Raw genomic sequence first — 57,671 nt, 5'->3', positions numbered from 1 at the left:
TGCGCCTGGACCGCCGAACAGACCATCCGGTACTCGCACGATCTGAAAGAACTGGGCGTTGAATTCATTGAACAGCCTCTCCCGGCCGCTGACCACGAAGGGATGAAGCAGGTATATGCCGAAAGCGCGTTGCCCATTATAGCAGACGAGAGTTGTATCGTAGAAAGTGACGTAGCCCGGTGCCACGGCCTGTTTCACGGAGTAAACGTTAAACTCACCAAATGCGGTGGCCTTACCCCTGCCCGCCGCATGATCGCTCAGGCGCGAGAGTTGAGTATGCAAACCATGGTAGGTTGTATGAACGAATCCAGTGTAGGGATATCAGCCATCGCGCACCTGCTCCCCCTGCTCGACTACGTTGATATGGACGGTACCTTACTCATCGCCAATGATCCGGCCCGGGGCGTAACGTTTGACTACGGGCGGATCATCTACGCCAGTGAAAATGGGACCGGAGCCAGACTAACCACCCAGGTACTATGAACAAGATCTTTACTATCCATGAATTACCCGGCCGCACCGTACCCTTAGAGGACGGCAAACGCTACCTGTGGTTCAGTGGTACCGACTACCTTGGTATGGGACATAATCCCATTTTGAAGCAGTACCTGCAGGAGGGTATGGACCTCTACGGAACGCACTTTGGTAGCTCTCGCAACAACACCCTTCGCCTGGCGGCCTACGAAGAAGCCGAGTTGGCACTGGCCCAGTTTACCGGAGCGTCCTCAGCTTTGACTGTATCATCGGGTATGTGGGCAGGGCAACTGGTGATGAAGTACCTTGAAAACAGCGGGACCACCTCCGGCTCCTCAGCCAGGTACTACTTTGCCCCTTGTGTGCATCCGGCCCTCTGGGGAGCCCGCTACCAATCCTCTACGTCATCCTCCTGGACCGAATGGGCCCAAAGTACTGTACAAGCCATACAAAGAAGTGCCGCCGACTGGGTACATGTTATCTGTACCGACTCCATCGGCTCCCCCTGGGTGGAGACGTATGATTTCTCCATCTTTCAGCATCTGCCGACCGATCGGCCGGTGTGGCTAGTGGTGGACGACTCACACGGGCTGGGGGTACTAGGCCAGCAGGGACGAGGTATATTTACCCAACTACCCCAGCTTCCTAATGTACATACCGTAGTAGTTGCCTCGCTTAATAAAGCGATGGGGATACCGGCGGGAGTGATTCTGGCAGAAGGAGCTATTATTCAGGAGATACGCAGCCTACCGTGGTTTTCGGGAAGTTCGCCCAGCGCTCCGGCTTATATGCACGCTCTTACCTGCTTGCTGCGCAGCGACGAGTATCCCAAAGCTCACCAGCAACTGCTGGCAAATGCCCGGTACTTCTCTGGAAGAGTCCGTTCAGAAGGTCTATTTGTTCAGTATGATGATTATCCGGTTTATTGCAGTCGTGACGTGAAGCTGTACGAACATCTGCTCAATCATGATATCTTATCAGCCTGCTTCCCCTATCCCCGTCCCACCGATGAGCCGGTCGTGCGGGTGGTGATCAGCGCTTTTCATCAAAAAGAAGACCTCGACCGGTTGGCCGAGGTCTGTAGGACTTTCAGTAGTTAAATCTCAACTACCTGATCTTATAGCTTAGTCAGATTTTTCTCCTCCTCCAGCTTGGCCCTTTCTACCCGTCCTGATACTACTATACTCACTTCGTACAGGAACATCAGTGGCAGCGCTACCAGAATCTGGCTGTAAATATCCGGTGAAGGGGTAATAATAGCGGCTACGATCAGGATAACGATCCAGGAGTGACGACGGTACTCCCTCATAAAGCTCGGGGTAAGTATACCTACTTTTGACAGTACGAACACCACTACCGGCAGCTGGAAAGCAACCCCACACGCCAGTGTCAGCGTAGCTACAGTTCCTATGTAAGAACTAATACTGAACTCGTTAATGATAGACTCGTCGAGCTGGTAGTTGGCCAGGAAGTTGATGGCAAGCGGTGTTACAATAAAATACCCAAAGAACACGCCCGAGAAGAACAGGAAGGTAACGTAGAACACCGCTCCCCGGGATGCCCTGACTTCGGATGGCTTAAGACCTGGCTTAATGAAGCGCCATATTTCCCAGAAGGCATAGGGGAAGGCAAAGATCAAACCGGTGATGATGGCCGAGGTAAGACCCATTGTAAACTGATCGCCTACGCCAATACTCTGAATCTTGAAATTAAGCGCCTTGATACATAACCCCTCAACCCCTACGGCATCGCCTAGCTTGCAAAGCATCCGATACGTCCAGAAGTCGGCCTTACCAGGAGCCAGAATGACATAGCGATATATTTCTTTAATGAATATATAAGCAATAATCGCGAAGACAAGTATGGAACCAACAGCACGGATCACGTGCCAACGCAGTTCCTCCAGGTGCTCCAGGAAGGTCATTTCAGTACCTTCACCTTCTTCCAATTCTTTTTCAAATTCCTGATCAAGAGCCATATTTCAATATATAATACCGCTAAACGGTTAATTCCAAAATTTCTAATATACAGGTAGTAATAACCGCCGAAATTAATTAAAAAATCCAATAGGTAGACGAATACACGGTGAAATAGCTAGGTAACACCTCTGCATCAACCATGCTACCTACGATTGATCTTTCTCTAACGATCGAATTGCGGAGCTATTTTTCTGTAAAATAAACAAATACGCGGCCAGGACCAAAAAAGGGCGAAACTGACCGCTTCGCCCTTTTGTACATTATCTTAAATGTATAGTATCTACTGGTACTAGATGTAAAGCGGGAATTGCTTCATCCACTCATTTACCTCCTGCTTCACCTGAGCCAGTCTGGTATCGTTGTCGTGGTTCATCAGTACCACGTCAATCAGATCCACGATACGCTCCATGTCCGTCTCCAGCAATCCGCGGGAAGTCATAGCGGCAGTACCTACGCGCATACCTGAGGTTACCATAGGCGATTTGTCGTCGAAAGGTACCATATTCTTGTTGATCGTGATGTCCGCTTTGATCAGTGTATTCTCGGCTAGCTTACCCGTCAGATCCTTTGAGCGCAGGTCGATCAGCATCAGGTGGTTGTCAGTACCGCCGGAGATGATCTTGTACCCTCTGTCTACAAATGCCTTAGCCATAGCCTGGGCGTTCTTCTTCACCTGCACGGCGTAGTTGTAGTACTCGTCGCTGAGTGCTTCGCCGAAGGCTACCGCTTTGGCCGCGATAATGTGCTCCAGAGGGCCGCCCTGTGTACCGGGGAATACACCCGAGTCGAGCAGTGACGACATAGTACGTAGCTGCCCTTTGGGAGTGGTGATTCCGTAAGGGTTCTCAAAATCGTTACGCATCATGATCAGACCACCGCGAGGTCCGCGTAGGGTCTTGTGCGTAGTAGTAGTTACGATATGACAGTGCTCAAGCGGATCGTTCAGGAGTCCTTTGGCAATCAGACCCGCCGGGTGTGAGATATCAGCCATCAGCAGGGCTCCAATCTGATCAGCGATAGCACGCAGACGTACGTAGTCCCAGTCGCGGCTGTACGCCGACGCACCACAGATCAGAAGCTTCGGACGCTCGCGCAGAGCGGTTTCTTCTACTTTATCCCAGTCGATCAGACCTGTCTCAGGCTCTACACCGTAGAAAATAGGCTGGAAGTACTTTCCTGAGATGTTAACGGGTGAACCGTGCGTCAGGTGACCGCCGTGCGCCAGATTGAAGCCCATGATTTTATCACCCGGGTTGAGGCACGCCAGGAACACCGCTGTATTGGCCTGAGCACCTGAGTGAGGCTGTACGTTAGCCCAGGTAGCACCGAAGAGTTCTTTGATACGATCAATCGCCAGTTGCTCAATTTCATCGACAACTTCACAACCACCGTAGTAGCGCTTGCCGGGAAGACCTTCGGCATATTTGTTAGTCAGGACACTGCCCGCAGCTTCCATGACCTGCTTCGAGGTAAAGTTCTCGGAAGCGATCAGTTCTATACCCGATTCCTGGCGGTGTAGTTCTCGGTTGATCAAGTCAAATACCTGCGTATCGCGGGCGACGGTCGTGAGAGTAGACATGAGATTTCTGTAAAAATGTGATAGTAAGCAATAAAGGCACAAAAATACAGTCTAATTTAGTAGGAAAGAAATACCTGAATAAATCTTTCCTGCGTCACCTATTTTGATCCGGAAAATTGATCTTATTGTAGTTGTAATTGACTTCTATTTAAAGAAAAAGTTATTTTTAAAAAATTTTAAATATTACTCAAATTCAGTAGTACCTTTGCGCAATTGACTTGTACATCTACAAATTACACCTATACCCTTTCATAAATAACATCTTCATGGAGCCACAAACCTTAAATCCGGAATCAATCCTAATTCCAACGGCAAACAATGCCCCTGCCCAATCGAGCGGCCGCATTGGTCAGCCTATTACCTACGAGAAAATCCCGACGCACATCTATGCCAGCTCGAAGGATGCCTCCAGCGCGGTAGCCCGGGAAATAGCCGAACTGATCCGCCAGAAGCAACGCGAGGGTAAGCCCTGCGTACTGGGTCTGGCAACAGGTTCATCTCCCAAGACCGTATACGCTGAACTGGTGCGTATGCACCGTGAGGAAGGACTTAGCTTCCGGAACGTAATGTCGTTCAACCTGGATGAGTACTACCCTATGCAGCCGGACTCTATCTATAGCTACCATCGCTTTATGAAGGAGCAGTTGTTTGACCACGTAGATATCGATCCTGAAAATTTCTTCGTACCGGATGGTACCGTTCCGGTAGAGCAGCTGCAGGAGTACTGCCGCTCATACGAAAATAAAATCAATTCGGTAGGTGGACTTGACTTCCAGCTACTCGGTATCGGGGGCAATGGCCACATTGGTTTCAATGAGCCTGGTTCACTTATCAACTCCCGCACCCGCCTTATTACACTCGATCACTCGACCCGTGCCGCTGCGGCTATGGAGTTCGGTGGACTACCTCAGGTACCTCGTAAAGCGGTTACAATGGGAGTAGCTCCTATCATGAGTGCTCGCCGTATTGTACTGCTGGCCTGGGGTGAGCGCAAAGCTCAGGTGATCAAAGGGGCAGTAGAAGGCGCCGTTACGGAGCATAACCCCGCCTCCTATCTGCAGGCACATCCGAATGTAACGTTCGTTCTGGACGACCGGGCCGCTTCTGAGCTTACCCGTGTCAAAACACCATGGGCGGTAGATACCGTAGTATGGGACAACCGGATGATCAAAAAGGCCGTGACGCACCTGTCGAAGATCCTGAACAAGCCTATCCTTAAACTCATAGACAAAGACTACAACGACAACGGTATGAGTGACCTGCTCGCCCAGTACGGTGCCGGCTATGAGATCAATATTAATGTATTTAATCAACTACAGCATACCATCACCGGCTGGCCGGGTGGTAAGCCCAATGCCGACGACACCAATCGTCCGGAGCGGGCCGAACCAGCCAGAAAGCGGGTACTTATATTCAGCCCCCATCCTGATGATGATATCATCTCGATGGGAGGTACCTTTCAGCGTCTGGTAGACCAGGGACACGAGGTACACGTAGCGTACCAGACTTCGGGTAACATCGCGGTAGCCGACGACGAAGCACTACGTTTTATTGACTTCGTAGTAGACTTCAACGACCGCTTTGATATCGAAAGCAATGAGGTAACCCAGTTGTTCCAGGACGCCAAGGAGTTCCTGAAGCATAAGAAAGACAGCCAGATCGACACCCCCGAAGTACGTCACGTAAAAGGACTGATCCGTCGTGGGGAGGCTAAGGCTACCTGCCGCTTTGTAGGTATCCCGATGGAGCAGGTTCACTTCCTCGACCTGCCTTTCTACGAAACAGGTACGGTACAGAAGAAGCCGCTCGGAGAAGAAGATATTCAGATTATCGAAGCTCTGATCGACGAAGTACAACCTCATCAGATCTACGCAGCCGGCGACTTTGCTGACCCCCACGGAACGCATAAGGTATGCTGGGATGGTATTGAGGCAGCCCTTAAGCGGTCCAAGCATAAGGACTACATGAAAGACTGCTGGATATGGCTGTACCGCGGTGCCTGGGCTGAGTGGGATATCGATGAGATCGAAATGGCTGTACCTATGAGCCCCGACCAGGTACTCAGAAAGCGGATGGGTATCTTCAAACACCAGTCGCAGAAAGACGGCGTTGTATTCCAGGGAGAAGATTCACGCGAGTTCTGGCAGCGTGCCGAAGAGCGTAACCAAGGTACTGCCAAGCTCTATGATGATCTGGGACTAGCTGAGTACGAAGCGATGGAAGCTTTTGTACGCTGGCATGTGTAATAAGAAAGATTGATTTAATAAATATATGAGAAAGGCCCGTGAAAGTTTCCACGGGCCTTTCTCGTATAGATCTATAAAAGCATTAGGCTGCGCCAATTAGCTAACGCCTAAGCACCTAATCCCTAATAGGCTACCTACCCTACTGTATTGGTAAGGGTACCGATGGGCTCAATGGTAATATGAATCTTATCGCCCTGCTCCAGCGTAAAGTCGGATGGAGGAATAATACCCGTTCCGGTCATGAGGTAGGCCCCCTGCGGGAAGGTAGTTTCGCGGAACAGGAAGCCGAGTAATTCAGTTGGCTTACGCTTCATCTGTTCCAGCGTTACCTCACCCCGAAAGGCCTCTTCTCCTCCCCGGAGAATAGTGAGCTCGATCAGCGTATCCGTTGCAAGGGGCTCCTTCGTCACGTACAGACAAGGTCCTAGCGCCGCGCTTCCGTCGTAGGTCTTGGCCTGAGGCAGGTACAGCGGGTTTTCGCCTTCTATACTGCGTGAGCTCATGTCATTCCCGATGGTGTAGCCTACCAGTGTACCCGACGAGGTAGCGAACAGCGTCAGCTCCGGCTCGGGTACGTTCCAGGTAGAATCGCGTCGAATACGTACGGTACCATAGTCACCCACAACCCGGGCTGCCGTAGACTTGAAGAACAGCTCCGGCCGATCCGCATCGTACACCCGGTCGTAGAAGCTACCTCCGCCGGCTTTCTCCGACTCTTCCATCCGTGCCTCGCGGCTCCGGTAGTAGGTGACTCCCGAAGCCCACACTTCCTGCGTTCCAATAGGCGGCAGCAGCTCGGGCATGGGTGAAGCATCGGTAAAAGGCAGTAGTAATAGACTCTCCGTCTGGGTAATGAGCCAGTCGTAAAGGTTATCCCGGTTGACAACTACATCCCAGTTGGTTTCGTGCAGACGATAGAACTGGTCCTCTTTTTCTAATAGTATTCCGTGGTGAGTGCGGTAAAGTTTCATGTATGATAGTATTAAATCTTTTTTTATCAAAAGTATCCCCCACTACCCTTTTACTCCCTGCTCTCCCGCATCAGCTCCCTCAGATCTTCTCCTTCAGGAAGGTAGCCGTATAGTTATCTTCGAGCTTTATCATCTCTTCAGGAGTACCCGTAAAGGTCACGTAGCCTCCCGCATCGCCTCCTTCAGGACCCATATCCACGATCCAGTCGGCGCTCTTGATTACCTCCATGTTATGCTCAATGATGATCACACTATCTCCCTGATCCACCAGGGCATTAATGGCCTTGAGCAGCTTTTTGATGTCGTGGAAGTGCAGACCTGTGGTAGGCTCGTCGAAGATAAACAAGGTCTTGCCTTTGTTGGCGTTGCCTTTACCCAGGAACGAAGCCAGCTTCACCCGCTGCGCCTCTCCTCCTGATAAAGTATTGGAAGATTGCCCTAAGCGTACGTACCCCAGTCCTACGTCTTGCAGCGGCTGGAGCTTTTCGACCAGCTTAGGCTCCGACTGCCGGAAGAACTCGATAGAATCATCCACCGTCATATCCAGGATATCAGCTATATCCTTGCCGTTGTACTGCACCTCGAGGATCTCCTGCTTGAAGCGTTTTCCACCGCAGCCTTCGCAGGTCAGGTAGATATCCGCCATAAACTGCATCTCGATCTTGACCTGACCTTCACCCTGACATACCTCACAACGTCCTCCCTCAATGTTAAAGGAGAAGTGTGAAGGCTTGTAGGCACGGGCTTTGGCAACGGGCTGTTCAGCCATCATCTGCCGCATATGATCGTAGGCCTTGATATAGGTAACGGGGTTCGAACGTGATGATTTACCGATAGGATTCTGGTCAATCATTTCCACCGCCTCTATCCGCTCCAGACTACCGGCCAGTTCATTAAACTTACCAATGTCCTCACTGTACTCGCCTTTGGCGCGCATCAGGGCCGGGTAGAGAATCTTACGGATCAGGGTAGACTTACCCGAACCACTCACTCCGGTCACGACGCTTAGTACCCCCAGCGGAAACTTCACATCCACATCCTTCAGGTTATTCTCACGCGCTCCCTTCAGTTCGATGAAGTGGGTAGTTTTGCGTCTGAACGTAGGAACGGATATGGCATCACGCTCCAGCAGGAAGTCGATGGTGTAGGATTTAGGCTCGTCCGAAGCTGGTAGCTCTTTCAGGCCGTTTATATCATCCCAGTTGCCTTCAAATACCACATGACCTCCACCCGAACCCGCTTCGGGGCCAATGTCGATAATCTGGTCGGCGGCATGCATTACCTCTTCCTCGTGCTCTACTACGATTACCGTATTACCAAGATCACGCAGCGACTCCAGTACGCCTACCAGTTTGCGGGTATCGCGTGGGTGGAGACCGATACTTGGCTCATCCAGGATATACATAGAACCCACCAGCGCACTACCCAGAGAGGTAGCCAGCTTGATGCGCTGGAACTCTCCACCCGATAAGGTATTGGTAAGGCGGTTGAGGGTAAGGTACCCAAGGCCTACGCGCTCCATGTACTCGAGGCGGTTCTGTATCTCGATCAGGATACGGCGGGCTACCTGGTAGTCGTGCTCATTCAGTTCGAGACTTTTAAAGAATATAGATACCTGACTGATGGGCATCAGTACCAGATCGGTGATAGAAGCACCACCTACCTTTACATAGGCTGCATCCTTACGCAGACGTGAGCCCCGGCACTCGGGACAGGTCGTACGCCCCCGGTAGCGCGAAAGCATAACACGGTACTGGATCTTGTGCGTCTGCCCCTCAATATCTTCAAAAAAAGCATTGAGCCCGCGGAAGTATTCATTGCCCGTCCAGAGCAGCTCCTGATATTCGGGAGACAGGTCCTTATAAGCCCGGTGAATGGGGAAATCAAAGCGGATACCGTTGCGAAGCAGCGGACGCAGCCACTCACTCATTTTCTCGGTGCGCCAGGGAGCCACCGCTCCTTCAAATACGGAAAGATTTTTATCAGGTATGACCAGATCAGGATCAATACCCAGCACCTTACCAAAGCCTTCGCAACGCTTACAGGCTCCGTAAGGATTATTAAAGCTAAACAGGTTGACCGTCGGCTCCTCAAAGCGGATACCATCCAGTTCAAACTTATCCGAAAACTCCTTACGCTCGCCACCCCGTACTTCTACATAGCAAACTCCCTCTCCTTCAAAGAAGGCAGTCTGTACTGAGTCGGACAAACGGTACTGGGTATCCTCATCATCATGCTGTACGGCGGCACGGTCTATGAGTATCTCCAGCCTGCCCGAGGTATCAAGGGAGGCGAAGTTCTCAAGTACCTCCTCGATAAAGTGCGTTTCGCCGTTGGAAACGATACGGTTGTAGCCCTTAGAGAGAAGAATATTCAGCTCGCTCTCCAGCGTACGCCCATCGCGCACCAGCAGGGGTGCCAGTACCATGACGCGGGTACCTTCCTCGTGGCTCAGAATATAGTCTACTACATCGGTCACGGTATCTTTACGCACCACCTGTCCCGATACGGGTGAGTAGGTAATACCAATACGGGCAAAGAGTAGTTTTAGATAATCGTAGATCTCGGTAGAGGTACCTACCGTAGAGCGGGGATTGCGGGTACTGACCTTCTGCTCGATGGCAATGGCCGGCGAAATGCCTTTAATGTATTCCACCTCGGGCTTTTCCATACGCCCCAGAAACTGACGGGCGTAGCTGCTAAGGCTCTCTACGTACATGCGCTGCCCTTCGGCAAACAGGGTATCAAACGCCAGGGATGACTTGCCGGAGCCGGACAAGCCGGTGATCACGACCAACTTATTGCGGGGGATGGCTACATCAATATTTTTGAGGTTATTGACGCGAGCTCCCTTTATCAGAATATATTTCTTAGGATCAAGTTCTTCAAACGGAACACCTTCAAGGCGAAGTTCGGGTTGATTCATCATACACGGACCAATGAGTAACTGAGGGCATGGTTAGAGAAGCCCTTAACTAATTGTAAACCCAAAATTCGCCGCTTTAGTTTGTGATTCCTAATGCTGTTTTCAAGTAGTTAAGTACCCCTTCTTTTGCCCTTGCTGGTTGCAAATCAAAAGAATACATATAAAAATTAGAGTGTTCCTTGCCTACCGATATAACTTTTCTTACCTTTGCAAGCCCAAATTAAGAACAGTAGATTTTATAGCGCTATAATTTAGGAATTGAGATGAAACGTACGTATCAACCTTCGAATCGTAAGAGAAGAAACAAGCACGGCTTCCGTGAGCGGATGTCAACGGCTAACGGTCGTAAAGTAGTAGCCGCTCGTCGTAAGAAAGGTCGTTGGAAACTGACAGTATCTGACGAGAAGCGTCATAAGCAGTAATAAGCGTTTATAGGCTTGAGCCAAACGTTTAGCAAAGACGAACGATTAAGTAGCCACCATACCATTGGTAGGCTCTTTCAAAGAGGTAGTACGGAGGTGCACACGTTCTACCTCTTTCCTTTTCGGGTGCTTTATATCTACGAGCCCGATTCTCCCCCTGCCCTCCCTCAGGTCCTCTTCTCTATTTCGCGCCGCCAGTTCAAGAAGGCCGTCGACCGAAATCTGGTCCGCCGCCGCTGCCGCGAAGCCTATCGCCTCAACAAATCTATTTTGCTGGAGTTAACCCCCTCAGCTCGTCCAGCTTACGTTGCTTTTTTGTATCTTGCAAAAGAAAAAGCAAATTATGACGTTATTGAGAAAGCTATGCGGCAAATACTTACACGCATGAGCAAGTCGTCGGCAGCGTCGAAATAGTAGCTAGTGAGTCACACCTGTAGTAGTTGAAATTTACTGTATCATGAAGAAATACTTCCGTTCCTTATGGCTTGCTGCTCCTGTGGCTGCGGGGCTGGCCTTTTTTTCGTTTCGTCAGGACGACCGTCTCTTCGAAATAGCTCGTAATCTGGATATCTACGCTACGCTGTTCAAGGAACTGAATGCCTACTACGTAGATGACATCAACCCCAACCGCCTGATCAAGTCAAGTATAGATGCCATGCTGCGGCAGCTCGACCCGTATACCGTGTACTACGCGGAGGATGATATTGAGGATTACATGACCATGACTACCGGCAAGTACAATGGCATAGGTGCTCTGGTCAATACGGCCGATGGTAAGCACGTGGTCATGATGGTATACGAAGATACTCCCGCCCAGAAGGCCGGCCTGATGCTGGGTGATGAAATCATCAAGATTGATGGCGTTGATCTTTCAACCCGTAGCGACTCGGACCCAAGCAAGCTCCTGCGCGGCCAGACCGGCAGCAGCGCCAAGCTGCTCGTAAAGCGTTACGGACAGAAAAACCCCGTTGAACTAACGGTAACCCGCGACATCGTCAAGATGACCAATGTACCCTACTACGGTATGATCAATGACGAAGTGGGCTATATCGACTTGAAAGACTTTACCGCTACGGCTTCCCGCGAGGTACGCAATGCTTTTCAGGATCTGAAAGGAAAAGGTATGAAGAAGGTGGTACTTGACCTGCGCGAAAATCCGGGTGGACTCTTGAACATGGCCATCGAAATCTCCAATGTATTTATTCCAAAAGGTGAAGAGGTAGTATCAACCAAAGGAAAGGTAACTGAGTGGAATAAGACCTACTCAGCCTACAACCCGGCTCTGGACACCGAGATACCCATTGTAGTATTGACCAACAACCGCAGTGCCTCAGCCGCCGAAATCGTAGCCGGTGTAATCCAGGATTACGACCGGGGGGTACTGATCGGTCAGCGTACCTATGGCAAAGGTCTGGTACAGACTACCCGTGACCTATCGTACAATACCAAGATGAAGATCACCACCGCCAAGTACTATATCCCCAGCGGACGGTGTATTCAGGCTATTGATTACAGCCACCGCAACGAGGATGGCAGCGTAGGCAAAGTACCCGATTCGCTGATGACAGCCTTCACGACCCGTAACGGACGTGCGGTGTACGATGGGGGTGGTATTCTGCCAGACATTGTTGTAGAAAAAGAAAGCTACTCACCCCTGGCTGGTTCGCTGCTTCGGAAGCGTCTGCTGTTTGACTATGCGGTGAAGTACCACGCGGAGCATGCTACCATCAAGCCTGCTCGTGAGTTCAGCCTGACGGATGCCGAGTACCAGGAGTTTACCAAGTGGCTCAAAGACAAAGACTACGACTACACTACGCAGGTAGAAAAAGAACTGAACGAGCTGGAAGCATCGGCCAAGAAAGAGAAATCGATTGACGGCATTCAGGAGCAGTTAAAGTCGTTGAGAACCAAGCTCAGCCATAATAAAGATAATGACCTGCAGCTTCGTAAGGCAGAGATCAAGAATCTGCTGGAAGAAGAGATCGTGAAGCACTACTACCTCGAAAAAGGAATAAAAGAAGCTTCTTTCGCTAAAGACGCCGAAATGAAGGCTGCTCTCGATCTTTTCAAAGATATGAACCGCTACCAAAGCATTCTGAAAGGAAAGAAGTAGTACTTTTGCAGCGATCAGACACCCGGTTCACAACATGCCAGCCCCCACTTAGAGCTGTCATGTTGTGAACTTTTTATTACTACCCCCGATTACCATGCTTATACTTAGTATAGATACTTCCACGCGCGGCTGTTCAGTGGCCCTTCACCAGAATGGAGAAGCTCTGCTGTCCTACGAGCTCAATACCGACCGCTCCTCTTCATCCATGCTGACTACACTCATGCATAGCGCCGTAGAACATGCCGGTTTCACCCTGCATGATCTGGATGCTGTAGCCGTAGCCAAAGGTCCCGGCTCGTACACGGGCTTGCGGGTGGGTGTATCTACCGCCAAGGGGCTATGCTACGCGCTGGACAAGCCTCTGATCGCGATCAATACTCTGGAAGCCATGGCGGCCCAGCTACGGGCCTTTTATACAGAAGAGGTACTATTATGCCCTATGATCGACGCCCGGCGGATGGAGGTATACTGTGCAGTGTATGTTCATACGCTTACGGCCGTGCAGCCTACGCAGGCGCTCATTATTCAGCCGGACTCATTTGCCGAGCTACTTCAGGCCCATCCGATTGTTTTCTTTGGGGATGGAGCTGCCAAGTGTAAGCCGGTTCTGGGTACTCATCCCAACGCACGCTTTATAGCTGAGCTAGTTGAGCCCTCGGCCCGCACCATTGGGCAACTGGCTACCGGTGCCTTTCAGCAGGGACAGTTTGAAGACGTAGCTACCTTTGAACCCTACTACCTCAAGGATTTCGTGACTACGCAGCCGCGCAAGAAGGTAATTACCCCCTCTACACAGGAGTAGCGAACATTTCAGAGCAACTCTGCGTTAGAAAACAGGTAGTACCTGTAGTACATCCTGTGAATAGTACTACCTGAATAAGTAACTTTCAAAGAAGATGGAAACCGAAGAAATAGTAAACCGGGTAGCCAGTAGCGGCCTTATATCGTTTGATCTGGAAGAGTACTACCATCCGGGGGAGCGGGTAGTATATGACCTGAAAGACAACCTTTTCCAGGGACTGATCCTGCGCGAGAAGGACTTTCGCGAATTCCTGAAAAACCACGACTGGAGCCAGTACCAGGGTAAAAATGTAGCCGTTACCTGTACCGAGGATGCCATAGTACCTACCTGGGCGTATATGCTGCTGGCCCTGCATCTGGAGCCGTATGCCCATACCATTGTGTACGGGGATCTGCAGGCACTGGAAGACAAGCTATTTTACGATGCCATTGCCAGAGTAGATATCGAGGTATTTCGGGATAAGCGCGTGGTGGTGAAAGGCTGCAGCAAACATCCTGTACCCATCTCGGCCTATGTCGAGATCTCACGACTCTTAAAGCCCGTGGTACAAAGCCTGATGTTCGGTGAACCCTGCAGTACGGTTCCGCTGTACAAAAAGCCTAAAGGTGCAGTGAAGTAAGCTCCGGCTTACTTTACCAGGCGGAAGCTCATTCGGTGGTAAGGGCAGGGCCCATGCTCCTGAATAGCCCGACGATGCCGCGGCGTCGGGTAGCCTACGTTCTGCTCCCATCCGTAGTGCGGGTACTCTACCGCCAGGCGCTCCATAAGCTCGTCACGATAGGTCTTGGCCAGAACCGAGGCTGCCGCTATAGACAGGTAGTGCGAGTCACCTTTGATGATACAGGTATGTGGGATCATAGGGTACGGTATAAATCGGTTCCCATCCACCAGCAGGTGTTCCGGACGTACCCCCAGTTGATCTACCGCCCGGTGCATGGCCAGAAAGCTAGCCTTCAGGATATTGATCTCGTCAATCTGATTATTACAAACCTCCGCTACCGCCCAGGCCACGGCGTCCTGCATGATCTCTTTCTGCAGGGCATCCCGCTGTACTTTGGTAAGCTGCTTCGAATCGTTCAGGAGGGGATGCGTGTAGTCAGCGGGGAGAATGACGGCGGCCGCTACTACCGGTCCGGCCAGGCATCCGCGCCCTACCTCATCCAGCCCTGCTTCCAGGGTATTCTGATTATAGTAAGAACGTAACATTAATCTTCCAGTATATTGGCCATAAAGGTACTCTTGGTAGCCAGTGCAATCAACAGCAGCAGTACTGCCCAGTACAGGTACACCCGGTAGTGGTCCTTTACCTCGCGGTACATCACATCGCGGTACTTCACCTTTTCGAGCTGATTTATCTGAGCAAACACATTCCGGAGCGCATTGGTGTCCGCGGCTCTGAAAAACTTACCATCGGCGGCAGCCGCTATTCGTTGCATCTCGCTCTCATCCACAAAGTCATTAGAGGTAGTTCGTAGCGTATCGGCCCGGGCGGTACGTACGACCGCTTTACCTACCGCAATCGTGTAGATACGTACCCCAAAGGCCTTGGCCAGACGTGCCGCCGTCAGCGGGTCGAGGTTACCGGAGGTGTTGTCCCCGTCGCTAATAAGAATGGCTACCTTACTTTCACTTTTTGATTCGCGCATGCGGTTTACGGCTACGGCCAGGGCACTACCAATAGCCGTACCCGTGGTCCGGATCATATCCGAATTAATATCATCCAGAAAAGAGTACAGGAGCTGGTAATCCGTAGTAAGCGGACACAGGGAGAAAGCCTCCCCCGCAAAAATGATGAGTCCGATCCGGTCGTGCAACCGTCCTTCAATGAAGCTTCGGGCTACCCGCTTGGCCGCTGCCAAGCGGTTTGGTTCCAGGTCTTTTTCCAGCATGGAGTCCGATATATCCAGGAGCAGTGTAATGTCTATCCCTTCCGAGTAGCGGTCGGTGCGTTCGGTAATCATCTGGGGGCGCGCCAGCGACACCAGCACCAGCATCAGGGCCAGTACCACGGCTACCGGCTGCACGTATCGTAGCCGCGTCATCCAGTCTTCGGGAGTAGCCGTAGCCTCGTAGGGCATAGCCAGGTGCTGCTTGGCGCTCCGGTGAAACAGGTAACGTAGCCATAGCAGCAGAGGGATGGCCGGGATAGCGTACAGAAAGTAAGGATGTACCCAGTGAAACGACCGCAGGGTATTCCATCCAAACCATTCAAGCGAAAACCATTGCTGCTCCATAGTACTGTTTATTCTGTCACTGGTTCTTTGCCCACCTGAGCTATCTCGCGGCGGCGGCGGCGATACGACCGCAGGGCCACCGTTCGTAGTACCTGCAGGGATACATCCATGTTCTTGGACCGTACCTGACCGTAGATGGTACCATCAATATCTTTCAGGGCATCGGCTAGGGGCTCATCCGGAATATTATCCAAGATTTCCCGGGTGGTATAGGTCGCGAAGGGCTTCTCTTCTACACGCTCCAGGTACTTCTTCCATACGATCACGGCCTTTTCGGCGTCAGACACGCTATTGCGCTCCCGGGCGTTGCGGTTAAGGCGGTTGAAGGTGCGGACAAACTCCCGGTGCCGGCGCTGTAGCTGAAACATCTGCCACTGCCTATTGATACTACGCCCAAACAGCCAGTAGATAAGCAGGCTAAGCCCCGCCACCGCAGCCACCACGCCCAGAAATACCGCATAGTTGAACTGCCTGCGCAAAGGTACTACTTTGGTATCGGCCTGCAGGGCCAGGCTGTCGTTTTGTACCACTTCCGGCAAAAAACGGATAAATACAGTATCGGGAGCAGCATACACGGCTGTACAGTCGTTGTTGTTCAGGACGAATACCGGCAAAGACAGGGGTTGGGTGGGTGTTACTTCAAACGATACCAGCCGGTATACGGTGCTGTCGAGGCTACCGCGCTCGTCGGTCTGGGTGATAAAGTACTCCTGATTAAGTACCTGAAAAGGAGAAAAATCGAACGTAGTATCCGGGAAGAATACCTCCTGCGCCGGATCGTGCCGGTAGCTAAGCGAGTAGAGGAAGGGCTTCCCTACCCGAATCGTATCGGTCATGAACTGCCCCTTAGGCTTCGCAGACTGTGCCGACGCCACCTGAGCCGGTAGTACGCCCAGCAACAGGCTCACTACCACAGGTAAATGGAGGGAGCGAAACCAGGAATGTATGTAATCTAAAAAGGACAAACCCAAATCTTAATTTAAAATCGGAGGGTACTTTACTATACACGCTCGGAGGTACCTTTCACGTAACGTCTTACCCTGAACAATCGTATCAGAGCGGGTACGTAGTCTTCCTGCGTATTTAACGAAAGGTAGTCGGCCTTATTCTGCCGGCAAAGCCGCTCCAGCTCCTGACGACGCTTCACGTACTGCTCCCGCATACCGGTCCGGTAGCGCGATGAGGAGGTATTGATCCACACCATACTCTGCCGCTCCGCATCATACACCGGTATTATGCCCAGCTTGGGTAGATTAGTCTCCCGCTGGTCATGCACATGGATTACGATCAGGTCGTGCTTGCGGGCCAGGGCTTTCAGGTTATGCTCGTAATCCTTATCAATAAAATCAGAGATCAGGAATATCAGACTCCGCCGCTTCAGTACATTCAAAGCCAGCAGAATAGCCTCCGAAAGGTTGGTCTTGGTTGACTCGGGCTGCAGCTTAAACAGCTCCGATATCAGGCTGTACCCGTGCTTCATACCATCCGACGGACGGATGTACTTCTCCTTACGGTCGGTAAAGCACATCATACCTACCCGGCTGGCTTCCCGTATGGCCGCCAGCGTAAGTACCCCGCATATCTCCTTGGCAGCGTCAATCTTCTGGCGTACCGCATCGCCTACTTCCTGAGAGGCGCTTACATCTACCATGAAGAATACCGTCTGCTCCTTTTCTTCCTTGAATATCTTGATATAGGTACCGTGCCCCTTGGCCGAGGTGTTCCAGTCGATCGTCCGCACGTCGTCGCCATACTGGTAGAGCCGCAGATCATCAAACTCAAGACCCGACCCCTTAAACACCGAGTGGAAGTTACCATGACGCTCGCTGTTAACCGCTTTGCGCATCCGGATCTCGTACTTACGGAGCTTTGTCAAAAACTGTTCAAACATAATAAATACAGGTTCTGCAAAAGAATTACCAACTTTGCAGCGTTGAGCGTACTAAACAAAGATAGCTAATTTAAGAAGATCATGCGTCGATTCCTTTTTTTACCGCGTCAGGTACTGGCTTGTCTGAGCCTGTTACTGATGCTTATGGCGTGCGATTCGGAAGAGCAACCTCCTAAGGATATCATTGAGGAAGATAAAATGGCGGCGATACTGGCTGATATTCACCTGGCCGAATCGCGGGTGTCCCGCCTGCAGCTACAGTCGCTGGATTCGTCGGCCCTGGTATTCAATCAACTCCAGAAGCAGATATGGGCCAAGCACAAGGTAGATACGCTTCGCTACAAGGAAAGCTATGCGTTTTATACCACTCATCCTCAGTATATGACACGGATTTATGAAAAAGTATTAAAAAACATAGAAGCACGTGAAAAGAAAAACAACATCAAGCTGTAATTGTTGTTAATATTTGAGATTTTTGGGGTTCATACGACTACTGTTTTTCCAATAGACAAGATGGCGGTGGAATCACCACGCTTTCCATTATTAATCTAAAAAACATTCGAGAAAGTCTTGAGCAACTCTATTGTCATTATACCTACCTACAACGAGATTGAAAATATTGAAGCCATCATCAGGAAGGTCTTCACGCTATCTCACCCCTTTCATATACTCATTGTAGATGATGGCTCACCGGATGGTACAGCCCTGAAGGTAAAAGAACTCCAGCATGAGTACCCGGCTCAACTGCATATGCTCGAACGTAAGGGCAAGTTAGGGTTAGGCACAGCGTATATCAATGGGTTTCAGTGGGCGCTGGCCAGAGGATACGAATATCTGTTCGAGATGGACGCCGACTTCTCCCATAATCCCGAGGATCTGGTGCGTCTGTACCGGGCCTGCCACGAAGAGGGGCACGACATAGCCATCGGATCGCGCTACATCAAAGGGGTTAATGTAGTCAACTGGCCGATCGGACGCGTACTGATGTCCTACTTTGCCGGTTATTACGTGCGCATGGTAACGGGCATGCCTATTATGGACCCTACCGCCGGCTTTATCTGCTACCGAAGCCGCGTACTACAGACCATCCAGCTGGAACGCATCCGCTTTATCGGGTATGCCTTCCAGATCGAGATGAAGTTTAATGCCTGGAAGTACGGATTCAGCCTCACCGAGGTACCTATTATTTTCACGGATCGTACCAAAGGGGCTTCCAAGATGTCAGCCGGTATTTTTAAGGAAGCCATTTGGGGAGTGATTAGCTTAAAGATCGGGAGCTTCTTCAGAAGCTACATTCCTGAAAAGAGAGAAACAACGCCTGTCGCACAGAATCCTGTCGCGGAGTAGGAGCTAACCATACTGACCATAAGCCACGATGAGCACTGCCTTTATTGTGGCTTTTTTTATTTTAGTACCTGTCTTCCCTCCACAAACATTTTACTGGCTAATTGAGTCATCAGAATACCACATCTCTGCTACCGCATGTCGAGCTACTATCCGTCCATTACTGAGCTGGCCGTACTGAGCCCTACCGCTACGGTGGATGCTATGTACCAGGCACTCCATGCGGTGGAAGAGCACAAGCTGGCGGCTCTGGCGGTGCCTCCCTTCTGGACCAAAAAGTTACGAAGAGACATGGGACAAGCGCATGCAGCAGAGCTGGTGGCGGTGGTTGGGTCCCCCTACGGCTACCAGCGCACCGAGGCCAAGCAACTGGAAGCTGAGCTGGCTCTGAAAGATGGAGCTAGTGCCATTGAGCTTACACTGAATGTGTCGGCCTGGCAGTCGGCCTCAGCGGGATGGATCAAGATTGAGACGGTGAAGCTGGCCAAATACCTTCACGACCAGGAAAAACCCCTGACGGTAAGACTTGAGCTACACCAGATTGCCGAACCCACACTTCCTAAGCTACTAAAAACCTTATCTGATGCCGGTGCTGACTACGTGAAGGTGTTGCTCAATGATGCAGGTACTTTACTATCGGCAACTACTCGCCTCAGAGAGCTACTCCCCCAGGTTACCGGCTTGAAAATAGGTACCTCCACCCTATCCGGCGTAAGCCCTGATACTTTAGAAAAAGCGGGAGCCGAGCGGATCGAGCTCCCGTTTCCCCACTAGGTAGTGGCTGCTACCGGTAGCTTAGCCACTCCACCCGTATCATCGGGCTGGCTGTCTTACTCGTTTCACCGGCTTTACAAGGTTCCTGGCCCCAGCTACCTCCATTGGTGCGGTACCAGCCACGGCACCTGTCAAATTCATCGGTAACCCCCAGTATCTGTCCGAAGCATCTCGTTCCGGTACCATTCAGACTCTCATAGGTACTATCGGCGGAGTGCAGCCACTCCAGCCCTACAAACAAGCCTTCTTTGGGTACCGGTATATTGTACCGCCCAATGATTACATCTTTCCAGCGATACCAGGGACGGCCAGGCGTGAGTACTACGCTTTCGTCCAGCAGATCGTCGCCCGGTATTCCGCCAGCATTTTTATAAACTCTTACCCGAACAGGCGCCCGCTGCTTCCCTTTGGAAGAAACGTAGAAAGAAACCTTCCGTAGTACCCCTTCTTCATTCTTCTCATTAGGAATGTACAGGGCCACCTCCCGGGGCTGCTCGGCCTGGCAGGAGCTAAAGTACCCACTGGGTCGTTTTCGCCAGGCGCCTTTCTGTACCATCTGCGGCCTTTTGTTGGCAGTTGATGGCATCTGCTCCAGCACAAGGGGTTTCTCTACCAGCGATACCTTCAGTACGGAATCAGGATTGTAGTTATCAATGCGCAGGGTCTGATAGCCGGGGGCGGAGACCAATAGCCCCTCCAGGGTACCTGACCAGCGAAACAGGCCGCTGGTGTCGGTGTAGAGGCCGGTTGTACGGGTAGTATTGGTCACCAGGGCGTAGGCTACGGGGGAACCTGTTATATAATTCACCACGCGCCCCTGTACCGACTGACCAAGGGTTGTCCCGACTACCAAACAGCAAAGCCAGGTGAATATCCAGCGACTACCCATGCTTAGCGTTGGTTGAGTTCACGGATAGCCAACCAGCTCATCAGCCCGGGCCCTATTTCCAGCGCCTCTTCGTCAATATCAAAAGTAGGGGTATGTACCCCTGATACAATGCCTCTGGCTTCGTTGCGGGTACCCAACCGGTAGAAGCACGCATCCACTACCTGCGAGTAAAAGGCAAAATCTTCGCCCGCCATCCAGAGATCAAGGTCTACTACGTTATCGGCTCCCATGTACTCCACAGCGGCGGCTTTCATCCGGCGGGTCAGTTCGGGGTGGTTCTTGAGGAAAGGGTACCCGCGTACTACCTCAAACTCACAGCTACCACCCATGGCATCGGCCATGCCTTCGGCCATTTTTTTCATCTTACGCAGCCCTTCTTCCCGCCATTCCTCATCCATACACCGCCAGGTACCCTGGATGGTTACCTCATTAGGAATAACATTGGTCACCCCATCGGCAATAAAACGGCCAAACGACAGTACCGATGGATTGGCGGGCTTGCGGTGGCGGCTGATGATCTGCTGCAGGGCTACTATGATATGTGACGCCATCAGTACCGGATCAATTAGCTGATCGGGCATGGCACCGTGTCCACCTTTGCCCTTTACGGTCAGGTACAGCTCGTCGGTGCTGGCCATGTACATGCCTTCGCGGAAGCCGATCTTACCTACGGGTACGTTAGGCGCTACGTGTTGCCCTACCATACTGGCAGGTTTGGGATTGTCCAGTACACCCTCTTTGATCATGAGTGAGGCACCTCCGGGAGCTTTCTCCTCGGCTGGCTGAAATACCAGCTTCACCGTTCCCTCAAACTCCCCACGCAGTTGCTGCAGGATACGCGCCGTTCCCAGCAGGGACGAGGTATGTACATCGTGCCCACACGCGTGCATCACGCCCGGTACCTGGGACTTATAGGGTACATCATTGGCTTCGTGAATAGGTAGGGCATCCATATCGGCCCGCAGACCTACTACTCGGCTCGTTGGGTTACGGCCTTCGATGAGAGCTACTACACCGGTACCCGCTACGCCTTCCTGCGGCTCTAGGCCCAGCGCCCGGAGCTGTTCGGCTACAAAGCGGGCCGTTTTATGTTCGTTAAAGGATAGCTCCGGATTCATATGCAGGTGGTGACGGTTGGCCGTTACATCAGCTACGTAATCCTTAGCAAGTAGTTTTATTTTCTGGTGAAGATCAGACATAAGTTAGTATCAGATATTTAATAAGGGTAAATATATAAAGAAATCCGTTGGCCGCAGGACTCGCACCTACCCTACCCTCAGTACGATCTTGCCGGTGTTCTGGTTAGCCTCCATGTAGCGATGTGCCTCAGCCACGTCCTGCCAGTCAAAAACCGTATCAATCACGGGCTTCAACATCCCACTTTGAAAGCGATCATAGGCAAAGTCCATAAAATCCTGCGTAAGCTGGATCTGGTACTCCCGCGAACGGGAGCGTAGCGTGGAGCCTGTTATCTGTAACCTTTTGAACAGGATAGGTCCCAGGTTTACCTCCGGTACTTTGGCGCCCCCCATCACGGCCAGCATGACCAGGCGCCCGTCCATCTTCAGGGCTTTGATATTTTGGTTGAAGTAGTCGCCACCCACCGGATCCACGATGACATCAACGCCCTGGCCGTCAGTTACTGACAGCAGTTCTTCCAAGAAAGGCCCCTTGCGGTAGTCTATGGTATGGGTAGCTCCCAGTTGTCGGCATAGGTCGTGTTTGCTTGCCGAGCTGGTTACCAGTACCTCGGCTCCCATGGCATGGGCCAGCTGGATGGCTGCCGTACCTACACCACTGGCTCCGGCGTGTAGTAGTACCCTCTCACCCGGCTGTACGTAGGCGATCCAGTTGAGGGCCTGGAAGGCCGTCAGAAATACCTCGGGTACGGCAGCCGCATCCACAAAGTTCCAGGTACCTGGTATAGGCATGGCCATATCTTCGTGCATGACCGCGTACTGCGCGTAGCCCCCGCCCGGCAGGAGCCCAAACACCCGGTCGCCCACTTGCCAGCACGTAACGCCTTCACCTACTTCCTCAACCACACCGGATACTTCCAGCCCCAGGATAGGGCTAGCCCCTTCGGGGGGCGGATACTTGCCTTCACGCTGCAACAGATCCGCCCGGTTGAGCGCCGTGGCCTGCACCCGGACCAGTATCTCATGGGATGCCGGCTCGGGAGTAGGCCACTCACCCAGGTAAAGCTGGTCGGCGGAGCCGGGTTCTTTCAGTAGTATAGCCTGCATAGTAGGTAATTAGGGATTAGGTGGTTAGGCGTTAGCATTTTGAGTACTAAGCGTATATTCTTTATTATACACTACAACAAGGTTAGCTGTTTTCAAAATGAATAAAAAGGCCTGGTGTGGCGTTGTTAGGTACTATGGAAGAACTCTTACAGGAAATCAGGGGCTGTACACTCTGCCAGCCGGTCCTGCAGCTGGGGCCGAATCCGGTGGTAGTGGCTCATCCGCAGGCTCGGATCGTCATTATTGGGCAGGCTCCGGGTACAAGGGTACACCGTACGAGTATCCCCTGGAATGACGCCAGCGGAAAGCGGCTACGCGGATGGCTGGGGGTAGATGATTCTACTTTTTATGATGAGAAGAAATTTGCGATAGTACCCATGGGCTTCTGCTACCCCGGTAAGGGAAAGTCCGGTGATCTGCCGCCGCGCCCGGAGTGCGCTCCCCGCTGGCACGCTCCGCTGTGGCAAAAGATGCAGCAGGTACAACTCACGTTGCTCATCGGTCAGTACGCGCAGCGCTACTACCTCGGCAAGCGCGCACAACCTACCCTTACGGATACCGTAAGCCACTACGCTGATTATTTACCAGAGTACATTCCCCTGCCCCACCCGTCGCCCCGCAATGACTTCTGGCTCCGCCGTAATCCCTGGTTTGAGGAAGAGGTAGTACCGGTACTGCAGGATCGTGTAAGAAGCATCCTGGACAGGAGTAAAGAAAAAAGTACTTCCGTATGAGGCCCCCGAGATGGCAGCATAATAAAAACAAATCGCCCGGTACAGGCAGTGCTGGTACCGGGCGATGGTGTTTATAAGATTCTAGTTCTGTACTAGATTATACTCTTGTAGGCGTCCTCCTCCACAAACGGCTGATTACGCAGACGCTTGTTGGTGGCCTTAAACAGGGCATTGGCGATAGCAGCACCGGTCGGCGGCAGAGCCGGCTCACCGAGCCCCGTCGGAGCTATGCCATTATCTACAAAGAAGACCTCTATTTCAGGTATCTCGTTTAGCTTAATCAACTTATAGGTGTTGAAGTTTGCCTGCTCGGGCGCTCCGTTCTTGAAGGTCATGTTGCCGTACATAGCGTGGCCCATACCATCTACGATACCACCCATGATCTGCTGGCGGGCACCGCTCTGGTTGATCACCACGCCGCAGTCAGCGGCAGCATAAATCTTCTTGATGACCGGCTTGCCTTTCAGCATCGCTACTTCACCGATCTGGGCTACGTAGGAGCGGTGCGAGAAGTACAGGCTGAAGCCCTGATGTACGCCTTTTTTCTTGCCCCAGCCCGCTTTTTCAGCAGCCAGTTTGGTAACGGCTATCATGCGGTCAACATCGTATTTTACTTCACCGGCGGGCGACTTCTTCGCCTTTTCCAACAGGTCAAGGCGGAACTGCACGGGGTCTTTACCGGCTGCCATAGCTACCTCATCCAGGAATGACTGCTCCGCGAAGGCCAGGAAGTTGGTGATAGGTGCCCGCCACGGACCCGTCGTGATAGGAGACTTATGATCAAACGAGTCGATCAGCAGGTTATCCACGGCTCCCGAGGGGAAGTTGTCCTCGCGGGTAGGGTTACCGGCGTTGATACCCACGCCACGCAGCTTGTAGCCGATCATGTTGCCCTGAGCATCCAGTGCCGCCTCAAAGCGGTAGCGAACCGCCGGACGGTAGTTCCCCCCGGTCATATCGTCTTCGCGGGTCCAGATCATCTTCACCGGCGCTTTTACCAGATTAGATACCTCTACGGCATCCAGTACGTAGTCAGCAGCCAGACGACGGCCAAAGCCACCACCCATACGGGTCATTTCTACGGTTACCTTGTCTGGTGATATACCCAGTAGCTTGGCGGTTTCGTTACGGGCACGCTCGGGAGTCTGGGTAGGTCCTACCAGCTCCACACCATCCGGACGCACGTGCGCAAAGAAGTTCATCGGCTCCATCGGGCTGTGCGGCAGGAATGGGCATTGGTACTCGCTCTTCACTACCTTAGCCGCTTTTTTGAAGGCAGCCTCCACATCACCATCCTTACGACGAACGGTAGCGTTGGGGCTATCCATCAGCTGCGAGAAGATACGGTTGTGGTCAGAGGTACTTTCCAGATCGCCGTCTTTCTCGTACTCAATCTTAAGGGCTTCGCGGGCCTTCTTGACCTGCCAGGTCGACTTACCCACTACGGCTACATTATTTTTGAACTGCACTACATCCACGATCCCCGGCATGGCTTTGGCCGCCGAAGCATCTACGGACTTTATCTTCATACCAAATGCGCTGGGATGCTGCACCATAGCGTATAGCATACCTTCGCGGTGGAAGTCAATGCCAAATAGCGGCTGCCCGGTCAGGATTGGCTTGTTGTCCACGTTCTTGATGGACTGCCCAATGAGCTTGTAATCTTTGGTGTCCTTGAGCTTTACGTCTTTAGGAGCCGTGAGCTTAGCGGCATCCTGCGCCAGCTCTCCGTAGCTGAGCTTACGGTTTGAGCCCTTGTGCATGACCACTCCTTTGTCGGTAGTGATCTCACTGGCTGGTACCTTCCAGCGGTTGGCAGCAGCTTCGACGAGCATCAGACGGGCAGTAGCTCCGGCCTGGCGCAGGCGGTCCCACGAGTGAGGGATAGATCCACTACCTCCGGCCACCTGCCGCTCAAATTTCTGCGTATCCAAGGGAGCCTGTACTACCTTTACCTTGGTCCAGTCTACATCCAGTTCTTCGGCTACGATGATGGGGAAGGCCGTCTTGATACCCTGACCTACTTCGGGGTTGGGCGAAAGAATGGTAATGGTACCATCAGTGGCTATCGAAAGGTAGCTGTTGAAGTCCAGGTTACCGGCCGCAGCGGCGGCTTCATCCACAACTGCAGGGGTAGCATTAGCGCTGAGCCAGTTAAAACCCAGCAACAGGCCACCGCCGGCCGAGGCGGCCAGCTTCATAAAATCGCGTCTGTTCGTATTGGGGAGTATAGACATGGCTATTTAGCAGGTTTGGTGGAGGCTACTTTTACGGCTTCACGAATGCGGTGGTAGGTTCCGCAACGGCAGATATTACCGGACATGGCAGCGTCGATTTCGTCGTTATTGGGCTTGGGGTTCTTCTTAAGGAAAGCAGCCGCGGTCATGATCTGACCAGCCTGGCAATAGCCACACTGGGCTACATCCACTTCGTCCCAGGCTTGCTGTACCGGATGGGTACCTTCGGCAGAGAGACCTTCGATGGTAACTACTTTGGAAGTGCCGATTGCCGAGACGGGCATTACGCAGGAGCGAGTTGCTTCTCCATTGATATGTACGGTACACGCTCCACACTGGGCTATTCCGCAGCCGTACTTGGTACCGACTAATCCCAGATTGTCACGCAGGACCCATAGCAGTGGGGTATCGGGCTCAACATCAGCCTGATAGCTCCGACCGTTAATTTGCAGCTTGTAAAGAGCCATTGGTTATACGTATTTTAGTTTTAGAAGCTAAATTAATGAGAATTAAGTACTTTACCCATAATTCATTGAAATAAAAGAATTTACTGCTGGCTGGCAGACAGCTTGTGTAAGTACTTATATAAAAAGCAGATGCTGGCCCGGTCTACCCACGGGGCTGGTGGCTTAGTCCAAAAAATACCTGTTACTCATCACCCTCTCGCAGCCACGTCAACTTTTCCTTGGGTACCTCCTGCTCGATAGCCGCCGTAATACGGGCAACCATGCTCTCTACATCTTCATCGGGAGAAAAATACATAGGCGGCTTGAAATGAACCGTCAGGGTTGTATTCCTTTTTTTAAATCGGAGCCCTTTCTTATCGAAGGCCCTTCTGAAGCCATTAATTACTATCGGTACTACGATGGGCTGATGCTCTTTGATCAGGTGAGCAGTTCCTTTACGAACAGGGGCATAGGGCTTGGTAGTTCCCTGCGGAAAACTTACTACCCAGCCATGATCCAGCCCCATCCCTATCTTGTCCTGGGCTGAGTTATCTAGTTCCCGTTTTACATTCTCACCGTTGGCCCGCCATGAACGATTGACGGTAATAGCCCCTCCCATACTAAACAGACGAGGCAGGATACCGCCTTCTTTCATGGTTTCGGAAGCGGCCACGTAGTAGCTACGGGCCCGCGGCGAAAACAGATAGAAAGGCGGCGAAATAGTATCCTTATAACCCCACTTCACGGCACAGAAGATATGGTAGAAGGCGATGACATCGGCGAAGTACGTCTGGTGGTTGGCCAGGAACAGTACATCGTGATCGGGCAGGTTGTGCAGGTGCTCCGTACCCTGAATCTGAATCTTGTTGATTGCCGTATAGCGGTAGTAGGTAAACCAGCCAATCAGCATAATCAGAATACGCTTCACGATCATCCAGTTGCCAAAGGGATCTTTCTCAAAGATACCCAGGAAATCAAGCCTGGCTAACCAGCGAGGAAGGGCACTGTATGTGGTTTTTTCTGGAAGCATATTTATTTTTTCTTACGATAATCTTAAGGCAAGTAGTTCCGACGCAATAATACTAGGATTTTAAATGAAAGTCTCAGCTTCTACAGAGTCAGGCACCTCTCAAATTTAATTTAAAAAAAATATTTCTGATGCCTATTAAACTCCTTCCGCCAATTGGTGTCCAAATGTCAAATTCAGCCGCCGAAGATTAATTCTCCAATGCGGTATAGGGGCTACCTGCTTTTGGTTTGTCTCTGATTAAACTAAACAAAAAACTACTATATACCGAAACGATTTGCCTATGCCCACGTGTACGTTTTCAACTTTTAAAAATTTCCCTACAACTATTTAATACTATTACTATGAAAATGTCACGTTGGTTTTTGCTCACTTCACTTGCTTTATTTTTATCAGTAGGTTTTGCCTCCGCTCAGTGGGCGGTAGGTGTGCGAGGTGGGGCGTACATGGGTACCGTTACCAAGCCAGAGCTACTTACTACGATAACTCCCGAATTCAAATGGTCACCCGGCGTAAGTTCAGCCGTATTTGCCGAATACTCCCTGTCTGACAACGTAGCCATACGCCCCGAAATCCTGTTCCAGCAGAAAGGCTTTCAGATGCGGGAAGGAACCAGTGTAAGCATGGGTGGTTTTCCGGTACCTATAGGGGTACGCTCGGCCTACCGGGTCAACTACGTAGAAACACCGGTACTTCTGAAGCTATCCACTGGTGGTGAAGGTGCTCAGCTGTATGCCATTGCGGGCCCCAGTGTAGGCTACGCCACTAATGCGAAGCTGGTTACGCACCCACAGGCAATACTTGATCTGCGCCCAATTCGGACCAATGTAAACCTGGATGCCATCAACTACCAGCGTTTTGAATTCAGCGCCGTAGCCGGAGCTGGCCTGAGCGTAAAAGCCGGTGCCGGTGATATCATAGCCGAGGCCCGTTATCAGCACGGTTTTACCCGCCTGGTAGACGCACCCATTGTTCGTGCCAATGCCCGCAACCAGGGTGTAAGTGTTTCCTTAGGTTATAAGATACCATTCTGATCCAATACTCGTACCCTCTCCTCTCAGACAGGCTGCTCCTATGAGTGCAGCCTGTTCTGTTTAGTAGGATTTAGATCACCAATAACCTCCATTTTCCCCAGTCAGTACCAATAGTTTTACCCCAGGATCTTCTTCTGGTGCAGCAAGCGCGGCAGGCAATATAGTGGCATACTTTTTTAAACTTTGAGAGAAGCTGCCTTAGCCAGGCTGCCTGTTTGTTTCACTCATCCACTTCAACTGATTAAGTATATGAAATACTACTTCAAACCAAGATATCTGGTGCTGGCCGTGGCACTGGTGCTGGCGCAGGGCTGCGCACGCAATCCCGTAACGGGTAAAAGAGAAATCTCGCTCATGTCCACTGAGCAGGAAATAGCCATTGGTCAACAGAGCCACCCATCGGTAGTAGCTACGTTTGGTCTTTATGAAGATCAAAAGCTTCAGAATTTTATAAAAACAAAGGGAACGGCTATGGCAAAAATTTCACACCGCCCCGACCTTCCCTACCAGTTTCATGTAGTTGACTCCCCCGTAGTGAATGCCTTTGCGGTGCCCGGTGGCTACGTGTACTTTACACGGGGTATCATGGCCCACTTCAACAACGAGGCTGAGTTTGCGGGAGTACTTGGGCACGAAATCGGGCATATTACGGCTCGTCACTCGGCCCGCCAGCAGAGTGGGCAGCTTCTAAGCCAGATCGGCCTCATTGCGGGACTGGTAATAGCCCCACAACTGGGAGGTCTTGCCGAAGCCGCTCAACAGGGGCTGGGCCTATTGATGCTTAGCTACAGCCGTGCACACGAAACGGAGTCTGATCAGCTGGGGGTAGAGTATTCCAGCAAGATAGGCTACGACGCCCGTGAGATGGCTGACTTCTTCGGAACGCTGAAAACACTCAGTGACCGGAGCGGCCAGAGTCTTCCTACCTTTCAGTCAACTCACCCGGACCCGGCTAACCGTGAAAAGAAAGTAAGCCAATGGGCAACCGAATACCAGAAAGCTAATCCGGGAAATTATTCTGCCGAACGGGAAGATTACTTACGTCTCATTGATGGAATGGTATACGGAAATGATCCCAAACAGGGATTCGTAGAAGATTTTGTGTTCTATCATCCTGAGCTCAAGTTTCAGTTCCCGATCCCCCGCAACTGGATTTATGAGAATAGCCCCAGCCAGTTTCAGATGGCACCCAAGGATGGTAAATCTATGATGCTGCTCACGCTGGCGCAGGGTAACACGGTAGAAGAAGCCGCTCAGAATGTAGTAAAGCAGTATAACCTGCAGGTGGTAGAAAACCAGGCTACTACCATCAACGGTAACCGCGCTATGGTACTGATATCCCGTCAGGCTCCACAGCAAGGTCAGCAGGGACAACAGCAGGCACAGAACGCTGACAACACCGTACAGATTGCTACTTGGCTCATCCAGTACGGGGGGAATATCTACGCCATGCACGGGATGTCGTACCTGAACCAGTTTACTTCCAATTTCAGGACGTTCCAGTCGGTAGCCGAAAACTTCAGAAGCCTGAGTGACCCTGACAAACTGAACCGTAAACCGGATCGTATCCGTATCAAATCCGCTCCGCGCGATGGTACTTTACAGGAGGTACTACAGAGCCTGCAGATGCCCGCTAACCACATGAATGATCTGGCCGTCCTGAACGGAATGGCTCTTAAAGATCGGGTAACCCGAGGTACCTTGATAAAAACACTGAGTAAATAGTCTATACAAAGAGAGGGCTGCCGGTATCCGGCAGCCCTCTCTTTGTATGTATTAGATTCTATCAAATGGGTTGTGCAAAGGCCTTCTTCCCACTGTCCAGAAACTTCGTAAAGTTTTCTATACTCAGATCGTAGTTTATAGGCGGAACCAGCAGATTGCCTTCGTGGTCTACCAGCGTGTAGTGTGGCTGGGCGTTGTTGTTATACTTCACAATCTGGAGGTCGGCGTTCTGAGCACCGATGGTCTTTTTAACCTTACCATCGTAGGTTGATGTGTACCATTCCGACTCGGGCAGCTCGGTTTTATCATCTACGTACAGCGCTACCACTACGTAGTCATCCCGCAGGCGCTGCAGTACCGCCGGGTCTGACCATACCCGGGCCTCCATTTCGCGGCAGTTGACACAGCCATGGCCCGTGAAATCAATAAAGATGGGCTTGTTTACCTTTTTGGCGTAGGCCAGAGCCTGGTTGTAGTCGAAGAAGCCCTCCAGCTCATGCGGCAACTCAAAAAGATCACCGTACTTGGGCGTTTCCATGGATGAGGTTTTGACAAATGCTCCGCCACCACGTCGGTTCAGATCAAAGTCGTGGGTAGACTGCGGCGGCAGATAGCCCGCCAGGGCTTTGAGCGGAGCGCCCCACATACCCGGCAGCATATAGATCACAAAGGCGAATGTAATAATGGCCAGCAGGATACGCGGCACACTTACCCGCTCTACCGCCGAGTCGTGCGGAGTGCGGATTTTGCCCAGCAGATAGAAGCCCAGCATCGCGAAGATCACGATCCAGAAGGCCAGGAACACTTCGCGGTCGAGCAGACGCCAGTGGTATACCTGGTCAGCGATGCTCAGAAACTTAAGCGCCAGTGCCAGCTCCAGAAAACCCAATACTACTTTCACGGTATTTAGCCAGCCACCCGACTTGGGCAGGCTCTTGAGCCACTGCGGAAACAGGGCAAAAAGGGTAAAAGGTATAGCAAAGGCCGACGAAAACGCCACCATACCTACTATGGGCTTCACTACTTCGCCACCTGCGGAGGCTACCAGCAGGCTACCTACAATGGGACCCGTGCAGGAGAAAGATACCAGTACCAGCGTAAAAGCCATGAAGAAGATACCCGTCAATCCTCCCCGGTCCGACTGCGCATCTATTTTGTTAACAAATGAGCTGGGCAGTACGATCTCGAACAGCCCCAGAAAAGACAAGGCGAAGATGAAGAACACCGCAAAGAAGAGTACGTTGGGTATCCAGTGGGTGCTTAGAAAATTGGCAAAGGCCGGGCCGTTGATCCGTGATACAATGGTACCTATTAGGGTGTAGATCAGTACGATTGAGATACCATAGAGGAATGCTTTGGCCTTACCTCCGGCCTGCTTGGTAAAGAAGCTGACCGTCATAGGTATGATCGGGAACACGCAGGGAGTCAGCAGGGCCACCAGGCCGGCCAGGAAAGCCGCCAGTGCAAAAGCCCACAGCGAGTTGTCGGCTCCCGAAGTACCATCAGTACCTGGCTCCATGGTCAATGTAGGCTCCGATGATACATCTAGGCTCGAATCGCGGGTAGCAGAGGTAGATACAGCCGCCGGAAGAGACGGATCCTTAGCCACATCCCGTAGAGAGGCACTGTCAGAGAGCATTGTGGTACCGGCCTCTTTGGAAGCCTCCACTGCGGCACCAGCCGCCGTAGTATTGGCAGGACCACGAACAGCCACCGCCGATCCTGTAGCTTTATCGATGGCATCCCGGGTAGTGGTCGCAGCGGCAGCCAGTACCTTAGGGGCCGTAAAAGTAAAATCTTCATTTCCATTTACACACAGGCCATTCTTAGACGAACAGGTGAGATATTCGAGGTCTCCTTTGATGACCGGAGCTTCCTGCAGGACGCGTATCGTCTGTCTGAACTCCCCCTTGCCTTCAAAGTAGGTAATATCACCCTGCCATATCTCGTCAAACTTCTTCTTTGCCTTGATGGGCTTTACCTTACCCACCAGTTCGTAGGAGGGATGGGCCTTAAGATTGAAAGTAGCCGGAATGGGCCCCAGATTAGGGTCCAGGTCAGATGAGTAGAGGTACCATTCGGGATCAATGGTAGCCGTAAAGATAAGATCGATGGTTTCGCCCGCCTTTACCTCTGATTTAGACAGGCTGTAGCTCCACTTGGCATGCTTCTGCACCTGGCCCATCGTCAGGTGTGCCATCAGTACGCTGATTAGCAGCAGAGCGTATTTTATATTATTCATACTACCTAATGTTATTCAAGCGCAAAGAACGCAAAGTTATCGCAATAGACGTAACACTGATTTCTGAGCGAGGGAGGGAAAGATAAATCTATATATTCTTGAAACGTTTTTTTACAAAAAAAATTCGCCCCTCTGTGGGAGGGGCGAAAGGCAAAGGAGTTAAGGGCTAAGAAATAGTCGTATTAGTAGCTAAATAGTACCGGGTTGAGCGCGCTATCGGGTACTGTACCGATCGGTCTGGCATCCAGCCAGGTTCGCCAGTCAGCGTCCTGGTAGCTATTCCTGGGTTTAGTAATTATCTGATTTTTATCCATGTAGATCATGGTCATCACCTTTCGCGGGCTGTCCGACACGTTGGCTCCCGCCCGGTGGAAAAGCCATCCGGCGTGGAAGCTTACCTCGCCCAGGTCAAAGGGCGTTTCGTGCAGCGTAAACTGGTTTAGTTGCGAAGCCATAAGGGCCTCGCTTTCATCACTGATTTCCAGATCGCGGCCTATCTCCACACTTTGGCTCTTTTCAGCAAAGGCCAGTGGTCCCATGGGTAGAGGCGTTGCCTGTAAGGGTATCCATACCGTAGTAGTTTTAGGAGAAGCCAGCGGCCAGTAAAACTGGTCGGCATGCCAGGGGGTGATTCCCCCCGAAGGCTCCTTGTACAGGGCCTGGTCGTGGTAAAGCCGCACGCCTTCTACCTCCATCAGGTCAGCCGCGATCCGGGCCAGGCGTTTTGAAAACACAAACTCTCTGGCCTCCTCATCCTCCCGCCACAGATTCATGATCTGAAGAAAAGCACGCTCGTAAGTAGTACGTTCTTCCATTGGCTTCGTAAGAGTATTGAGCCGGAAGACCAGATCCGAAATCAGGGTTCCGTAGCATTCAATAACTTCCGCGCTCAGAACGTTTTTTAGCTTTACATACCCATACTCACGATAGAAGGCTACGGCATCAGGAGGCAGTTCATAAGGAGTATCCAGCTCCTTGAGCAGAACCTCTTTGCTGACTTGGGTAAACATGAAAAGAATTATTAAAGGGTTTAGGAATGGTCAGTTTCCAGTCGCCAGACCACGTCTTAGCCTGACTATCCACTGCTCCACAAATATCTTATATAAATATTTATAGAACAGTTTGATACTTTTCATGTTTGTATACAATTTTAACATACGGTAATTAGTATTACCTTTGATTCGCATCAATTATTGATATAATGAAGCCCTCATTCGAAAAAATTTCAATTGGAGAAGAGCGATCGTTACTGGTGAAGAAGTTTACGTGTTCTTATTTTGATGCGTTATACCACTTTCATCCTGAGTACGAGCTTACGTATATCGTCAGAGGACACGGCCAAAGATTTGTAGGAGATAGCGTTGAAGATTTCAAGGAGGGCGACCTGGTCCTGCTGGGCTCTAATCTGGCGCATTTCTGGCGAAGCGATGCCAGCTACTATCAGGCCCCAGACCCGTCTGGCAGCGAAGCCATTGTCATTCATTTTTCGGAGAAGCTGGTTGACCCGGTGCTGGGTATGATTCCGGAGTTTTCGGTCATCCAGTCACTATGGAGGAGGGCTCCGCAGGGAGTAGCTTTTGCCTCCGACAACGAGGCCTTTGGTACCATCAGGGAGTTGCTGCTTTCTCTTTCTACCACTACCCGCCCCGCCGAACAGATCCTGCTATTCCTGCGCCTCCTTACCGAACTGGCCACATTTCCAGAAACACGTATGCTGGCCAGCGAGGGATATGTACCTCGTCTGAACGAAGCCGAAACTGAGCGCATGCGCCGTATCCTGGACTATACATTGCAGCACTTCCGGGAGCCCATTGGACTACCCGACATAGCGAAGGAGGCGCATCTGAGTGAAGCCGCTTTCTGCAGGTACTTCCGCCAGCGTACCCAGAAGCCCTACCTATCCTACCTCAACGAACTTCGGGTAGGTCATGCCCGCCAGCTGCTGATTGCCAGCTCCATGAGCGTAGGACAAATAGCTCTGGACTCGGGCTTCCAAAACCTATCCCACTTCCACCGGCTGTTCCGTAGGTTTACGGGCTACAGCCCGCTGCGATACCGCCAGATCTACCAGTTGGGCGCTAAGACCTCACCATCCGCCTCGTAAAACTTGATATCTTTTTCGCGAAGGAAACTCTTGATCACATCCACGTGTACGCACTGCCCTACGTTCATGAATGGGTAGTTGGACACGCGCCGCCGCACCCCGTCGGTGATCACTTCCCGGTTGATCTGGTCAAAGCCCAGGTGCAGGTGCCGGGTGGCGCTCTGCATGCCGTAGATGACCCCGGCTCTATCAAAGAGGGGGCCACCGCTCTGCCCGCGCAGCCCGGGGGTACTCATCTCGATGCCGGTAATGCCGCTGGCTTCGCCGATGTGGCGGGTCACAATACCATCCACCGGAAAACTGGGGGTATTGATACGTCCCTCGTGGGTCCACTCTATATCATCAAGGGCCTGGTTGAAGCGGTAGTTGGTAAACTCCGGAAACGGGTACCCCAGGCGACATAGGTACTTCCCCTGCTTTACCTGCCGGCCATCGCGCAGGAAATGGGCGTAGCCCTGATAATGCCGGGTGTCGTATTCCCTGAACTGAATAATAGCCAGGTCCTGCGTAGGGTGCAGATGGATGGTGAAGCTCTTGAAACCCGAAACGCCATTGACAAAGTTGGAGCGGAGCCGGATGGGGGTGTCTGAAGTAATGCGGTACTGTTCTTCCAGCCGTTTCCGGTGCACATCTACCGCCCGGTCGCGCTCATACTTACGTAGCTCTGATTTAAATTTCAGGTAGTTGGCATACATAGCATCAGCCTGCAACAGCTGCTCCGCCACGTGCCGACAGGTAACAGCACAACCTTCTTCATTCACAAAAAACAAAGTAGCAGTAGCCGGGATGATATCAGCGCCACCGTAGTAGCGGGCAATAAAATGAATAGGACGCGTAAACTGATCGACTTTTTCAATAGCCGTTACAAACATGGGCTGGATTTTCTGGTAAAATAGCCAACAAAAAAACCGATTCGAAATCAATGTTCCAAATCGGTCAGTCGGGGCCGTATGATGTAGTACTGCTTCAGAGCGTCCGAACAGGCACGATGGCTTCGGTCTGATCCCACCGTAGTACCATATTAGCTCCGTTGGGCTGGCCCTCAAAATAAATAGTAAATAGTTCGGCTACCTGGGGACGTATGCGTATATCAACCTCCTGCCTCAGCACATCCTGCCCGTCGTTGTAGCTGGTTCCCCATTGTCCGGTTTCCTTGTTCAGGATCACTTTCCATTTGGCAGGTCCGGGTATGGTCCAAAGCGAATAGGTACCGGCTTTGACCGGTTTACCCGCTACACTTACATCCCTATTGAACTGGATGACCGTAGCTTCGTTGGCTCCGGTACGCCATACTTTATCATAAGGAACCAGGGCATTATCCTTTTCAAGCCCGAATATCAACCGCCGTTTCTTGGAAGGACGGCTGTAACTGACTGTTATTTTAAGTCCATCCTGACTGTATTCAGCCACCGCCTCCGGACTCAATGACTTGGTATAACTTCGAAAGGCTATAAACGCAACCACCAAACCCACGACCACTATAGCACTAATTAATAGAGGTCTGTTCATGTATTTTTATTCGGGGCAAACTATACGGTAAAAGGTATAACTTACTGAGAAACCAACGTAGTAGTACATATCCTTACGGGACGGATCACCCTGATCCAACTTATTCGTTGACACGATCTCACCTCCTAAGTTGTCAAGATAATCGGTAAATGTCTTACGGGTACCTATTTCCAGTCCTACATTCCACGGACGGCGGATCTGGTACTTTACGCCAACCCCAAAAGGAAGTACCCATCCTTTGGTACTGTAATCGGCCGTCTTGGGTGTAGGTCTGAAGCCCATATAGCCGATCCCCCCGAAAACGTAGGGCGTCCAGTTAAGGGCTGAGCGGCGGTTAACGTAGTCCAGAAAATTATACTCCGTAACCAGATTGGCTTCGGTAATGCGGGTACGAAAGGACAGGTTACGTGCCTGCTGGAAAGGGTCCTTAGCATACTGGTCATCTGCCTTAATACCGCCGTAGAGCCCCTCAGCCCGAAACGTAACCGAGCGGCTGACATTATAGCGGAAGAAGAGGCTGCCGCCGGGCCTGAAAAATCGAAAGTTGAAGTTAGGAGCAATATCACCTTTATAATTAAGTCCTCCTACACTGGCTCCTATCTCAATCTTTTGAGCGGAAGCGCGCTCTCCCCATAGGCACAATAGTCCGATACCTACAGCCACCGTTAATAGCTGTAGGTATCGAGTGCCCTTTGACTTATGTATTGCTTGCAAAATGGTCAGATTTTTATTTCAACGGTGGACACTTGATAGTACTTCCCAGGATGTAATTGATATGAATAGTACCCAGCATATAGGTATCATTCAGACTAGGACTATTGCCACGGGGTGAACCCGGAGCGCCATAGTTAGTACCCTGGATGGCTCCAAAAGGATCGTTTGTTTCGATGTTGTATGGCGGCCCCTCTAGGAACCGGCGTAGTCCTTCGGTACGGTCGCCACCTTTACGGGCCGCGATAGGCTCAGCGGAACGGTTAGCCATGGCGCGTGCCCGCTCATCCTTAAGTACAGCCGGATCGGCGTAGTTTCCGGCTACGTCATCCAGGTAGTCGGTTGTGGTAAAGCGGAAGCCCACTTCGGCCGATACATCCCACTTGGGGTGAATCTTGTAACGTATCCCGAACCCCACCGGGATAGCCAGTTGTACCAGTGAGTATGGCTTTGGGTAGTTAGGGTTTCCCTGCCCTTCGGTACCTAGTGGCTGCAGACGCACCCACTGACGCCCATCCAACTCAGGCGTACGGGCCATCGGGTTGTGTGCCACGGCCGCCAGACCTGCAAATAAGTAAGGGCTTATCAAAGGACGACGATCTGCACTACGGCCATCGGGTATAATCTTGTAAATACCCATAACGGCAAACTCCTTCAGGTCATTTCGGAAGTGCAGGTTACGGGCAAAGGAAGCATTTCCGAACTGAGGACCCGAGTTGTTCAGCGTAAAATCATCACCTACTATGCGTGCCCATGTAAAAGAAGCCCGCCCGGCAAAACGGGGTGTGAAGTGGCGGGTGTAGTTACCCGTTACGTGCCAGCGCATGAGCTCAAAAGTAGAGACCAGGGGGCGACCGTAAGGAGCCAAATCTCCGTAGTAGCTTGAGGTACCTATACCCAGCCCTACACTTGAGTAAGGCATAAAATTGCTCCTTCTAAACTGCGCCTGCGCGTCCGTAATCGTCAGTAGCCCCAAAAGTGCTATGCCGATCATCCCTTTTAAGCCAGAAAGCTGGCCTTTAGCGAAAATGTTATTCATACGATAAAGCTATTTTCGGCAAAAATAGATTAGTTAATTGGTTTAGCGTTGCTATCTCACCTTCTCAACGTATTTCACTATACTTTATTTGCTGGCCCCACATTTATTGTGTGATCGGCAAAATTAAAATAGTGCAATTAGTATACCATTCCTCTCAGTCCCTGTTGATAACTCAAAAGAAGGCGATTGGTTCGTTCGGTTACTGTCCTTCTTTCAGGTTAGTTACTCCTTTTTGATTCCCCAGTAGCCGCTTGGCCCGTAAAAAGCGATTCAGTTCAAACTCATCATAGTTAGGTGCGTTGGGATTCAGGCTACTGATACGGATCTGACCGGACGCATGTATAAATTCATTATTGCCGATCCACATCCCTACGTGCGTTACTTTCTCGGAAGTACCTTCGCCCGCCCTGGTTCCGAAAAAAAGCAGATCCCCCGGCCGCAGATTACTAAATCCAGCCGCGGTATCTACCAATTCTCCCGAGTGTACCTGCTGGGAAGCATCGCGTGGTAGTACCCAGCCGTTGAGGTAGTAGATAGTCTTGGTAAAGCCGCTGCAGTCCATACCTTTGTACGAAGTACCTCCCCACAGATAAGGAATACCCATCATCCGCTTAGCGGTATTGACTAGTTTATCTTCTGAGATAGATAAGGAGGCAACCCAGTCATGATAGCGTTTGGCTTCACTTCTGAGTATGTAGGCAGTACGCCCATCCGGGTACTCCACCTGGAAGTATTCTCCGGCTTCGGCTTTGAGCTTGAGTACATCACCAGCCACCAGGTCCGATACCGTCTGACCATCTGCATCGGCGGCTTCGTAAGAGAAGCCGTAGGGACGCAGGTAGATTACTTTTTCGGATTGGGTCCAGGCATCAAACGCTGCCTTGTTCATCCGTTGCAGTCCTCCCCAGTCTATCCAGGCTATGTACTGGTCGGGGGTCTGCACCAGGTACCAGCCCTGATCCTTGTCCAGCACTTTGAGAGGCATTCCCAACAGGGCCTGCGTGGCCAGCTCGGCCGCATTGCGTGGCTGTGAGCGTATGTTAGCTACCGAAACGCGAACTACGCCGTATATCTCCTCACCCAGTACCTCGGCCGGAAGCATCTCTATCCTGTCCTCCGCTGTGAGCTTTGCTTTCTGAAGGCGGGCCAGTAATGCCTGCTTCGCTTCGGGCAGGTTGGTTTTGCCGGTAAGTACCCCCTTATCGTCAGCTTCTATCTGAAACACCGCCACCCGGCGGTCCGGGGCGTACTGCTGACGTACTTCGTCAATTATATCTTGCATAGATGTATTGCTTTGAGCCAGGGCCAATCCGGTCAAGCCCATAAGCAGGCAAAGTAATAGGATAGATTTCATATGCCACTAGTTAGAGACAGGTAAAGTTAGGGTACCAATGCGGTAGGTGGGGCTATTAGCAAGCAAAAGTTATTTACTTTGTGAAAAAGCAGCCCTAGCCAACGTATGATCACCAGCAAAGACCTTTCTTTTTCATACTCCCCCCACAAAAAATTCAGCTTTCCGGATATTCTCTGCAACGACGGGGAAGCTTTACTTATTTTGGGTCAATCGGGACGGGGCAAGACCACCCTCCTGCACATCCTGGCCCTGCTGCTTACTCCTGAATCCGGTGATATCATCATAGATGGTCATTCAATACGTAGCCTGTCGCCCGGGCAAACGGCTACTGTACGCGCCAACAAGATTGGTATCATCTACCAGCGTGCCCACTTTGTCAGCTCACTAACGGTACTCGAAAACCTCCTGCTATCGAACTATCTGGCCGGGCGCAGTCAGGACAGAAACAAGGCTGCCTACCTGGCCGACCAGCTTGGGTTTGGGGAGCACCTCTCAAAGAAAACACACGAACTAAGCCAGGGAGAGCAGCAGCGGGTCAGTATAGCCCGGGCCCTGATGAACAATCCGGCGGTTATCCTGGCCGATGAGCCTACCTCTAACCTGGACGACGAAAACTGCCAGAAGGTAGTGAACTTACTGAAAGCGCAGTCGGCCCAGATCGGCGCCAGCCTCATAGTGGTGACGCACGACCAGCGCCTGAAAGATGAATTTTCCAATCAGATTTCCCTATAACCATGAACCTCATCAAGATTAGCTGGGCTAATATAAAAGATAAAAAACTCAACAGCTTTCTGAGTGTACTGCTGCTTACGCTGGGGATTGGCATGATATCGCTGCTGCTGCTGCTCAACAAGCAGCTCGACGAGCAGTTCCGGCGAAATATCAAGGGCATAGATATGGTGGTAGGGGCCAAGGGTAGCCCGCTCCAGCTCATTCTTTCGAGTATCTACCAGATTGACGCCCCTACGGGCAACGTACCGCTGTCGGAGGTGAATAAGCTCAAGATGAATCCCTTCGTCAAGACGGTCATACCGCTCTCGATGGGCGACAACTACCAGGGGTACCGCATTGTAGGTACTACGCCCACGTACGTAAAGCATTTCGAAGCCGCTGTCGGCACGGGTAAACTGTTTGAGAAACCTCTGGAAGTAACACTGGGAAGTAAGGTAGCCGGTGCTACCGGCCTGAAAGTAGGTGATACCTTTGCCAGCGCGCACGGATTGGATGGAGAAGGTGACGAGCACGGCGACAGCAAGTACCTGGTAGTAGGCGTATTTGAATCCAGCGGCTCCGTCATAGACCAGCTCATCCTGACCGACCTGAGCAGTGTGTGGGCTATTCATGACCATGCCGATGCGCCCGCACACGATGCTGAAGAGGGTGAGCACGACCACGAAGAAACCATGCCCCAGCCACAGGAAAGGGAAGTAACCAGTGCACTGATCCAGTTCCGAAACCCGATGGGCCTGCTGGCGCTGCCCCGCCAGGTCAATGCCAATACGCCCATGCAGGCAGCCCTACCCAGTATTGAGATCAACCGGCTGTTTTCGCTGCTGGGCGTTGGTATTGATACACTACGAGCGCTGGCCTTTGTCATTATACTTATTGCCGGAGCCAGTGTATTTATCTCCCTGTACAATTCGCTCAAGGAGCGAAAGTACGAAATGGCCCTGATGCTGTCTATGGGCGCTACCCGTACCCGGCTCTTCGGAATGCTGCTGCTGGAGGGGCTGATCCTGGCGCTGCTGGGATACGTAGCAGGGGTACTGCTGAGTCACCTGGGACTGTGGCTGTTTAGCCAGGCCGCGGAGCAGGACTTCCATTATTCTTTCAGCAGTATGGCTCTACTTCCCGAAGAACTACTGCTTCTGGCGGGCGCTCTGGCCATTGGAGTACTGGCGGCAGCCTTACCTTCGCTGGGCGTGTACCGCCTGAGTATTTCGCGTACGCTGGCGCAGGACTAAGAGGTATATTGGATGAACTATCTTGCTTCTTGTACTGTATTCGTTATAAATTTGTTACAATTGATAAAAGTCCTTTACTAACCAACAGAGTCACGCTCAGAGTAATAGACTTCAACCTAAAATATAATTAAAATGAAACTACTTCGCTGGATCGTATTCCCCCTACTCGTAGTATCACTCATGGCCTTCACGCCATCTAGCGCGCCTGTCAAGCTCTCGTGGGAAACGCTACGTGATGTAACCTTCAAGAAAAAGTGGTACGAAGCCGAGCAGGTATATATGCTGTACCCTACTTTCGGGCCGGGTGTACAGAAGCTCAGTGGCAAAGAGGTATCCATCACCGGTTATGTACTTCCGGTAGATCTGGATGCTAACCTGTATGTATTGTCGGCCTTCCCGTACAGTGCCTGTTTCTTCTGCGGTGGAGCCGGCCCTGAATCAGTGATGTCCCTGAAGTTCAAGAAGAATACCCGCAAGTTCAAAACGGACGAGCGTCTGACCTTCAAGGGTACTCTCAAGCTCAACGCCGATGATATTTATCAGATGAACTACATCCTGGAGAACGCCGAAGTAGCGGATACCATGTAAGCTCCAGGTACCTGATACAGATAAAATTCTAATAAAGAATTAATTACAAATATGCCCCACCTGGTCAGGTGGGGCATATTTTTTTATAGCCCTATCAGATTTTAGTCAGTGAATATACAGCTGCTAAGCCCTTAACTGAAAGTTGGAAGATCTAACTAATCTTCCCGCTTTCAGTTATATACAGTACTATACACAACTCTAAAAGCTATTTGTAAGACGCTAGATTTTCCACTATGAAATATTCACTTCAGCTGGGTCGTATTGCCGGCATACGCCTCTCCATCCACTGGACCTTTGCTATACTGTTGCTGTGGATCATATTTTCCAACATCAGCCGGGGCACCACCGAGACCTTCTGGATTGTAGCTTTCACTCTGGCCATCTTTGTTTGTGTGATCCTCCACGAGTTGGGTCACGCCCTCACGGCCCGCCGGTATGGTATACCTACCAGTGATATTATCCTGCTCCCCATAGGGGGAGTAGCCAGTCTGGAACGGATTCCGGAGAAACCTTCGGAGGAGTTGGCCGTTGCCCTGGCGGGACCTGCGGTAAACCTGCTGATTATGCTGGTTCTGGTTCCTTTCGTACGCTTTCCGGAAAATACCGATGAATTGACCAGAATGGTTACGATCAATGAGTCCAACTTCCTGATCAACCTATTGGCTATTAACGGCTGGCTGGCTCTGTTTAACCTGATTCCTGCTTTTCCGATGGATGGGGGCCGGGTACTTCGGGCACTCCTCTCCTTCCGGATGGAACGTAGCAAAGCTACCCGCATCGCCGCTTCGATTGGGCAACTACTGGCTATTGGCTTTGTGATTCTGGGCTTTTTTGGCAATCCATTCCTGATTTTTATCGGACTTTTTATCTTTCTGGGTGCTCAGCAGGAATCAACGCATGTCCAGACTACTACTATGTTTCAGGGGCATACGGTAGGTGAGGTCAGTATGACTGAGTACCCCACCATGCACCAGAGCGACCTGGTAGAGGATGCGGTCCGGCTGCTCCTCGACAGTCAGAACCGTAACTTTCTGGTACTTGATGCTTTTAAGGAACCGGTAGGTACTCTTACCCGTGAGGCCATTATCAGAGGTCTGGCTCAGAAGGGTAATGGCGCTTTTTTATCAGAAGTGATGGATTCGGACATTCTGTACCTGGAGGATAAAATGCCGCTGGAAGAAGCATGGCAGATGATGCAAAGCCAGAAGAAGGGCTTCGCTCTTATTAGGAGAAGCGGGCAGATTGTCGGAGCCATTGATCCGGAAAACGTAGTAGAATTCCTGATGGTACAGCAGGCATCCCGGGCCAGGGACACCCGAAGGCAGGGGTAAACTATCCTACCTTCCTACAAAGGACCGCAGGGTAAAGGCATTGCGGACGGCATTGCCTCCACCGTCATTATTGAAGTAGACATATACATCTTTTCCGCTGGCCTCCCACTCCTGGCAGCGATCCGCCCACCAGCGCAGGTCATTATCAGAGTACGAGCCTCCGTACAGCCACTCGGTATCCGGTCCGTGCATACGGATATACACAAAAGGAGCCGTAGCGCGCAGTATACACGGTAGTTTGGCTCCGCTCATGATACAGTAGGCTACCTGGTGCTGTTCCAGCAGATTAAAGATAGACTCCTGGTGCCAGCTCGGATGCCTGAACTCCACCGTCAGTTTGATCCATTTGGGCATCTTCTCCAGAAAGTAAGCCAGCCGGTCGTAGTCACAGCCAAAGTGCGGGGATAGCTGCACCAGAAAGATAGCGCGTCTCTCACCCAGAGTATGCCAACAGTTCTTGATGCGCTCAATCCAGGGCTCAGGACTATACAGCTTCTTGGCGTGGGTAAGTCCACGCGGTGCCTTGACCGTGAGCTGAAACCCCTCGGGCAGCCGCTCCCGCCAGCCGGCAAAGGTCTGCTCGCGGGGCCAGTGGTAGTAGCTGCTGTTGAGCTCGACCGTCTGAAAATGCTGAATGTAGTAGTGAAGACGCTTCGCTACGGGCGTATTTTCAGGGTATAACACACCTTGCCAATGATCATAACTCCAGCCTGATGTTCCGATGTGTATACCCATACGCGTATGTTTACGTTGCTACTCTTCCAGTTGTCCTATTAGTATTTCTTTCAGTACAGCCTGCGCCGACCACTCACGGTTAGCCGCCTGGTCGATGACTAGTGAACGAGGACCATCCAGTACTTCATCGGCTACTTTCATGTTGCGACGTACGGGCAGACAGTGCATAAACTTGCCGCTGTCCGTCAGCGCCATCTTGGCCTCATTGATCATCCAGGAGTGGTCCTGCGTGAGTACCTGTCCGTACTGCTGATACGATGACCAATTTTTACCATATACAAAATCCGCGCCTTCCAGGGCTTTGTTCTGATCATAGACTACCTGTGCCCTGCCTACAAACTCCGGTGCCAGGTCATAGCCTTCCGGGTGCGTCACGACCAGCTCCACATCCATGTGGTTCATCCACTCACAGAATGAGTTGGCCACGGCTTGCGGGAGCGGCTTGAAATGAGGCAGCCACGTCAGTACCACCTTGGGGCGCTGCTTCGTTTTGTGCTCCTCTATAGTGATGCAATCGGCCAGTGACTGCAGAGGATGGCGCGTAGCCGACTCCAGATTGACAATAGGTCTCCCAGAGTACTTCTTAAACTGCTGAAATATATGCTCGGCGTAATCTTTCTGCCGATCCTTCAATTCTGCAAAAGAACGTATCGCAATGATATCGCAGTAGCGACCTATTACGGCAGCAGCCTCCTTGACATGCTCAGCCTTATCGCCATTCATGACCACTCCCTCTTCCAGTTCCAGGCCCCAGCTATCCTGGCCTACGTTCATCATCATCACGTTCAGTCCCAGGTTCTGCGCGGCCTTTTGGGTACTTAGCCGGGTACGCAGACTCGAGTTAAAGAACAACAGACCGATGGTTTTGTTCTTGCCCAGTAGCTGGTCCGCAAACGGATTACGCTTGGCAATGATACCCCCGGTAATAAGGTTGTTCAGGTCCTGTACATCGTGGATAGAGAGAAAGTGTTTCATTGGTATTTGCGATTTCGTATTGTCGAATTATTTACTTTTTGAACCAGGATTTGCTTCCGCTGTTTTAGCCGAAGAGGAGAAATAGCTCTAATAATCAGAAGCAGGCTACCAGTACCTCGCTTTCATTTTTATCAGCTTCTCTCCTCTTCCTAAACAAGTATATAATGAATGTACTGCTTACTAGCCGACATTCGATACTTGCTTCACCTCCGCCGCCAGTGCTTCCAGAAAAGCGTCGGCCTCTTCTTTACCAATAGCCAATGAAGGCAGCAGACGAATGGTATTGGCTCCGGCTACACCGGTGAACATCTTATGCTCGAAGAGCAGTTTGTCACGCAGGGCTTTGATCGGGAAGCCATACTCAATACCGATCATCAGGCCGCGTCCGCGTAGCTCCTTATACCCTCCTACCTCACGTATGCCATTGAACAGGTACTCTCCCATCTGGGCGGCATTCTCGAGCAGTCCTTCCTCTTTCATAATATCCAGTACCGCTACTCCCGCGGCGCAAGCCAGATGATTACCGCCAAAGGTAGTACCTAGCAAGCCGTAGCTGGCTTTGAATTTGGGAGAGATAAGTACCCCTCCGATCGGGAAGCCGTTACCCATACCCTTAGCCATCGTCATCAGGTCAGGATGGATACCGCTGAACTGGTGCGAGAAGAACTTGCCTGTACGTCCGTAGCCACACTGCACACTGTCCAGGATCAGGATGGCGCCGGTTTCGTCACACTTGCGACGGAGTGTCTGCAGGAACTCGTCGGTACAAACATGAATACCTCCTATGCCCTGAATACCTTCTACGATTACCGCACAGGTCTCGTCGGTGATACTCGCTTCGGCTGACTCCACATCATTGAAGGGCAGGAACGAAACGTGCTCATTGAAGTTGATAGGCGCTACGATAGAAGGATTATCCGTTACCGCAACGGCACCGGAGGTACGTCCATGAAAACCTTTTTTGAAAGCTACGATCTTCGTCCGGCCGTTGTGGAAAGAGGCCAGTTTCAGCGCGTTCTCATTGGCTTCCGCTCCGGAATTACACAAAAAAAGCTGATAGTCAGGGTAGCCGGAAAGGGCTCCCAGCTTCTCCGCCAGCTCTTCCTGCAGGGATATCTTTACCGAGTTGGAGTAGAAACTAATCGAATTGAGCTGCTTCGTCAGCATCTCTACATAGTAGGGATGACAGTGCCCGACAGAAATAACCGCGTGACCACCGTACAGGTCAAGGTACTGGGTACCATGGGTGTCCCACAGGTAGCTGCCCTGAGCCTTCACCGGCTCTATATCGTAAAGGGGGTATACATTGAATAGCTGTGACATTTTCTTGGAGTTTATGAGTCTATGAGATTAAGAGTTTATGAGTGCCTGCGGCGGTAGCGAATGAGTCGATGAGCTTTTAGCAATAAATTTTATTTTTTACCGTGGCGGCGGCCGCTCATCGACTCATAAACTTTGTACTCATACACTCCCCTAAAACGCTGGCGCCTTCAGTCTTAGGCCTGCATCTTCGGGTAGGCCGAAGAGCAGATTCATGTTCTGAACGGCTTGTCCCGACGCCCCTTTGGTAAGGTTATCAATGGCGCTGGTGATCAGGAGCTGTCCGTCGTGCTTCTCTACGTGTAGTAGTCCCTTGTTAGTATTGACTACCTGCTTCAGGTCTATGGCCGCCACACTTACGTGTGTAAACGGATGCGAAGCGTAGTAGCTGCGATACAGCTCAAGTGCCTCTTCCAGACTACCTTCATAGGGCATATACACATTAGCCATGATACCCCGGGTGAAGTCGCCACGGTAAGGGATGAAGTTGATGGCTTCACCAAATCCTTCCTGCAGCTTGGTCAGACTCATCCGGATCTCCTTCAGGTGCTGATGCGTAAAAGCCTTATAGATGGACATATTGTTGTTGCGCCAGCTGAAGTGCGTAGTAGTACTCAGGGCCTGACCGGCTCCGGTACTACCCGTGATGGCACTTACGTGTACCGCCTCTTTCAACAAACCTGCATGGGCCAGCGGTAACAGTGCCAGTTCTATACTGGTAGCAAAGCAGCCAGGGTTGGCGATACGGGTAGCCTGCTGGATGGTATCACGCTGCAGCTCAGGCAAACCATATACAAAGCCTTCGGATTCGTCACGGAAGTCTGTACTCAGGTCGATGATCCTGACCGAATCAGGTACTGTGTACTCCGCCAGAAACTTTTTCGACTCACCATGCCCTGAGCACAGAAAGATCACATCCAGCCCTTCCTGACCCAACAGGGCCGAAATTTCTTCTCCCGAGAAAACCAGATCTGTATCTCCGATCAGGTCTGTATGCGTAGCATGAACAGGCTTTCCGGCCTGGCTTTTACTATGCGCAAAAGCGATGGTAGCTTGGGGATGGTTGATCAGGATGCGGAGCAGCTCCCCTCCTGTATAACCGGCTGCGCCTATTATACCTATATGTACCTGTGCCATTATTTCTTCTCAGCTAATTCAGTAACTTTCTGGTAGATCATAGCCTGGTTGGAAGCTACCTTTGAGAAGCCACGTACGTCGTCGCCGGTCCAGGCGTTGTTCATTTCGCCGTAGCTACCAAATACTGATGACATCAGGTCGTAAGCTGATTCGATACCTTCGACGTGGAAGCGGTAAGGAGCCAGGTGAACGTGTACTTTACCAGTAACGTGGCTCTGGGTATCGGTCAGGAAGGTTTCGATGTTGCGCATCACCGGCTCTACGAATTGCCCTTTGTGGAGCAATCCGCCGTACCAGTTGGATAGTTGCTCTTTCCAGTAGAGTTGCTGTTCGGTCAGGACATGTTTCTCGAGGGTATGATGGGCTCTAATGATGATCAGAGGAGCCGCTGCTTCGAATCCTACGCGGCCTTTGATCCCGATAATGGTATCACCCACGTGTATATCACGACCGATGCCGTAAGGCTGGGCCAGGGCCGACAGTTTCTGAATAGCCTGTACCGGATTTTCGAATCTTTCTCCGGCTACACCTACCAGTTCACCTTTCTCAAATTCAAGGGTGATGGTCTCCGGCTCAGTTTTCGTAACCTGCGTAGGCCATGCCTCTTCGGGCAGGTACTTCTCCGAAGTCAGTGTTTCTTTACCACCTACCGATGTACCCCAAAGTCCTTTGTTGATGCTATACGCTGCTTTGTGCCACTCACGGTTTACACCCTTGTTGGTCAGGTACTCGATCTCCGCCTCGCGTGACAGTTTCAGATCACGGATAGGCGTGATGATCTCGGCATCAGGAGTAATAATGCGGAATGCCATATCAAAACGAACCTGATCGTTACCGGCCCCCGTACTACCATGAGCGATAGCTTTGGCTCCGATCTCCTTAGCATACTCAGCTACGGCTACCGCCTGAAAAATCCGTTCGGCACTCACCGAGAGCGGGTAGGTGTTGTTCTTGAGAACATTACCAAAGATCAGGTAGCGGATGCACTGCTCGTAGTAGTCTTTCGTCTTATCGATCGTAGCGTGCTGCTTTACACCCAGCGCATAGGCATTAGCTTCAATGGTCCTGAGTTCTTCGTCCGAAAATCCACCGGTATCTACCAGTACAGAGTGTACTTCATAGCCTTTGTCTTCGGCGAGGTACTTCACACAAAACGAGGTATCCAAACCTCCACTGAATGCTAATACTACTTTTGGTTGTGACATTTTACTTCGATGGTAATGTATGGTTAACTTGATTTATTAAGATGGGTCCTGAATGAAAAAACCTCGCTACGGACTTGTTCATAACTGCCGAGCGAGGTTTTTTATGTACTGGAATAAATCTTTATGTACAATGGTACCCTACGGTACCAGCATCGCGTCGGTATTTTTCTTTTTGGCCCTCTCCTCCCTTCGCAACAGCACAAGCTGCTTGATACGCATCCAGCGCTCATACAGCTTTGACTCCTTCAGGAAGTTCCAGCTTTGATCCTTCTCAGCCTTTTTAGCCTCTTCAGGATTGAACATCATACCGGTACACAGGCAGTGCTTACGATCCGTACGAGTCAGCACGTCATAGTTAACACAGCTGGCGCAGCCTTTCCAGAACGCATCATCGGCGGGTAGTTCACTGAATGTAACAGGCTCATAGCCCAGGTCAGAGTTGATCTTCATTACCGCCAGACTAGTGGTAATACCGATGATCTTCGCGTTGGGGTATTTCTTACGCGACAGTTCAAAGGCCTTGGCCTTGATAGATTTGGCTATACCACTATTACGGTAGTCCGGATGCACGATCAGACCGGAGTTGGCCACAAACTTGCCGTGCTCCCAGGTCTCGATGTAACAAAAGCCTACCCATATACCACTGGTAGTAGTAGCGATAATGGCCTTCCCTTCAATCATTTTTTCCATCAGATACACCGGAGAGCGCTTGGCTATACCTGTACCGCGCTTTTTAGCACTCTCCTCCATTTCGGCGCAGATGGTTTCGGCGAAATGAAGATGATTTTCATTAGCAACCTGAACAACGAATTGGCTGCCGGACTGTTCCTTATTCTTCATGGTTGTTAGTTCTGAAAAAATGATACCCTCCATACGCAACGCGACCGGGCCATCACATCAAATACCTGATGAGGTTTTTGAAATTAATACACTAAACTAAGAATGGGGGCAGAGAGAATTTTACCACGTAGGTAAAACAGAATTATGCGGTCCTCTCGGACCTAAACCTGAAGGGCGTAGTATGAAAGAAAGTATATGCGCCGTGGTTGTTCATTGATAGCTTCTGCTGAAAAACAGTGCAAATTTTATAAAAAATAGATATACACCCAAAGAAACAGCAAATATATTTTTCTGGTTCAGTGGGTATTACAAAACCATATAAAAACATTTATACCTGTCCACGCTCCTGGTAATGGCCCTAATTTAAGACAAAAAGCTACTTGTTACATATAACATTCTGAATATCAAATAAGTAACTAACAACGCACAAATTTCGACTAAATCACCTAACTTTGTTTAAGATGTTACCGACCCGGATTAGCCCCTGAGACGTAGTATTAAAGAGGGAAAGTAACAGTAATGGAGGTGTCATAATCTATTAATGAATCAACTATCAGCTGACGATCTTATATACGGGTATATCAATGGGATCTTTCCCATGGCAGATACCGACGGTACCATTTACTGGTATTCGCCGGACCCGAGAGCCATTATACCTATTGATACCTATCATTCGCCTAAATCACTGCGTCCCGTCCTGAACAAGCGGGTATTTGAAGTTCGAATCAACACCGACTTCAAAGGGGTAATGACGCACTGTGCCGCCCCCCGAACCAACGAAGAAGGTACCTGGATATCGGAGGACATCATAGAGGCGTATACCGATCTGCACAAGATGGGTTTTGCCCATAGTATCGAAACTTATCAGGATGGGGAGTTGGTAGGAGGCTTGTACGGAGTAGCTATAGGGGCTGCTTTCTTTGGCGAATCTATGTTTTATACAGTCAGTAATGCCTCTAAGGTAGCTTTCCATTACCTGATCGAGATCCTGCGCCAGCAGCGCTTCCAACTGCTGGATACCCAGTTTATTAACGACAATGTACGCCGGTTTGGCGCTATCGAGATACCCAAGGCCGACTACATGAGCCGATTGCGGAAGGCGGTCTCCACCAAAGCCCGCTTCATTGAGCCGGATGTGGAGCATCTGTTCCTCCGTCAACAATCCTATGAAAAATAGCCACTTTGTATAGTTTGCTGCTGAAATAGCCTAATTTTGGGGAATTTTTCAGTCTAATGCTCATATAGTTGTGGCAAAGCCTATCCTCGTTATTAAGTTTGGTACTGCTTCTATCACCCGTCCCTCCGGTGAGCCCGATCTGGCCATCATTGCGGACGTAGCCCGCCAGGTATCCCTGCTTCATAAGAACTACCGCCTGATCATCGTATCGTCGGGGGCCGTTGGGGCAGGCAAAGCCTATATACAGGATTATAAGGGAACCATCACCCAGCGCAAAGCCGCCGCCTCGGTAGGTAATCCGCTACTGGTGGGTATCTACGCCAGCCAGTTCACCCCCTACGGCATTGCCATCGCCCAGAGCCTCTGCGAGCGCCAGCACTTCGCCAACCGCCACCAGTTCCTGCAGCTTAAGGAGACCTACGACGAACTCTGGAACAACGGTATTATACCTATTGTGAATGAGAATGATGTGGTAAGCGACCGCGAGTTGAAGTTTTCGGATAATGACGAGTTGGCTACGCTTATAGCCGCGGGCTTCGGGGCCGAAGCCCTGATGCTATGTACCTCCGTAGGTGGCCTGCTGGACGAAGCCGGACAGATGGTTCGCGAGGTACCTGATGTAAACGATGTATTCCGCTTTGTCAGGACCGAAAAATCAGCTCTGGGACTGGGAGGAATGGCTTCCAAGCTCACCTTTGCCAAACTGGCTACCCGCATGGGCATCAGGGTGGTGATATTCGGCATGAGCGAAAAAGATGGTATACTCCGGGCCCTGCGGGGAGAGACCGGTACTGTGTTCGTCCCGCAGAAAAGTACCCTGTCGGCACGCAAGCGGTGGCTGGGTAGCGGTGGTCTGGTAGCCGGTAAGCTACGCATCGACGAAGGAGCTGCTAAAGCACTGGAAAAGCGGAAAAGCCTGCTGGCCGTAGGAGTACTGGAAGTAGTAGGTGAATTTGAGGCTGGGGAAATCATAGAGCTATTTACCCCCGAAAATGAGATGATAGCCGTAGCCCGTGCCCGCGAAACCTCCCAGGCTATCATAAACAACCTGAAAACTCAGAATTTTGAAGTGGCTAACGCCAGCGATATCGTACTACTCTGATGGAATCAATCATATCTCTATTACAGGCTACCAAACAGGCTTCGGCCGCTGTTCGTAACCTTTCGGACGCCCAACGGGCAGAGCTGCTCACCACCTTAGCGGACCGGATACTGGCCAGTCAGGCACGTATCATTGCCGAAAATCAGAAGGATCTGGAGCGCATGGACGACAGCGATCCAAAGAAGGACCGCCTGCTCCTGAACGATAAGCGTATTCAGGGACTGGCGCAGAGCCTGCGTGACGTAGCGGCCCTGCCCGATCCTACCGGCCAGCTCTTACTGGAGCGTACCCTGCCCCAGGGTATTCAGCTGAAGAAGATAGCCGTACCGCTGGGAGTGGTAGGAGTAATCTATGAGTCGCGCCCCAACGTGACCATTGACGTGGCTTCCCTATGCCTGCGCTCCGGCAACGCCTGTGTACTCAAAGGAGGTAAGGAAGCTCAGTACTCCAATGAGTGCCTGGTTGGTATAATTCATGAAGTACTCGCTGAGTTTGGGGTTGACGCCGCAGCCGTAGCCCTGCTCCCTACCGATCGTAAGTTTGTAGCCGAACTACTATCGGCCACCCGCTACGTGGATATTATCATCCCACGAGGCTCCGAAGGTCTGATCCAGTACGTACGCCAGAACTCCCTGGTACCTACTATCGAAACCGGCGCCGGCGTATGCCATACGTACGTAGAAAGTACTGCCGATCTGGACATGGCCCGTGATATTGTGGTCAACGCCAAGGTATCGCGCCCGTCGGTATGCAATTCGCTGGACACCGTAGTAGTAGACCGAGCCGTAGCCGAAGCCTTCTTACCTACGCTGAAAGAAGAGTTCATCAAGTGGAACGTAGAGGTATTTGCCGACGACGAGTCGTATCCCATATTCAAAGCGGCTGAATATCCTCTGCTACAGAAGGCTACATCGGATGATTTTGGTCGGGAGTTTCTAGACTATAAGTGCTCTATCAAAGTAGTGGACGGCCTTTCGGAGGCGCTTTCGCACATACAGCAGTATTCGTCACGCCACTCGGAGGCTATTATATCCCGTGATGCAGCGGCAATTGAGCAATTCCTCAATGAGGTGGATGCTGCCGCGGTCTATGCCAATGCCTCTACACGCTTTACCGATGGCGGTGAATTTGGCCTGGGTGCCGAAATCGGTATTTCTACTCAGAAACTACACGCACGCGGTCCCTTTGCTCTCGAAAAACTGGTTACCGAGAAATGGGTAGTAGTTGGCTCCGGCCAGACCCGCTGGTAAGTACTTAAGAGCTCTCCCCATCGGGTTAGTGTATCTTCGATGGGGAGAGCTGCCTACTATATCTATACTCTCCGTTTTTATCAAGTACCAGCCTGTGCAGGTGTAACTGGGGCTATTATTGCATGGGCGCGATTTCTACAAATCCACCACTAGTTACACAGACACTCCTACTACACAACCTACTTCATCAAATATATCTCGTTCATTATCAAATCATAGTATTACATATACTAATTTACCAGAAGTCAGCAAGTGTATTAAATAATTACTAAATTTGACTTTTTGTAACCACCGCTGTTTCTCCTCCTCCTCTTTTTGAAGTACGGTATTTGACTTATGTTATAAGCGTAGCAGTATCTAATCCCATCTATTCATATGGAAAAAAGAGAATATTGGGTGGCTAAAGCCAGTGAATGGCCTGATGAGCATAAGGAGGAAGTAAAAGCTGGCGATACTACAGTCCTGCTCATTCGTCATGAGGGCGTGTTCTACGCTTTGTATCCCAAATGTACTCACTATGGTGCCCCTCTGGTCAAAGGAGCTCTCAACGGCAACCGACTGGTTTGCCCCTGGCACCATGCCTGCTTTGATGTCCATTCCGGAATAAACCTGGAAGCCCCCGGCCTGGATGGTTTGCCTACCTATAAGGTAGTGGTACGCGACGACGATGTACATGTGTATATTCCCGAAGGCGAGTTGCCGGACCGTAAGCCCAATCCACTTACCCTGCGCGATCCGAATAGTAAAGATGTCTATGCTATAGTAGGTGGTGGTGTGGCTGCCCAGTATGCCGCCGAAGGTATGCGCGAAGCCGGTTACCGGGGACGTATCATCATGATTACAGCTGAGAGTGAAGCTCCTTATGATCGTACCAACGTTAGTAAGATGTACCTGCAGGGCGAAGCTCCCGAAGAGCAGATGTACCTGCGTAAAGCTGACTTCTACGAAAAGTATGGGATAGAGCTTCTGAAGAATCATTGTGTCAAGAGCCTGGACCCATTTGCCCGACGCATTGACTTTGACAATGGCGGACAGCTTACCTACGATAAAGCCCTGCTCTGTACTGGCGGCGAGGCCTGCAACCTGAGGTTAGAAGGTATTGATAAACCCAATGTGTTTCTGCTGCGCTCGCTGAGCGATAGCCGACAACTGCGGGACGCCGCTACCGAGGGTACCCGGGTAGTTATAGTAGGAGGCTCTTTTATTGGATTGGAAGGAGCTATGAGCCTGAGAAAAAGGGGCTGTGATGTAACGGTCGTTACTCCGGATATTACTCCTTTTCAGAAAATATGGGGACAGGAAGTAGGCAAGCGCATACAGCAGTGGCACGAAGAGGCGGGGGTGAAGTTCCGGCTGGAACGAAAAGTAATGAAGCTGCACGGTGACGATAAAGTAAATGAAGTGGTACTTGATAACGGCGATACGCTACCGGCCGACCTGGTACTGGTAGGCATCGGTGTGAAGCCAGCTCTGGACTTTTTAAGAGGTGTAGAGCGCGAAAAGGATGGTGGTGTCAAGGTAGATTCATTCCTGCGCATTACTAATACCCTGTACGCAGCCGGTGATATTGCCTATGTACCTTTTGGACCGGGCCACTGCCGCATCGAGCACTGGAAAGTAGCCGGACAACAAGGCCGTATAGCGGGTAAGAATATGGCCGGAGCCGGCCAATTGTACGATACGGTACCCTTCTTCTGGACCAATCAGCAGGGACGTAGCCTGCGGTATGTAGGCTACGTGGAGGATTACGATGATGTCCTGATCAGCGGTAGCCTTCAGGAAGATAAATTTTTGGCTTATTATATAAAGTACAATCAGATCAAGGCGGTGCTGGGCCTGGGGCATGATGCCGATATAGCGGCGATCCAGGAGTTGATGTACAACGGGAGTATGCCCGGTCCCGAGGCATTGGAAGAGGTAGAAAGCTGGGAAAACTACCTGAAGCAATCGGCCGTGTTAGTACCCCGTTAAAAATAGTATTACTAGTTAGAAGCCTTTCGTCCTGGTGGTGAAGGGCTTTTTTTGTACCTGTTGCATTAGATTAGCCCCCGATCGTACTTACCACTAGTAGTATACTATACTGGTTGTAATCTATAAATTAATGAACATCTTACTGATAGGAAGCTCCAACACGGACATGGTCGTAAAGACCCAAAAGCTTCCTGCTCCCGGTGAAACTGTTATTGGTGGCACCTTTCTGATGAATCCCGGTGGAAAGGGAGCCAATCAGGCCGTAGCCGCTGCCCGACTTGGTGCCCATGTCCGGCTGGTGGCTAAGGTAGGGAATGACCTCTTTGGCGAACAAGCCGTGGAAGGATTTCAAAAAGAAGGCATAGACACTACGGCCATTGTCAAAGATGATGGACCGTCGGGTGTAGCACTCATCACCGTAGACGATAAGGGTGAAAACTGCATCGTAGTAGCCCCCGGTGCCAACAGTAATCTTCAACCCGACGAAGTGGAAGCCGCTATTGATGCCTGCTTGCCGGGCGACATAGTACTTCTCCAGCTGGAAATACCCCTGGCTACCGTAGAGCATGCCATCCGAAAGAGCGCGCAGCGCGGGCTACGGGTTATTCTGAACCCCGCTCCCGCTCAGAGGTTACCCCTTGACCTGCTCTCGCACCTCCACCTGATTACCCCCAACGAAACCGAAGCCGAGCTACTGACGGGTATCCCCGTTACCGAAGACAATGTAGGCAGAGTAGCTCGTGCCTTACAGGATATGGGTGTGACTAATGTAGTGATCACGCTGGGGGCGAAGGGAGCCTATATACTGAGTAGTGAATTTGAAGGTACAGTAGGGGGAGTAGCCGTACAGGCCGTCGACTCTACCGCCGCCGGCGACTGCTTTAACGGTGCTCTGGCCGTAGGTATGGCCGAAGGATTATCCTTACCGGAAGCCGTTGGTTTTGCCTGCAAGGCCGCCGCTATCTCGGTCACACGACTGGGGGCACAGAGCTCTATGCCCCATCGCCATGAAGTTTCGTAACTAGTCTATTCTTCTTTCCGATAAAACTATCCCTTAGCTCCTCCAAACTCTCCTTATGTTCATCGTCGAAACTTACACTACCGCCATCATTTTCTGTTTTGTGACTATGCTCTGCTGGGGCTCCTGGGCCAACACCCAGAAACTGGCTGCCGGGCACTGGCGTTTCGAGCTTTTCTACTGGGACTACGTGCTGGGCATCCTGCTGCTGTCCCTCCTGTTTGCATTTACATTTGGAAGTACCGGCGACGGCGGCCGTAGCTTTATTCCTGACGTACAACAGGCGGATGGTGCCAGTATAGGCTCAGCGATATGGGGAGGTATACTATTCAATGCAGCTAATATCCTGCTGGGAGCGGCCATCTCCATTGCTGGTATGTCCGTAGCTTTTCCCGTGGGTATCGGACTAGCACTGGTCATAGGCGTAATCGTAAACTACCTCGACCAGCCCGTCGGTAATGCTACGCTATTATTTGGTGGCGTGGCTTTGGTAGTTGCAGCCATTCTGCTTAATGCCAGCGCCTATCGTAAACTGGCGAGTAATACAGAAGGAGTCTCTACCAAAGGCTTGGTACTGGCGGTGGTGGCAGGCTTGCTGATGGGCTTCTTTTATAAGTACGTGGCGCAGGCTATGTTCCCGGACTTTGACCAACCCCTGCCGGGCAAGCTGAGTCCCTACACAGCGGTTGTGTTCTTTGCCGTGGGTATTTTGCTGAGCAACTTTCTGTTCAATACCCTGCTTATGTACCGCCCCTTTGTGGGAGAGCCGGTGTCTTACGCCGACTACTTCCACGGAAACGCCCGCAGCCACCTTACGGGTATAGCCGGTGGTGTAGTCTGGTGTATTGGGATGTCGTTCAATATTATCGCATCGGGCGAAGCAGGACCCGCTATCTCGTATGGTTTGGGACAGGGTGCTACGGTAGTGGCTGCACTCTGGGGTATCTACATCTGGAAAGAATTCCGAAACGCCCCAAAAGGTACCAGTACACTCCTCAACCTCACACTGATCTGCTACCTGATAGGGCTGGGGCTGATTATTGCGGCGGGGTGAGGGGAAGTACCACTCAAAGCCTAACCTTCACCGGATTATCCTTTATACCACCTTCATACAGCTCATAGCTATATGCCTTTACATTCCCCTTTTTCAGTTTCTGAAACAGGCAGTTGTCCTTTGGATAAGGTTTGGTAAAGAAGGCGTAGGTACCTTTGGGGGTATTATTATGTATCGCGTATTGTAAATAGGCTGTTTTCTTGGCAGGGACAAAAAGAAGAATTGGTGTAAAATAATTATGGAAAATAAAATCGGTTAAATGACAATCGACCTTATTTTTCTTAAACCACTCATCTATGTATTCATAGTACCTGATTGGTTTGTAAGAACAATAACTAAAAGGAAAAACTCGTACTCCAGCAGGAGCCAATAATAAACCATCATTCGAGGATCCCCCACTGAAGTTCATGCGGTTATATTTTTCATAACTTAATACATAGTCACTCCACAGATCCTCAATTGTACTGCTTTTATTTAGCTTTTGTTCCTTAGCCTGAAAAGACGGAGCTAATACATATATATCCCTATCCATAGGGTTAGTGAGGTACACCCTCAGAAATCTGTCATACTCACCATCAGACTTTTTCTTTATGAATACCCGATAGTTTATCGCTAAACCATCTTCATGGGATTTGGCGGCAGTACTTACCAGTACTAGCATTATGATCAGAGTCGTCACTCTCATATATAAGTTTTTAAAGTTCTACAACCATCCTCTGCACTCCCCTACCCGCTCCACACCCGGTACTTCCAGCACCAGATCTTCGCCGTAGGCCGAGGCAGGGGTTTGGTACCCTACTTTGAAATTGCCCGCTAGTACCTTCTTGGCAATGATAAGGCTACTATGAGCCGTGAGCGTATAGCCTTCGGGACAGGTGAGATGTGCGGTTCGACGGTCGGCGGAAGCATTGGTTACCTCCCCCCATACGGTGCTGCTGGCCAGCTGACGCAT

Annotated in this window: 54 protein-coding genes (2 of these 54 only partly in view); 25 read left to right on the top strand and 29 right to left on the bottom strand. The window is 51.1% G+C overall.

The genetic code is table 11. The features are described 5' to 3' along the window. Positions 1–483 carry the 3' portion of a dipeptide epimerase gene (locus JTN23_RS04985; RefSeq protein WP_247232821.1) on the top strand. It extends 540 nt beyond the left edge of the window, so the window shows 483 of its 1,023 coding nt (coding positions 541–1,023); its start codon lies beyond the left edge, outside the window; the stop codon is at positions 481–483. Next, entirely contained in the window at positions 480–1,574 is a 1,095-nt protein-coding gene (locus JTN23_RS04980; RefSeq protein WP_247232820.1) for an aminotransferase class I/II-fold pyridoxal phosphate-dependent enzyme, read from the top strand. The genes JTN23_RS04985 and JTN23_RS04980 overlap by 4 nt, the downstream gene beginning before the upstream one ends. Before the next feature lie 17 nt (positions 1,575–1,591). Here JTN23_RS04980 and tatC read toward each other — a convergent pair whose 3' ends face one another. Together tatC and glyA are read right to left on the bottom strand one after the other, a co-directional pair. Further along, complete coding sequence (tatC, locus tag JTN23_RS04975; protein ID WP_247232812.1) at positions 1,592–2,452, bottom strand: twin-arginine translocase subunit TatC; 861 nt, start codon at positions 2,450–2,452, stop codon at positions 1,592–1,594. 290 nt (positions 2,453–2,742) lie between these two features. Then, positions 2,743–4,032 carry a serine hydroxymethyltransferase gene (gene glyA / locus JTN23_RS04970; protein WP_247232811.1) on the bottom strand — a complete coding sequence of 430 codons (1,290 nt, stop codon included), beginning with the start codon at positions 4,030–4,032 and terminating at the stop codon, positions 2,743–2,745. 266 nt (positions 4,033–4,298) lie between these two features. Here glyA and nagB point away from each other — a divergent pair, with 266 nt between their 5' ends. Next, positions 4,299–6,278 carry a glucosamine-6-phosphate deaminase gene (nagB, locus tag JTN23_RS04965; protein WP_247232810.1) on the top strand — a complete coding sequence of 660 codons (1,980 nt, stop codon included), beginning with the start codon at positions 4,299–4,301 and terminating at the stop codon, positions 6,276–6,278. A 134-nt stretch (positions 6,279–6,412) separates the two neighbouring features. Here nagB and JTN23_RS04960 read toward each other — a convergent pair whose 3' ends face one another. Further along, a complete protein-coding gene (locus tag JTN23_RS04960; RefSeq protein ID WP_247232809.1) occupies positions 6,413–7,249 on the bottom strand; it encodes a fumarylacetoacetate hydrolase family protein in 837 nt (278 codons plus the stop codon). Positions 7,250–7,328: 79 nt separating this feature from the next. After that, a complete protein-coding gene (uvrA, locus tag JTN23_RS04955; protein ID WP_409049431.1) occupies positions 7,329–10,178 on the bottom strand; it encodes an excinuclease ABC subunit UvrA in 2,850 nt (949 codons plus the stop codon). A 260-nt stretch (positions 10,179–10,438) separates the two neighbouring features. Here uvrA and rpmH point away from each other — a divergent pair, with 260 nt between their 5' ends. The 5 genes from rpmH to JTN23_RS04930 all read left to right on the top strand — a co-directional run bounded on the left by rpmH (position 10,439) and on the right by JTN23_RS04930 (position 14,131). After that, on the top strand, positions 10,439–10,597 hold the full coding sequence (rpmH, locus tag JTN23_RS04950) for a 50S ribosomal protein L34 (RefSeq protein ID WP_247232808.1): 159 nt from the start codon (positions 10,439–10,441) through the stop codon (positions 10,595–10,597). A gap of 15 nt (positions 10,598–10,612) precedes the next feature. Continuing rightward, positions 10,613–11,011, top strand: a complete 399-nt coding sequence (locus JTN23_RS04945; RefSeq protein ID WP_247232807.1) for a ribonuclease P protein component — start codon at positions 10,613–10,615, stop codon at positions 11,009–11,011. Positions 11,012–11,054: 43 nt separating this feature from the next. Then, the gene (locus tag JTN23_RS04940; RefSeq protein WP_247232806.1) at positions 11,055–12,710 is read left to right on the top strand and encodes a S41 family peptidase; all 1,656 of its coding nucleotides are present in this window, start codon (positions 11,055–11,057) and stop codon (positions 12,708–12,710) included. Positions 12,711–12,804: 94 nt separating this feature from the next. Further along, positions 12,805–13,512 carry a tRNA (adenosine(37)-N6)-threonylcarbamoyltransferase complex dimerization subunit type 1 TsaB gene (tsaB, locus tag JTN23_RS04935; RefSeq protein ID WP_247232805.1) on the top strand — a complete coding sequence of 236 codons (708 nt, stop codon included), beginning with the start codon at positions 12,805–12,807 and terminating at the stop codon, positions 13,510–13,512. Positions 13,513–13,606: 94 nt separating this feature from the next. Further along, positions 13,607–14,131, top strand: a complete 525-nt coding sequence (locus JTN23_RS04930; RefSeq protein WP_247232804.1) for a DUF2480 family protein — start codon at positions 13,607–13,609, stop codon at positions 14,129–14,131. An 8-nt stretch (positions 14,132–14,139) separates the two neighbouring features. Here JTN23_RS04930 and rnhB read toward each other — a convergent pair whose 3' ends face one another. From rnhB to JTN23_RS04910, 4 genes are all read right to left on the bottom strand, one after another. Then, the gene (gene rnhB / locus JTN23_RS04925; protein WP_247232803.1) at positions 14,140–14,718 is read right to left on the bottom strand and encodes a ribonuclease HII; all 579 of its coding nucleotides are present in this window, start codon (positions 14,716–14,718) and stop codon (positions 14,140–14,142) included. Beyond that, positions 14,718–15,746 (bottom strand): vWA domain-containing protein, encoded by a 1,029-nt coding sequence (locus tag JTN23_RS04920; RefSeq protein WP_247232802.1) that lies wholly within the window; start codon positions 15,744–15,746, stop codon positions 14,718–14,720. Before JTN23_RS04920 ends, rnhB begins: the two co-directional genes overlap by 1 nt. 8 nt (positions 15,747–15,754) lie before the next feature. Next, positions 15,755–16,660 carry a hypothetical protein gene (locus JTN23_RS04915; protein WP_247232801.1) on the bottom strand — a complete coding sequence of 302 codons (906 nt, stop codon included), beginning with the start codon at positions 16,658–16,660 and terminating at the stop codon, positions 15,755–15,757. An 86-nt stretch (positions 16,661–16,746) separates the two neighbouring features. Then, on the bottom strand, positions 16,747–17,637 hold the full coding sequence (locus JTN23_RS04910; protein ID WP_247232800.1) for a DUF58 domain-containing protein: 891 nt from the start codon (positions 17,635–17,637) through the stop codon (positions 16,747–16,749). Between the two features lie 81 nt (positions 17,638–17,718). Here JTN23_RS04910 and JTN23_RS04905 point away from each other — a divergent pair, with 81 nt between their 5' ends. From JTN23_RS04905 to JTN23_RS04895, 3 genes are all read left to right on the top strand, one after another. Next, entirely contained in the window at positions 17,719–18,090 is a 372-nt protein-coding gene (locus JTN23_RS04905) for a DUF4296 domain-containing protein (protein WP_247232798.1), read from the top strand. Between the two features lie 117 nt (positions 18,091–18,207). Beyond that, the gene (locus JTN23_RS04900; protein ID WP_247232797.1) at positions 18,208–18,984 is read left to right on the top strand and encodes a polyprenol monophosphomannose synthase; all 777 of its coding nucleotides are present in this window, start codon (positions 18,208–18,210) and stop codon (positions 18,982–18,984) included. A 135-nt stretch (positions 18,985–19,119) separates the two neighbouring features. Next, a complete protein-coding gene (locus JTN23_RS04895; RefSeq protein ID WP_247232795.1) occupies positions 19,120–19,755 on the top strand; it encodes a beta/alpha barrel domain-containing protein in 636 nt (211 codons plus the stop codon). Between the two features lie 10 nt (positions 19,756–19,765). On the opposite strand, the gene JTN23_RS04890 is transcribed toward JTN23_RS04895, so the two are convergent. The 3 genes from JTN23_RS04890 to JTN23_RS04880 form a co-directional block, all read right to left on the bottom strand. After that, positions 19,766–20,644 carry a carboxypeptidase-like regulatory domain-containing protein gene (locus JTN23_RS04890; protein ID WP_247232794.1) on the bottom strand — a complete coding sequence of 293 codons (879 nt, stop codon included), beginning with the start codon at positions 20,642–20,644 and terminating at the stop codon, positions 19,766–19,768. Between the two features lie 2 nt (positions 20,645–20,646). After that, entirely contained in the window at positions 20,647–21,843 is a 1,197-nt protein-coding gene (locus JTN23_RS04885; protein WP_247232793.1) for a M20 metallopeptidase family protein, read from the bottom strand. Positions 21,844–21,909: 66 nt separating this feature from the next. Next, a complete protein-coding gene (locus JTN23_RS04880; protein WP_247232792.1) occupies positions 21,910–22,890 on the bottom strand; it encodes an NAD(P)H-quinone oxidoreductase in 981 nt (326 codons plus the stop codon). Positions 22,891–23,024: 134 nt separating this feature from the next. On the opposite strand from JTN23_RS04880, the gene JTN23_RS04875 reads away from it, so the two are divergent. Continuing rightward, the gene (locus JTN23_RS04875; protein ID WP_247232791.1) at positions 23,025–23,624 is read left to right on the top strand and encodes a uracil-DNA glycosylase family protein; all 600 of its coding nucleotides are present in this window, start codon (positions 23,025–23,027) and stop codon (positions 23,622–23,624) included. Positions 23,625–23,716: 92 nt separating this feature from the next. Here JTN23_RS04875 and JTN23_RS04870 read toward each other — a convergent pair whose 3' ends face one another. The 3 genes from JTN23_RS04870 to JTN23_RS04860 form a co-directional block, all read right to left on the bottom strand. Continuing rightward, positions 23,717–25,861 (bottom strand): xanthine dehydrogenase family protein molybdopterin-binding subunit, encoded by a 2,145-nt coding sequence (locus tag JTN23_RS04870; protein ID WP_247232790.1) that lies wholly within the window; start codon positions 25,859–25,861, stop codon positions 23,717–23,719. A gap of 2 nt (positions 25,862–25,863) precedes the next feature. Continuing rightward, positions 25,864–26,328, bottom strand: coding sequence for a (2Fe-2S)-binding protein (locus JTN23_RS04865; RefSeq protein WP_247232789.1), 465 nt, complete (start codon positions 26,326–26,328; stop codon positions 25,864–25,866). A 181-nt stretch (positions 26,329–26,509) separates the two neighbouring features. Next, positions 26,510–27,337, bottom strand: coding sequence for a lysophospholipid acyltransferase family protein (locus tag JTN23_RS04860; protein ID WP_247232787.1), 828 nt, complete (start codon positions 27,335–27,337; stop codon positions 26,510–26,512). A gap of 341 nt (positions 27,338–27,678) precedes the next feature. Here JTN23_RS04860 and JTN23_RS04855 point away from each other — a divergent pair, with 341 nt between their 5' ends. Together JTN23_RS04855 and JTN23_RS04850 are read left to right on the top strand one after the other, a co-directional pair. Further along, positions 27,679–28,368, top strand: coding sequence for a porin family protein (locus JTN23_RS04855; RefSeq protein ID WP_247232785.1), 690 nt, complete (start codon positions 27,679–27,681; stop codon positions 28,366–28,368). A 249-nt stretch (positions 28,369–28,617) separates the two neighbouring features. Beyond that, the gene (locus tag JTN23_RS04850) at positions 28,618–30,093 is read left to right on the top strand and encodes a M48 family metalloprotease (protein WP_247232784.1); all 1,476 of its coding nucleotides are present in this window, start codon (positions 28,618–28,620) and stop codon (positions 30,091–30,093) included. Between the two features lie 61 nt (positions 30,094–30,154). Here JTN23_RS04850 and JTN23_RS04845 read toward each other — a convergent pair whose 3' ends face one another. Both JTN23_RS04845 and JTN23_RS04840 read right to left on the bottom strand, forming a co-directional pair. Continuing rightward, entirely contained in the window at positions 30,155–32,335 is a 2,181-nt protein-coding gene (locus tag JTN23_RS04845) for a protein-disulfide reductase DsbD family protein (protein WP_247232783.1), read from the bottom strand. Between the two features lie 182 nt (positions 32,336–32,517). Next, positions 32,518–33,345, bottom strand: a complete 828-nt coding sequence (locus JTN23_RS04840) for a phytanoyl-CoA dioxygenase family protein (protein WP_247232782.1) — start codon at positions 33,343–33,345, stop codon at positions 32,518–32,520. Between the two features lie 191 nt (positions 33,346–33,536). Here JTN23_RS04840 and JTN23_RS04835 point away from each other — a divergent pair, with 191 nt between their 5' ends. Next, a complete protein-coding gene (locus JTN23_RS04835) occupies positions 33,537–34,439 on the top strand; it encodes a helix-turn-helix domain-containing protein (protein WP_247232781.1) in 903 nt (300 codons plus the stop codon). On the opposite strand, the gene JTN23_RS04830 is transcribed toward JTN23_RS04835, so the two are convergent. The 5 genes from JTN23_RS04830 to JTN23_RS04810 all read right to left on the bottom strand — a co-directional run bounded on the left by JTN23_RS04830 (position 34,400) and on the right by JTN23_RS04810 (position 38,980). Further along, positions 34,400–35,311 (bottom strand): trypsin-like peptidase domain-containing protein, encoded by a 912-nt coding sequence (locus JTN23_RS04830; protein ID WP_247232780.1) that lies wholly within the window; start codon positions 35,309–35,311, stop codon positions 34,400–34,402. The genes JTN23_RS04835 and JTN23_RS04830 overlap by 40 nt on opposite strands. Before the next feature lie 94 nt (positions 35,312–35,405). Then, positions 35,406–35,948, bottom strand: coding sequence for a DUF2911 domain-containing protein (locus tag JTN23_RS04825; RefSeq protein ID WP_247232779.1), 543 nt, complete (start codon positions 35,946–35,948; stop codon positions 35,406–35,408). A gap of 6 nt (positions 35,949–35,954) precedes the next feature. After that, positions 35,955–36,611 (bottom strand): type IX secretion system protein PorG, encoded by a 657-nt coding sequence (porG, locus tag JTN23_RS04820; RefSeq protein ID WP_247232778.1) that lies wholly within the window; start codon positions 36,609–36,611, stop codon positions 35,955–35,957. Positions 36,612–36,675: 64 nt separating this feature from the next. Next, positions 36,676–37,698, bottom strand: a complete 1,023-nt coding sequence (locus JTN23_RS04815) for an outer membrane beta-barrel protein (RefSeq protein ID WP_247232777.1) — start codon at positions 37,696–37,698, stop codon at positions 36,676–36,678. Between the two features lie 199 nt (positions 37,699–37,897). Further along, entirely contained in the window at positions 37,898–38,980 is a 1,083-nt protein-coding gene (locus tag JTN23_RS04810) for a C40 family peptidase (RefSeq protein WP_247232775.1), read from the bottom strand. A gap of 177 nt (positions 38,981–39,157) precedes the next feature. On the opposite strand from JTN23_RS04810, the gene JTN23_RS04805 reads away from it, so the two are divergent. The 4 genes from JTN23_RS04805 (at position 39,158) to JTN23_RS04790 (ending at position 42,935) form a co-directional block, all read left to right on the top strand. Continuing rightward, complete coding sequence (locus JTN23_RS04805) at positions 39,158–39,784, top strand: ABC transporter ATP-binding protein (protein WP_247232774.1); 627 nt, start codon at positions 39,158–39,160, stop codon at positions 39,782–39,784. Between the two features lie 2 nt (positions 39,785–39,786). Continuing rightward, a complete protein-coding gene (locus tag JTN23_RS04800; protein WP_247232773.1) occupies positions 39,787–41,016 on the top strand; it encodes an ABC transporter permease in 1,230 nt (409 codons plus the stop codon). A 132-nt stretch (positions 41,017–41,148) separates the two neighbouring features. Then, complete coding sequence (locus JTN23_RS04795) at positions 41,149–41,604, top strand: DUF3299 domain-containing protein (RefSeq protein ID WP_247232772.1); 456 nt, start codon at positions 41,149–41,151, stop codon at positions 41,602–41,604. A gap of 233 nt (positions 41,605–41,837) precedes the next feature. Next, positions 41,838–42,935: a site-2 protease family protein gene (locus JTN23_RS04790; RefSeq protein WP_247232771.1), complete on the top strand. Its 1,098-nt coding sequence runs from the start codon at positions 41,838–41,840 to the stop codon at positions 42,933–42,935. A 6-nt stretch (positions 42,936–42,941) separates the two neighbouring features. Here the strand turns inward: JTN23_RS04790 and JTN23_RS04785 are convergent, their stop codons facing one another. The 6 genes from JTN23_RS04785 to JTN23_RS04760 form a co-directional block, all read right to left on the bottom strand. Next, entirely contained in the window at positions 42,942–43,670 is a 729-nt protein-coding gene (locus JTN23_RS04785) for a DUF72 domain-containing protein (protein WP_262918443.1), read from the bottom strand. 18 nt (positions 43,671–43,688) lie between these two features. Then, positions 43,689–44,645, bottom strand: coding sequence for an N-acetylornithine carbamoyltransferase (locus JTN23_RS04780; protein ID WP_247232768.1), 957 nt, complete (start codon positions 44,643–44,645; stop codon positions 43,689–43,691). 180 nt (positions 44,646–44,825) lie between these two features. Beyond that, positions 44,826–45,968, bottom strand: a complete 1,143-nt coding sequence (locus JTN23_RS04775) for an aspartate aminotransferase family protein (protein WP_247232766.1) — start codon at positions 45,966–45,968, stop codon at positions 44,826–44,828. A gap of 150 nt (positions 45,969–46,118) precedes the next feature. Then, a complete protein-coding gene (argC, locus tag JTN23_RS04770; RefSeq protein WP_247232764.1) occupies positions 46,119–47,102 on the bottom strand; it encodes an N-acetyl-gamma-glutamyl-phosphate reductase in 984 nt (327 codons plus the stop codon). Continuing rightward, positions 47,102–48,307 (bottom strand): argininosuccinate synthase, encoded by a 1,206-nt coding sequence (gene argG, locus JTN23_RS04765; protein ID WP_247232762.1) that lies wholly within the window; start codon positions 48,305–48,307, stop codon positions 47,102–47,104. The genes argC and argG overlap by 1 nt, the downstream gene beginning before the upstream one ends. Positions 48,308–48,445: 138 nt before the next feature. Then, entirely contained in the window at positions 48,446–49,147 is a 702-nt protein-coding gene (locus tag JTN23_RS04760) for a GNAT family N-acetyltransferase (protein WP_247232761.1), read from the bottom strand. 541 nt (positions 49,148–49,688) lie between these two features. On the opposite strand from JTN23_RS04760, the gene aat reads away from it, so the two are divergent. From aat to JTN23_RS04730, 6 genes are all read left to right on the top strand, one after another. Further along, positions 49,689–50,324: a leucyl/phenylalanyl-tRNA--protein transferase gene (gene aat / locus JTN23_RS04755; protein WP_247232760.1), complete on the top strand. Its 636-nt coding sequence runs from the start codon at positions 49,689–49,691 to the stop codon at positions 50,322–50,324. A gap of 70 nt (positions 50,325–50,394) precedes the next feature. Further along, complete coding sequence (gene proB, locus JTN23_RS04750) at positions 50,395–51,426, top strand: glutamate 5-kinase (protein WP_247232759.1); 1,032 nt, start codon at positions 50,395–50,397, stop codon at positions 51,424–51,426. Then, positions 51,426–52,676, top strand: coding sequence for a glutamate-5-semialdehyde dehydrogenase (locus JTN23_RS04745; protein ID WP_247232758.1), 1,251 nt, complete (start codon positions 51,426–51,428; stop codon positions 52,674–52,676). Before proB ends, JTN23_RS04745 begins: the two co-directional genes overlap by 1 nt. A gap of 375 nt (positions 52,677–53,051) precedes the next feature. Continuing rightward, on the top strand, positions 53,052–54,647 hold the full coding sequence (locus JTN23_RS04740; RefSeq protein ID WP_247232757.1) for an FAD-dependent oxidoreductase: 1,596 nt from the start codon (positions 53,052–53,054) through the stop codon (positions 54,645–54,647). Positions 54,648–54,777: 130 nt separating this feature from the next. Further along, positions 54,778–55,668 carry a ribokinase gene (gene rbsK / locus JTN23_RS04735; protein ID WP_247232756.1) on the top strand — a complete coding sequence of 297 codons (891 nt, stop codon included), beginning with the start codon at positions 54,778–54,780 and terminating at the stop codon, positions 55,666–55,668. 55 nt (positions 55,669–55,723) lie between these two features. Further along, positions 55,724–56,719: a GRP family sugar transporter gene (locus JTN23_RS04730; protein WP_247232753.1), complete on the top strand. Its 996-nt coding sequence runs from the start codon at positions 55,724–55,726 to the stop codon at positions 56,717–56,719. Between the two features lie 13 nt (positions 56,720–56,732). On the opposite strand, the gene JTN23_RS04725 is transcribed toward JTN23_RS04730, so the two are convergent. Beyond that, positions 56,733–57,404, bottom strand: a complete 672-nt coding sequence (locus JTN23_RS04725) for a hypothetical protein (RefSeq protein ID WP_247232751.1) — start codon at positions 57,402–57,404, stop codon at positions 56,733–56,735. A gap of 18 nt (positions 57,405–57,422) precedes the next feature. Beyond that, positions 57,423–57,671 carry the final stretch of a saccharopine dehydrogenase family protein gene (locus JTN23_RS04720; RefSeq protein WP_247232749.1) on the bottom strand. The gene runs 822 nt beyond the window's last position, so the window shows 249 of its 1,071 coding nt (coding positions 823–1,071); the start codon falls outside the window, past its right edge; the stop codon is at positions 57,423–57,425.

Origin of the sequence: Telluribacter roseus (assembly GCF_017355915.2) — a bacterium.
Classification (GTDB): Bacteria; Bacteroidota; Bacteroidia; order Cytophagales; family Spirosomataceae; genus Telluribacter.
This window is presented reverse-complemented; position numbering and strand designations above follow the sequence as displayed.

Bases quoted from the DNA above. Each gene is read 5' to 3' on its own strand.
- JTN23_RS04980 (WP_247232820.1), top strand. From the start codon at position 480: ATGAACAAGATCTTTACTATCCATGAATTACCCGGCCGCACCGTACCC.
- tatC (WP_247232812.1), bottom strand. From the start codon at position 2,452: ATGGCTCTTGATCAGGAATTTGAAAAAGAATTGGAAGAAGGTGAAGGT.
- glyA (WP_247232811.1), bottom strand. From the start codon at position 4,032: ATGTCTACTCTCACGACCGTCGCCCGCGATACGCAGGTATTTGACTTG.
- nagB (WP_247232810.1), top strand. From the start codon at position 4,299: ATGGAGCCACAAACCTTAAATCCGGAATCAATCCTAATTCCAACGGCA.
- JTN23_RS04960 (WP_247232809.1), bottom strand. From the start codon at position 7,249: ATGAAACTTTACCGCACTCACCACGGAATACTATTAGAAAAAGAGGAC.
- uvrA (WP_409049431.1), bottom strand. From the start codon at position 10,178: ATGATGAATCAACCCGAACTTCGCCTTGAAGGTGTTCCGTTTGAAGAA.
- rpmH (WP_247232808.1), top strand. From the start codon at position 10,439: ATGAAACGTACGTATCAACCTTCGAATCGTAAGAGAAGAAACAAGCAC.
- JTN23_RS04940 (WP_247232806.1), top strand. From the start codon at position 11,055: ATGAAGAAATACTTCCGTTCCTTATGGCTTGCTGCTCCTGTGGCTGCG.
- tsaB (WP_247232805.1), top strand. From the start codon at position 12,805: ATGCTTATACTTAGTATAGATACTTCCACGCGCGGCTGTTCAGTGGCC.
- JTN23_RS04930 (WP_247232804.1), top strand. From the start codon at position 13,607: ATGGAAACCGAAGAAATAGTAAACCGGGTAGCCAGTAGCGGCCTTATA.
- rnhB (WP_247232803.1), bottom strand. From the start codon at position 14,718: ATGTTACGTTCTTACTATAATCAGAATACCCTGGAAGCAGGGCTGGAT.
- JTN23_RS04920 (WP_247232802.1), bottom strand. From the start codon at position 15,746: ATGGAGCAGCAATGGTTTTCGCTTGAATGGTTTGGATGGAATACCCTG.
- JTN23_RS04910 (WP_247232800.1), bottom strand. From the start codon at position 17,637: ATGTTTGAACAGTTTTTGACAAAGCTCCGTAAGTACGAGATCCGGATG.
- JTN23_RS04905 (WP_247232798.1), top strand. From the start codon at position 17,719: ATGCGTCGATTCCTTTTTTTACCGCGTCAGGTACTGGCTTGTCTGAGC.
- JTN23_RS04895 (WP_247232795.1), top strand. From the start codon at position 19,120: ATGTCGAGCTACTATCCGTCCATTACTGAGCTGGCCGTACTGAGCCCT.
- JTN23_RS04890 (WP_247232794.1), bottom strand. From the start codon at position 20,644: ATGGGTAGTCGCTGGATATTCACCTGGCTTTGCTGTTTGGTAGTCGGG.
- JTN23_RS04885 (WP_247232793.1), bottom strand. From the start codon at position 21,843: ATGTCTGATCTTCACCAGAAAATAAAACTACTTGCTAAGGATTACGTA.
- JTN23_RS04880 (WP_247232792.1), bottom strand. From the start codon at position 22,890: ATGCAGGCTATACTACTGAAAGAACCCGGCTCCGCCGACCAGCTTTAC.
- JTN23_RS04875 (WP_247232791.1), top strand. From the start codon at position 23,025: ATGGAAGAACTCTTACAGGAAATCAGGGGCTGTACACTCTGCCAGCCG.
- JTN23_RS04870 (WP_247232790.1), bottom strand. From the start codon at position 25,861: ATGTCTATACTCCCCAATACGAACAGACGCGATTTTATGAAGCTGGCC.
- JTN23_RS04865 (WP_247232789.1), bottom strand. From the start codon at position 26,328: ATGGCTCTTTACAAGCTGCAAATTAACGGTCGGAGCTATCAGGCTGAT.
- JTN23_RS04860 (WP_247232787.1), bottom strand. From the start codon at position 27,337: ATGCTTCCAGAAAAAACCACATACAGTGCCCTTCCTCGCTGGTTAGCC.
- JTN23_RS04855 (WP_247232785.1), top strand. From the start codon at position 27,679: ATGAAAATGTCACGTTGGTTTTTGCTCACTTCACTTGCTTTATTTTTA.
- JTN23_RS04850 (WP_247232784.1), top strand. From the start codon at position 28,618: ATGAAATACTACTTCAAACCAAGATATCTGGTGCTGGCCGTGGCACTG.
- JTN23_RS04845 (WP_247232783.1), bottom strand. From the start codon at position 32,335: ATGAATAATATAAAATACGCTCTGCTGCTAATCAGCGTACTGATGGCA.
- JTN23_RS04840 (WP_247232782.1), bottom strand. From the start codon at position 33,345: ATGTTTACCCAAGTCAGCAAAGAGGTTCTGCTCAAGGAGCTGGATACT.
- JTN23_RS04835 (WP_247232781.1), top strand. From the start codon at position 33,537: ATGAAGCCCTCATTCGAAAAAATTTCAATTGGAGAAGAGCGATCGTTA.
- JTN23_RS04830 (WP_247232780.1), bottom strand. From the start codon at position 35,311: ATGTTTGTAACGGCTATTGAAAAAGTCGATCAGTTTACGCGTCCTATT.
- JTN23_RS04825 (WP_247232779.1), bottom strand. From the start codon at position 35,948: ATGAACAGACCTCTATTAATTAGTGCTATAGTGGTCGTGGGTTTGGTG.
- JTN23_RS04815 (WP_247232777.1), bottom strand. From the start codon at position 37,698: ATGAATAACATTTTCGCTAAAGGCCAGCTTTCTGGCTTAAAAGGGATG.
- JTN23_RS04810 (WP_247232775.1), bottom strand. From the start codon at position 38,980: ATGCAAGATATAATTGACGAAGTACGTCAGCAGTACGCCCCGGACCGC.
- JTN23_RS04805 (WP_247232774.1), top strand. From the start codon at position 39,158: ATGATCACCAGCAAAGACCTTTCTTTTTCATACTCCCCCCACAAAAAA.
- JTN23_RS04800 (WP_247232773.1), top strand. From the start codon at position 39,787: ATGAACCTCATCAAGATTAGCTGGGCTAATATAAAAGATAAAAAACTC.
- JTN23_RS04795 (WP_247232772.1), top strand. From the start codon at position 41,149: ATGAAACTACTTCGCTGGATCGTATTCCCCCTACTCGTAGTATCACTC.
- JTN23_RS04790 (WP_247232771.1), top strand. From the start codon at position 41,838: ATGAAATATTCACTTCAGCTGGGTCGTATTGCCGGCATACGCCTCTCC.
- JTN23_RS04785 (WP_262918443.1), bottom strand. From the start codon at position 43,670: ATGGGTATACACATCGGAACATCAGGCTGGAGTTATGATCATTGGCAA.
- JTN23_RS04780 (WP_247232768.1), bottom strand. From the start codon at position 44,645: ATGAAACACTTTCTCTCTATCCACGATGTACAGGACCTGAACAACCTT.
- JTN23_RS04775 (WP_247232766.1), bottom strand. From the start codon at position 45,968: ATGTCACAGCTATTCAATGTATACCCCCTTTACGATATAGAGCCGGTG.
- argC (WP_247232764.1), bottom strand. From the start codon at position 47,102: ATGGCACAGGTACATATAGGTATAATAGGCGCAGCCGGTTATACAGGA.
- argG (WP_247232762.1), bottom strand. From the start codon at position 48,307: ATGTCACAACCAAAAGTAGTATTAGCATTCAGTGGAGGTTTGGATACC.
- JTN23_RS04760 (WP_247232761.1), bottom strand. From the start codon at position 49,147: ATGAAGAATAAGGAACAGTCCGGCAGCCAATTCGTTGTTCAGGTTGCT.
- aat (WP_247232760.1), top strand. From the start codon at position 49,689: ATGAATCAACTATCAGCTGACGATCTTATATACGGGTATATCAATGGG.
- JTN23_RS04745 (WP_247232758.1), top strand. From the start codon at position 51,426: ATGGAATCAATCATATCTCTATTACAGGCTACCAAACAGGCTTCGGCC.
- JTN23_RS04740 (WP_247232757.1), top strand. From the start codon at position 53,052: ATGGAAAAAAGAGAATATTGGGTGGCTAAAGCCAGTGAATGGCCTGAT.
- rbsK (WP_247232756.1), top strand. From the start codon at position 54,778: ATGAACATCTTACTGATAGGAAGCTCCAACACGGACATGGTCGTAAAG.
- JTN23_RS04730 (WP_247232753.1), top strand. From the start codon at position 55,724: ATGTTCATCGTCGAAACTTACACTACCGCCATCATTTTCTGTTTTGTG.
- JTN23_RS04725 (WP_247232751.1), bottom strand. From the start codon at position 57,404: ATGAGAGTGACGACTCTGATCATAATGCTAGTACTGGTAAGTACTGCC.